At 69.4% G+C, this 51,116-nt stretch carries 35 protein-coding genes and 9 pseudogenes; 31 read left to right on the forward strand and 13 right to left on the reverse strand.

Going from position 1 to position 51,116, the window contains the following annotated elements; all coding sequences use genetic code 11:
• Positions 1 to 123: 123 nt before the first annotated feature.
• Complete coding sequence (locus ABZV31_RS33885; protein WP_355900690.1) at positions 124 to 696, reverse strand: GNAT family protein; 573 nt, start codon at positions 694 to 696, stop codon at positions 124 to 126.
• A gap of 61 nt (positions 697 to 757) precedes the next feature.
• Positions 758 to 1,105, reverse strand: a pseudogene (locus tag ABZV31_RS33890) (Tn3 family transposase); the annotation flags it as partial.
• A gap of 462 nt (positions 1,106 to 1,567) precedes the next feature.
• On the opposite strand from ABZV31_RS33890, the gene ABZV31_RS33895 reads away from it, so the two are divergent.
• The 7 genes and pseudogenes from ABZV31_RS33895 (at position 1,568) to ABZV31_RS33925 (ending at position 7,713) form a co-directional block, all read left to right on the forward strand.
• Positions 1,568 to 2,442 (forward strand): IS5 family transposase gene (locus tag ABZV31_RS33895; RefSeq protein ID WP_355900691.1). Its coding sequence is split into 2 segments (ribosomal slippage): positions 1,568 to 1,958 and positions 1,958 to 2,442, totalling 876 coding nucleotides; the frame shifts between segments, so codons are not numbered across the junction.
• 57 nt (positions 2,443 to 2,499) lie between these two features.
• Positions 2,500 to 2,758: pseudogene (locus tag ABZV31_RS33900) on the forward strand (ISAzo13 family transposase); the annotation flags it as partial.
• Positions 2,759 to 2,904: 146 nt separating this feature from the next.
• Positions 2,905 to 3,990 (forward strand): S-(hydroxymethyl)mycothiol dehydrogenase, encoded by a 1,086-nt coding sequence (locus ABZV31_RS33905; RefSeq protein WP_355900692.1) that lies wholly within the window; start codon positions 2,905 to 2,907, stop codon positions 3,988 to 3,990.
• Entirely contained in the window at positions 3,990 to 4,622 is a 633-nt protein-coding gene (locus ABZV31_RS33910; RefSeq protein ID WP_355900693.1) for an MBL fold metallo-hydrolase, read from the forward strand. Before ABZV31_RS33905 ends, ABZV31_RS33910 begins: the two co-directional genes overlap by 1 nt.
• Positions 4,623 to 4,928: 306 nt before the next feature.
• Positions 4,929 to 5,291 (forward strand): bifunctional 3-phenylpropionate/cinnamic acid dioxygenase ferredoxin subunit, encoded by a 363-nt coding sequence (locus ABZV31_RS33915; RefSeq protein WP_355900694.1) that lies wholly within the window; start codon positions 4,929 to 4,931, stop codon positions 5,289 to 5,291.
• On the forward strand, positions 5,288 to 6,451 hold the full coding sequence (locus ABZV31_RS33920; protein WP_355900695.1) for an FAD-dependent oxidoreductase: 1,164 nt from the start codon (positions 5,288 to 5,290) through the stop codon (positions 6,449 to 6,451). The genes ABZV31_RS33915 and ABZV31_RS33920 overlap by 4 nt, the downstream gene beginning before the upstream one ends.
• Before the next feature lie 131 nt (positions 6,452 to 6,582).
• Positions 6,583 to 7,713, forward strand: a complete 1,131-nt coding sequence (locus ABZV31_RS33925; RefSeq protein ID WP_355900696.1) for an aromatic ring-hydroxylating dioxygenase subunit alpha — start codon at positions 6,583 to 6,585, stop codon at positions 7,711 to 7,713.
• 11 nt (positions 7,714 to 7,724) lie between these two features.
• On the opposite strand, the gene ABZV31_RS33930 is transcribed toward ABZV31_RS33925, so the two are convergent.
• Positions 7,725 to 8,522 carry an IclR family transcriptional regulator gene (locus tag ABZV31_RS33930; protein WP_355900697.1) on the reverse strand — a complete coding sequence of 266 codons (798 nt, stop codon included), beginning with the start codon at positions 8,520 to 8,522 and terminating at the stop codon, positions 7,725 to 7,727.
• 151 nt (positions 8,523 to 8,673) lie between these two features.
• Between ABZV31_RS33930 and betA the strand changes: the two genes are divergently transcribed.
• The 8 genes from betA to ABZV31_RS33970 all read left to right on the forward strand — a co-directional run bounded on the left by betA (position 8,674) and on the right by ABZV31_RS33970 (position 18,158).
• Positions 8,674 to 10,344 (forward strand): choline dehydrogenase, encoded by a 1,671-nt coding sequence (gene betA, locus ABZV31_RS33935; RefSeq protein ID WP_355900698.1) that lies wholly within the window; start codon positions 8,674 to 8,676, stop codon positions 10,342 to 10,344.
• Between the two features lie 96 nt (positions 10,345 to 10,440).
• A complete protein-coding gene (locus tag ABZV31_RS33940; RefSeq protein ID WP_355900724.1) occupies positions 10,441 to 11,253 on the forward strand; it encodes a 5,10-methylenetetrahydrofolate reductase in 813 nt (270 codons plus the stop codon).
• Between the two features lie 195 nt (positions 11,254 to 11,448).
• Complete coding sequence (locus tag ABZV31_RS33945) at positions 11,449 to 12,330, forward strand: LysR family transcriptional regulator (RefSeq protein ID WP_355900699.1); 882 nt, start codon at positions 11,449 to 11,451, stop codon at positions 12,328 to 12,330.
• Between the two features lie 273 nt (positions 12,331 to 12,603).
• On the forward strand, positions 12,604 to 15,699 hold the full coding sequence (locus ABZV31_RS33950; protein ID WP_355900700.1) for a DUF3604 domain-containing protein: 3,096 nt from the start codon (positions 12,604 to 12,606) through the stop codon (positions 15,697 to 15,699).
• Between the two features lie 45 nt (positions 15,700 to 15,744).
• Positions 15,745 to 16,944 carry an MFS transporter gene (locus tag ABZV31_RS33955; protein ID WP_355900701.1) on the forward strand — a complete coding sequence of 400 codons (1,200 nt, stop codon included), beginning with the start codon at positions 15,745 to 15,747 and terminating at the stop codon, positions 16,942 to 16,944.
• Complete coding sequence (locus tag ABZV31_RS33960) at positions 16,935 to 17,144, forward strand: hypothetical protein (protein ID WP_355900702.1); 210 nt, start codon at positions 16,935 to 16,937, stop codon at positions 17,142 to 17,144. Before ABZV31_RS33955 ends, ABZV31_RS33960 begins: the two co-directional genes overlap by 10 nt.
• A 241-nt stretch (positions 17,145 to 17,385) precedes the next feature.
• Complete coding sequence (locus ABZV31_RS33965) at positions 17,386 to 17,742, forward strand: DUF202 domain-containing protein (RefSeq protein WP_355900703.1); 357 nt, start codon at positions 17,386 to 17,388, stop codon at positions 17,740 to 17,742.
• On the forward strand, positions 17,742 to 18,158 hold the full coding sequence (locus ABZV31_RS33970) for a DUF202 domain-containing protein (RefSeq protein ID WP_355900704.1): 417 nt from the start codon (positions 17,742 to 17,744) through the stop codon (positions 18,156 to 18,158). Before ABZV31_RS33965 ends, ABZV31_RS33970 begins: the two co-directional genes overlap by 1 nt.
• Positions 18,159 to 18,355: 197 nt before the next feature.
• Here ABZV31_RS33970 and purU (ABZV31_RS33975) read toward each other — a convergent pair whose 3' ends face one another.
• Positions 18,356 to 19,228: a formyltetrahydrofolate deformylase gene (purU, locus tag ABZV31_RS33975; protein WP_355900705.1), complete on the reverse strand. Its 873-nt coding sequence runs from the start codon at positions 19,226 to 19,228 to the stop codon at positions 18,356 to 18,358.
• 221 nt (positions 19,229 to 19,449) lie between these two features.
• On the opposite strand from purU (ABZV31_RS33975), the gene ABZV31_RS33980 reads away from it, so the two are divergent.
• The 9 genes from ABZV31_RS33980 (at position 19,450) to ABZV31_RS34020 (ending at position 33,750) form a co-directional block, all read left to right on the forward strand.
• Entirely contained in the window at positions 19,450 to 20,919 is a 1,470-nt protein-coding gene (locus ABZV31_RS33980; protein ID WP_355900706.1) for an aldehyde dehydrogenase family protein, read from the forward strand.
• Between the two features lie 20 nt (positions 20,920 to 20,939).
• Positions 20,940 to 22,028, forward strand: coding sequence for a glycine betaine/L-proline ABC transporter ATP-binding protein (locus ABZV31_RS33985; RefSeq protein ID WP_355900707.1), 1,089 nt, complete (start codon positions 20,940 to 20,942; stop codon positions 22,026 to 22,028).
• Complete coding sequence (locus ABZV31_RS33990) at positions 22,028 to 24,004, forward strand: ABC transporter permease subunit (protein WP_355900708.1); 1,977 nt, start codon at positions 22,028 to 22,030, stop codon at positions 24,002 to 24,004. The genes ABZV31_RS33985 and ABZV31_RS33990 overlap by 1 nt, the downstream gene beginning before the upstream one ends.
• A gap of 13 nt (positions 24,005 to 24,017) precedes the next feature.
• Positions 24,018 to 24,983 (forward strand): ABC transporter substrate-binding protein, encoded by a 966-nt coding sequence (locus ABZV31_RS33995; RefSeq protein WP_355900709.1) that lies wholly within the window; start codon positions 24,018 to 24,020, stop codon positions 24,981 to 24,983.
• Positions 24,984 to 25,187: 204 nt separating this feature from the next.
• Complete coding sequence (locus ABZV31_RS34000) at positions 25,188 to 27,626, forward strand: FAD-dependent oxidoreductase (RefSeq protein ID WP_355900710.1); 2,439 nt, start codon at positions 25,188 to 25,190, stop codon at positions 27,624 to 27,626.
• Between the two features lie 36 nt (positions 27,627 to 27,662).
• Complete coding sequence (locus tag ABZV31_RS34005) at positions 27,663 to 28,523, forward strand: bifunctional methylenetetrahydrofolate dehydrogenase/methenyltetrahydrofolate cyclohydrolase (protein WP_355900711.1); 861 nt, start codon at positions 27,663 to 27,665, stop codon at positions 28,521 to 28,523.
• A gap of 124 nt (positions 28,524 to 28,647) precedes the next feature.
• Positions 28,648 to 29,880: a sarcosine oxidase subunit beta family protein gene (locus tag ABZV31_RS34010; protein WP_355900712.1), complete on the forward strand. Its 1,233-nt coding sequence runs from the start codon at positions 28,648 to 28,650 to the stop codon at positions 29,878 to 29,880.
• Between the two features lie 11 nt (positions 29,881 to 29,891).
• Positions 29,892 to 33,155, forward strand: coding sequence for a sarcosine oxidase subunit alpha family protein (locus tag ABZV31_RS34015; RefSeq protein WP_355900713.1), 3,264 nt, complete (start codon positions 29,892 to 29,894; stop codon positions 33,153 to 33,155).
• A complete protein-coding gene (locus tag ABZV31_RS34020; RefSeq protein WP_355900714.1) occupies positions 33,148 to 33,750 on the forward strand; it encodes a sarcosine oxidase subunit gamma family protein in 603 nt (200 codons plus the stop codon). Before ABZV31_RS34015 ends, ABZV31_RS34020 begins: the two co-directional genes overlap by 8 nt.
• A gap of 599 nt (positions 33,751 to 34,349) precedes the next feature.
• Here the strand turns inward: ABZV31_RS34020 and ABZV31_RS34025 are convergent.
• The 3 genes from ABZV31_RS34025 to purU (ABZV31_RS34035) all read right to left on the reverse strand — a co-directional run bounded on the left by ABZV31_RS34025 (position 34,350) and on the right by purU (ABZV31_RS34035) (position 38,305).
• A complete protein-coding gene (locus ABZV31_RS34025; protein WP_355900715.1) occupies positions 34,350 to 35,732 on the reverse strand; it encodes an L-serine ammonia-lyase in 1,383 nt (460 codons plus the stop codon).
• Positions 35,733 to 35,815: 83 nt separating this feature from the next.
• The gene (gene glyA / locus ABZV31_RS34030; RefSeq protein WP_355900716.1) at positions 35,816 to 37,081 is read right to left on the reverse strand and encodes a serine hydroxymethyltransferase; all 1,266 of its coding nucleotides are present in this window, start codon (positions 37,079 to 37,081) and stop codon (positions 35,816 to 35,818) included.
• 351 nt (positions 37,082 to 37,432) lie between these two features.
• On the reverse strand, positions 37,433 to 38,305 hold the full coding sequence (gene purU, locus ABZV31_RS34035; RefSeq protein ID WP_355900717.1) for a formyltetrahydrofolate deformylase: 873 nt from the start codon (positions 38,303 to 38,305) through the stop codon (positions 37,433 to 37,435).
• A 275-nt stretch (positions 38,306 to 38,580) separates the two neighbouring features.
• On the opposite strand from purU (ABZV31_RS34035), the gene ABZV31_RS34040 reads away from it, so the two are divergent.
• Together ABZV31_RS34040 and ABZV31_RS34045 are read left to right on the forward strand one after the other, a co-directional pair.
• The gene (locus ABZV31_RS34040) at positions 38,581 to 40,893 is read left to right on the forward strand and encodes an FdhF/YdeP family oxidoreductase (protein WP_355900718.1); all 2,313 of its coding nucleotides are present in this window, start codon (positions 38,581 to 38,583) and stop codon (positions 40,891 to 40,893) included.
• A gap of 795 nt (positions 40,894 to 41,688) precedes the next feature.
• Positions 41,689 to 42,089: pseudogene (locus tag ABZV31_RS34045) on the forward strand (IS5 family transposase); the annotation flags it as partial.
• A 39-nt stretch (positions 42,090 to 42,128) separates the two neighbouring features.
• Here the strand turns inward: ABZV31_RS34045 and ABZV31_RS34050 are convergent.
• The 3 genes and pseudogenes from ABZV31_RS34050 to ABZV31_RS34060 form a co-directional block, all read right to left on the reverse strand.
• Positions 42,129 to 42,582 (reverse strand): annotated as a pseudogene (locus ABZV31_RS34050) (transposase); the annotation flags it as partial.
• 61 nt (positions 42,583 to 42,643) lie between these two features.
• Positions 42,644 to 43,090: pseudogene (locus ABZV31_RS34055) on the reverse strand (IS630 family transposase); the annotation flags it as partial.
• Positions 43,000 to 43,545, reverse strand: a complete 546-nt coding sequence (locus ABZV31_RS34060; protein WP_355900719.1) for a winged helix-turn-helix domain-containing protein — start codon at positions 43,543 to 43,545, stop codon at positions 43,000 to 43,002. The gene ABZV31_RS34060 and the pseudogene ABZV31_RS34055, both read right to left, overlap by 91 nt.
• 827 nt (positions 43,546 to 44,372) lie before the next feature.
• On the opposite strand from ABZV31_RS34060, the gene ABZV31_RS34065 reads away from it, so the two are divergent.
• The 5 genes and pseudogenes from ABZV31_RS34065 to ABZV31_RS34085 all read left to right on the forward strand — a co-directional run.
• Positions 44,373 to 45,440, forward strand: a complete 1,068-nt coding sequence (locus ABZV31_RS34065; RefSeq protein WP_355900720.1) for an aromatic ring-hydroxylating dioxygenase subunit alpha — start codon at positions 44,373 to 44,375, stop codon at positions 45,438 to 45,440.
• Complete coding sequence (locus ABZV31_RS34070) at positions 45,437 to 45,619, forward strand: hypothetical protein (RefSeq protein ID WP_355900721.1); 183 nt, start codon at positions 45,437 to 45,439, stop codon at positions 45,617 to 45,619. Before ABZV31_RS34065 ends, ABZV31_RS34070 begins: the two co-directional genes overlap by 4 nt.
• Complete coding sequence (locus tag ABZV31_RS34075) at positions 45,616 to 46,551, forward strand: PDR/VanB family oxidoreductase (RefSeq protein WP_355900722.1); 936 nt, start codon at positions 45,616 to 45,618, stop codon at positions 46,549 to 46,551. Before ABZV31_RS34070 ends, ABZV31_RS34075 begins: the two co-directional genes overlap by 4 nt.
• Before the next feature lie 18 nt (positions 46,552 to 46,569).
• Positions 46,570 to 46,665: pseudogene (locus tag ABZV31_RS34080) on the forward strand (nitrate ABC transporter substrate-binding protein); the annotation flags it as partial.
• Positions 46,666 to 46,667: 2 nt separating this feature from the next.
• Positions 46,668 to 47,112, forward strand: a pseudogene (locus ABZV31_RS34085) (ATP-binding cassette domain-containing protein); the annotation flags it as partial.
• Here ABZV31_RS34085 and ABZV31_RS34090 read toward each other — a convergent pair.
• The 3 genes and pseudogenes from ABZV31_RS34090 to ABZV31_RS34100 form a co-directional block, all read right to left on the reverse strand.
• Positions 47,081 to 49,264 (reverse strand): discoidin domain-containing protein, encoded by a 2,184-nt coding sequence (locus tag ABZV31_RS34090; protein ID WP_355900723.1) that lies wholly within the window; start codon positions 49,262 to 49,264, stop codon positions 47,081 to 47,083. The pseudogene ABZV31_RS34085 and the gene ABZV31_RS34090 sit on opposite strands and share 32 nt — an antisense overlap.
• A gap of 69 nt (positions 49,265 to 49,333) precedes the next feature.
• Positions 49,334 to 50,739: pseudogene (locus tag ABZV31_RS34095) on the reverse strand (alpha-amylase family glycosyl hydrolase); the annotation flags it as partial.
• A pseudogene (locus ABZV31_RS34100) lies at positions 50,737 to 51,020 on the reverse strand (FCD domain-containing protein); the annotation flags it as partial. The pseudogenes ABZV31_RS34100 and ABZV31_RS34095, both read right to left, overlap by 3 nt.
• Positions 51,021 to 51,116: the final 96 nt, after the last annotated feature.

The raw sequence follows: 51,116 nt of genomic DNA on the forward strand, positions 1-51,116 counted from the left end.
CGCCTGCGTGCCACCGTGCGCAGCTGAGGGCAGTCCTGCTTGCAGTGACAGGCCGCCTCCACCCGCGAACAGCGAACGTTGATCAAGTTCGAGTGCCGTTCCGCACACGCTTGGATGACCGGCTCATGGTTCGCTCATCGCGTGTCGCTGGTCGAACTCGTTGGCGAGCATGCCCATCATGACGAGTTCGTGGTGCCGGCCGGCGAAGTAAACGTGTTCCCGCAAGCGCCCCTCCTCGGTGAAGCCGAGCCGACGGGTAAGTGCCAGCGATGCCTCGTTGTGGGCGAAGATCGCTCCTAGGCATTTGTGATAGCGCCGCTCGGCAAACATGAAGCGCATCAGCAGCACTACGGCTTCTGCCGCGTAGCCCTTGCGCCGGTGGTCAGTGCCGATCGTGACATCAAACTCGAACCAGCCTGAACGAGGGCCGGTGCGATGTGAGCCGACGGTGCCAACCAGCTCTCCCCTGGCCGTCGTTTCGACTGCCAAGCGGAAGCGGTCGTCATCGCACTTGGCAACGGCTTGCTCCTTCGCCCAGGCACGGTAGCTCTCGGCGGACCGCCGTAGATCCAGCCGGCTCCCTCGCCGCCCGTCACCGTCGGCGAAGCGCATGAACGCTGTCCAGTCGTCGGGCTCGATAGCGCGTAGGCGTACCCGTTCACCAGTCCAGGACGATGCCATGCCGTATTTGATCACGCTGCAGTGCGCGCGAGGCCGAGAGACACGCCGAGGCAGGTGTTGCCCGCGGTGCTCTGACTCACCGCTGATCGGCGTCCTCGTCCGGAGCAGCGGGGTCGCGCAGCGGGCGCAAGTCCCCGTCAGCCGGGACGGTGGCGCGGAAGCCGTAGCGGCCCAGGCAGTTGAGGTTCGCGTGCTTGAGGGGAGACAGGCGGGCGACGTCCTCGTACTGGACCTCGTGCTGGCGCTGGTCGGCGGGCAGCGCCCGCGAAGCGGTGACAGCGGCATCCAGATAGCGGGTCGTCCACAGCACCGCGGCGTTCAGGACCAGGCCGAGCGCACCGAGCTGGTCCTCCTGCCCCTCGCGGTACGCCTGCATGATCTGCCCGCGCTTGCCGTGGCAGACCTCCCGGGCGAGCTTGTGACGGAAGGCTCCCCGCCGAAACGAACAGCACTTGACCTGCCGCGATACCGATTGCTGCCGCTGTACCGGGCAAACACCGGCAAAGAAATGCCATATCCAGCGACAAAATAGCCATCACCGGGCAATTACGGCCAGGTACCGAGTGGATGCGTTCGCCGTAGCCGTCTACGGCCACCTCAGGCGTGAACCAACAAGCAGCACAACTACGTCGTCGGCTCTGGTGGCCAGCGACCGACGGACCCATACTCTGACCAGCCTTTTCACGGAAGTTCTTCCGTCTGACAGAAGCCGCCTTGCCGAGCTGCCGCAAACGTCACGACCCTGGGTCCAACCACGGCACGCGGGGCGACGACGCCCCGCCGACAGGGACGGGAACGCCATGCCTCACATGACCGCCTTCGCCAGGAACCAGTGGTACAGCTAGGGCGTGTATCGAGGATCTTGGGTATGAGATGATCTTGGTTCGTGGCACGTGGAGACCTGACGGACGAGCAATGGGCCGCGCTGGAGCCGCTGTTGCCGAAGGGCAAGAAGCCCGGCCGGCCGCCGATATGGACCCGGCGGCAGCTGATCGACGGCATACGGTTCCGGGTCCGCACCGGCGTCCCGTGGCGGGACGTGCCCGCCGAGTACGGGCCGTGGGGCCGGGTGTACGACCTGTTCCGCCGCTGGCAGCGGGACGGCACCTGGCACCGGATCTTCACCGCCCTCCAGGCCCGGGCGGATGCGAAGGACCTGATCACCTGGGACATCAACGTCGACTCCACGATCGTGCGGGCCCACCAGCACGCCGCCGGGGCGCGAAAAGGGGGGACCTGCAGAGGGAGCCGCCTGGCGGCGTCGCCGTCGAGCCGGACGACCACGGCCTCGGACGCTCGCGCGGCGGGCTGACCACCAAGCTGCACCTGGGTATCGAGCAGGGGCAGAAGCCCATGTCCATCGTGATCACTGCCGGTCAGCGTGGGGACTCCCCGCAGTTCGAGGTCGTCCTGGGTCGTATCAGGGTGCCCCGCCTGGGGCCGGGCAGGCCGCGTACCCGGCCGAGGCGTGTGCGCGGGGACAAGGCATACGCGTCCCGCAAGAACCGCGCCTACCTGCGCCGACGTGGCATCCGCTGCACCATCCCGGACAAGGCTGATCAGGCTCGCAACCGCAAGAAGCTCGGCTCGCGCGGCGGCCGTCCGCCGAAGTTCGACCCCGAGGACTACAAGGCTCGGCACGCAGTCGAATGCGGCATCAATCGCCTCAAAAGGCACCGCGCCGTGGCCACGAGGTACGACAAGCTCGCGGTGCGCTACGAAGCGACCGTCCTTGTCGCGGCCATCAACGAGTGCCTGTGACCAGCACATTCGAAACACGCCCTAGCTAGGTGGACCCGGGGCTGCGGCCTGCGTGTCATCGGCACCGACCACGACACCGCCGCGTTCGCGGTCGGCTCCATCCGCCGCTGGTGGCAGGCGGTCGCTCGGCAGGCAGGACCACCCGCAGGCCACGGGGCTGCTGATCAGCGCCGACGCAGGCCGCTCCAACGGCTACCGCACCCGCGCCTGGAAGGCCGAGCTCGCCGTTCTGGCCGCCGAGGCGGGCCTGAACATCACTGTGTGCCGCCTGCCGCCCGGCACATCGAAGTGGAACAAGATCGACCACCGGCGGTTCTGTCGGGGCACGCCCCCCGCGCAGTGTGTTGAGCGTCGAATCCTTGACCCTCGGTCGGCACTCCACAATGCTGTGTTGCGACACACGAGATGTGTGTCGTAATGAGAAACATCCGAGTCGGATCTCGTACCAGCCGAGGAGTGGCCATGACTCACCAGGTTCGTGCTGTCGTCGCGCGAGGGAAGGGCGCCCCCGTCAGCCTGGAAACGATCATCGTGCCGGACCCGGGCCCGGGTGAGGCGCTGGTGAAGATCGAGGCCTGCGGGGTCTGTCACACCGATCTGCACTATCGCGAGGGCGGCATCAACGACGACTTCCCCTTCCTGCTGGGCCACGAGGCCGCGGGTGTCGTGGAGTCGGTGGGAGAAGGCGTCACCGACCTCGCCCCCGGTGACTTCGTCATCCTCAACTGGCGTGCGGTGTGCGGGCAGTGCCGGGCCTGCCTGCGCGGACGGCCGTGGTACTGCTTCAACACGCACAACGCGAAGCAGAAGATGACCTTGACCGATGGCACCGAGTTGTCGCCGGCGCTGGGTATCGGTGCGTTCGCGGAGAAGACGCTGGTGGCGGCGGGGCAGTGCACGAAGGTTGACCGGGCCGCGTCGGCGGCCGCCGCCGGTCTGCTGGGGTGTGGGGTGATGGCGGGCATCGGCGCGGCCATCAACACCGGCAACGTCGGACGCGGTGACAGCGTAGCGGTCATCGGCTGCGGCGGCGTCGGGGCCGCGGCGGTCGTCGGATCGAACCTGGCGGGCGCGGCGAAGATCATTGCGGTGGATATCGACGACCTCAAGCTGGACACCGCCAAGAAGCTGGGCGCGACCCACACCATCAATTCCAAGGACACCGACCCGGTGGAGGCGATCCGCGACCTGACCGGCGGCTTCGGTGCCGACGTGGTCATCGAGGCCGTGGGCCGCCCGGAGACGTACAAGCAGGCGTTCTACGCCCGCGACCTGGCCGGCACGGTCGTCCTCGTCGGGGTTCCGACCCCGGAGATGAAGCTGGAACTGCCGCTGCTGGACGTCTTCGGCCGGGGCGGCGCGCTGAAGTCCTCCTGGTACGGCGACTGCCTCCCGAGCCGGGACTTCCCGATGCTCATCGACCTCTATCTGCAGGGCCGCCTCGACCTGGACGCCTTCGTCACAGAGACCATCGCGCTGGACGAGGTCGAGAAGGCCTTCGAACGGATGCACCGCGGCGACGTGCTGCGCTCGGTGGTGGTCTTGTGATGGCCGGCGCCCGCATCGAACATCTCGTCACTTCGGGGACGTTCTCGCTGGACGGCGGCACCTGGGACGTCGACAACAACGTGTGGATCGTCGGCGACGACAACGAGGCAGTCGTCATCGACGCCGCACATGACGCCGAGGCGATCGCCGAAGCCCTCGGTGAGCGCACTCTACGGGCCATCGTGTGCACCCACGCCCACAACGACCACATCGACGCCGCGCCCGAACTCGCGGCGCGCACCGGTGCCCCGATCCTGCTCCACGGCGACGACCTGCCGCTGTGGAAGCAGACCCACCCCGACCGGATGCCCGACGGCGACCTGACCGACGGCCAGGTCCTCACGGTGGCCGACGTCGAGCTGACCGTGCTGCACACTCCCGGCCATGCCCCCGGTGCGGTCTGCCTGTACGCGCCGGCCCTGACGGCGCTCTTCAGCGGTGACACGCTCTTCTCGGGCGGCCCGGGGGCGACGGGAAGGTCGTACAGCGACTTCGGCACCATCGTCGACTCGATCCGCGACCGGCTGCTGACTCTGCCGGGCGAGACCGTCGTACACACCGGGCACGGGGAGACGACCACCGTCGCCACCGAGGCCCCGCACCTTCAGGAGTGGATCGACCGCGGCTTCTGACCACCGCCCGTCGAACGGCGCACGCCCGCCTCGTCGGCCTGCATGGCCGACGAGGCGGGCGTGCTCGTATCCGCAACCGCCGCCCGGGGACGCGACGGCTGGGCGCCCCCTTTGAACAGGTCGAAGGCGCTCACTCGGGCGTTGCACCCCTTCCCGACTTGGTTGCTTAATGCGCCTTTAGTTGCGTGATATGCAACCTAGCGTTCGAGTCAACCGCCCCTCCGAATGCCTTGACAAGGGTTCTGGCCGACCTCAGACTGATGTTGCGCTTACCGCAATCCGTTTCGCTATACGCACCGAGGTGTCATGATGATTCCCGCGTGCCGTCTCGCGGATCTGCCGCGAGGCGAGGCCTACCGGCTCGACATCGATCCGCCGGTCTCGGTGTTCCACACCGATGACGGCGAGGTCTTCGCCATCGACGACACCTGCACCCACCAGGACGCCTCGCTTGCCGACGGTTGGCTGGAGGGCTGCGAGGTGGAGTGCCCGCTGCATGCCTCGAAGTTCGACCTGAGGACCGGTGCCGTCGACGCCCCACCGGCCAAGCTCCCCGTCCGGACCCATGAGGTCGTCGTCGAGGACGGCATGATCTACGTCCGGCTGTCCACGGACGCCCCCAACCTGCCTCCCTGCGTCGCATCCAGGCTCGCCGGAGGTCCCGCGTGAGGACCGTGGCCGTGGTGGGTGCCTCGCTGGCCGGGCTGTCGGCGGCGCGCTCACTGCGGAAACAGGGCTACGACGGACGGCTGGTCGTCATCGGAGATGAGCTCCACCGCCCGTACGACAGGCCCCCGCTGTCCAAGGAGTTCCTGGCCGGCACCATCGGGGAAGCGGATCTCGCGCTGGAGACGGAGGACGAGGACCTGCAGGCGGAGTGGCTGCTGGGCACCCGCGCCACCGGACTCGACCCCACGGACCGCGCCATCCGGCTCGCCGACGGCCGGGAGGTCCGCGCCGACGGCATCGTCATCGCGACCGGCGCCGCCGCGCGCGCCCTGCCCGGCTCCGACGGCCTGGCCGGAGTGCACACCCTGCGTACCCTGGACGACGCCCTCACCCTGCGGGACGAACTGGCCCGCGGCGGACGGCTGGTAGTGATCGGCGGCGGATTCATCGGCGCCGAGGTCGCCTCCACCGCGTACGCCCTCGGGCTCGACGTGACGGTTGTCGAGGCGGCCCCGACGCCGCTCGCCGGACCGCTCGGCGAAACCATGGGCGCCATCGTCTCCGCCCTCCACGCCGACCACGGCGTACGGCTGCTGTGCGGCGTGGGCGTCAAGGGGCTGAGCGGGGAGCGCCGGGTCGACGCCGTGCTGCTCGAGGACGGCCGCACCATCCCCGCCGACACCGTCGTCGTCGGTGTGGGCGCACGCCCGTGCGTCGAGTGGCTGGAAGGATCCGGGCTCGTGCTCGACAACGGCGTCAAGTGCGGTGCGGACGGCCGCACCAGCCTGGCCGGCGTGGTGGCGGTCGGCGACTGCGCCAACTGGTACGACCCCCGCGCGGGCGCCCATCGCCGCGTCGAACACTGGACCGGTGCACGGGAGCGCCCCGATGCGGCCGTCGCGACGCTGCTGTCCTGGGGCGCGGTGGAACCAGGCGTGCCCCGGCCGCCGTACTTCTGGTCGGACCAGTACGGCGTGAAGATCCAGTTCGCCGGTCATGCCGCCGACGCCGACACCGTGACGATCGAGGAGGGCGCCGCGGACGACCGCAACGTCCTGGCCGTCTACCGGCGTGCGGGTCATCCGGTCGCCGTGCTCGGGATGAACCAGCCGCGGCTGTTCACCCGCTGGCGCAAGCAACTCGCCCTCACGACGACTTGACACCGCCCCTGAGGCATCCCATGCTGCGGTTGCATATCGCACGCAGCGTTGCTCCATACACAACGCCACCCGAAGTCGCACTTCTGTGGCGCGTGAATGACCGATCCACGACGTTTCCCGAGGAGTGCACCGTGACCTCGACGAGCCTGCCGGACAGCCTGATCGCCACCCTCCCCGGCTCCTCCTACACCGATCCCGCAATCTTCGCCCAGGAGCAGGAGCGCATATTCGAGACCATGTGGTTCTGCGTCGCGCGCTCGTCCGACCTGGCGAAGCCCGGCGCCTTCCGCACCGTCGACGTGGGCCGTGAAAGCATCCTGGTCACCCGCGCCCAGGACAACTCCATACGCGCCTACTTCAACGTCTGCCGGCACCGCGGAGCCAGGATCTGCACGGAGGAGAGCGGCGAGGTCAAGCGGGCCTTCCAGTGCCCGTACCACGCCTGGACCTACGACCTGACGGGCAAACTCGTCGCGGCGCCCAACCTCACCAGGATGCCCGATGTCGGCCGCACCGAGTACGGCCTGGTGAGTGTGGCCACCCGCGAATGGCTCGGCTATGTCTGGGTCTGCCTGGCGGAGAACCCGCCCTCGTTCGAAGAGGATGTCATCGGCGAGGTCGTCGCCCGCCTCGGTGACGTGGAGTCGATCGAGCACTACGACATCGAGAACCTCTCGGTCGGCAAGCGGATCGTCTACGACGTCAAGGCGAACTGGAAGCTCATCATCGAGAACTTCATGGAGTGCTACCACTGCGCCACGATCCACCCCGAACTCACCGAGGTCCTCCCCGAGTTCGCCGACGGCTACGCCGCCCAGTACTACGTCGGTCACGGCGCCGAGTTCGGAGAGGAGATCCAGGGGTTCACCGTCGACGGCTCCGAGGGCCTGGACCGCATTCCGGGCGTCGCCGAGGACCAGGACCGCCGCTACTACGCGATCACAGTCAAGCCGCAGGTCTTCATCAACCTCGTCCCCGACCACGTGATCTTCCACCGCATGTACCCGATGGCCGTTGACCGGACGATCGTCGAGTGCGACTGGCTCTACCTCCCGCACGTCGTCGACAGCGGCAAGGACATCAGCCGGTCCGTCGAGCTCTTCGACCGGGTCAACCGGCAGGACTTCGAGGCGTGCGAGCGCACGCAGCCCGGAATGAGCTCCCGGATGTACGCCAAGGGAGGCGTGCTGGTGCCCAGCGAGCACCACATCGGCGCCTTCCACGACTGGGTGCACGAGCGCCTGGGCACCCGCCAGCAGTAGGAGAGGGCCCCTCAGCCCAGGTAACCCATCCGCTGGCTGATCTCCTCCGCGCCCTTGAGCAGAACCGGAGCAAGCTCGTGCAGGCGCTCCTCGGTGAACCGGTACGAGGGCCCGGAGGCGCTCAGCGCCGCGATGACCTCTCCGTCCCGATTGCGGATCGGAGCGGCCATAGCGTGGAGGCCGAGCTCCAGCTCTTCCAGGGTCCAGGCGTAGCCACGCTCCCGGGCCTCGGCGAGGTTCTTCTCCAGCTTCGTCTTCGCGGTGATGGTGTGCGGGGTGACCTTCTTCATCCCGGCCTCGGCCAGGAGTGCGGCGCGTTCCTTGGCGGGCAGGTGGGCCAGCAGGATCTTGCCGCTCGAGGTGGCGTGCAGCGGGGTCAGCTGGCCGACCCAGTTGTGCGCGGTGACGGCCCCCGGGCCGCGCACCTGGTAGAGGTTGATCGCGTAGTGCTCCTGCATCACGGCGATGTTGACGGTCTCGCCGATCTCCTCCGCCAGGCGCTCGCAGACCGGGCGGCCCTGCTGTGTGATGTCGATGCGTCCCGTGACCGCACCGGCCAGGCGCACGATGCCGAAGCCGAGGCGGTACTTGCCGCGCTCGCCCGCCTGCTCCACCAGACCGCGTGCCTCCAGGGCGCCGAGCAGGCGGAACGCGGTGGATTTGTGCACATCGATCTCGGCTGCCACCTCACTGACGCCCGCTTTGCCGCGCTGGGCCAGGATCTCCAGGACGCTGATGGCGCGGTCGACCGACTGCACTCCGCCGGCCTGTGACGTTGACGTTTCGCTATCAGGGGTGTAGTTGCTCATAGCGGAACTATACGCGCAGTAAACAACGCCGGTGCAAGTAACGGCATCGAAACATAGACCCTGCAAGTTGCGCTTCCCGCAACCTGGTGCGCATGGCGCTACCAGTATTAGCATGCCTCGCGTATCTACGGCGCGAGCGAGACGAGGCACCATGGCTCCCTTGTACTACGACTTCGTCATCGTCGGCGGCGGATCGGCCGGCAGCGCACTGGCGAACAGACTCTCCGCGGATCCGGCAAACCGGGTGCTGGTACTGGAGGCCGGCCGGTCGGACTACCCGTGGGATGTCTTCATCCACATGCCCGCGGCGCTGACCTACCCGATCGGCAGCCGGTTCTACGACTGGAAGTATGAGTCCGAGCCTGAACCCCACATGGGCGGCAGGCGCATCTACCACGCGCGCGGCAAGGTGCTGGGCGGCTCCAGCAGCATCAACGGCATGATCTTCCAGCGCGGCAACCCCATGGACTACGAACGCTGGGCGGCCGGCCCCGGGATGGAGACCTGGGACTACGCGCACTGCCTGCCGTACTTCCGGCGGATGGAGAACTGTCTAGCGGCCGATCCGGACGACGAGTTCCGTGGCCACGACGGCCCCCTCGTCCTCGAACGCGGACCGGCCACCAACCCGCTGTTCACCGCCTTCCTCGAAGCAGTCCAGGAGGCCGGCTACGCCCGCACCGACGACGTCAACGGCTATCGGCAGGAAGGTTTCGCCCCGTTCGACCGCAATGTCCACCGCGGCCGCCGGCTGTCGGCCTCGAAGGCGTACCTCAAGCCCGCCATGAAGCGGCCGAACCTCACCGTCAGGACCCGCGCCTTCGTCACCCGGGTGCTCTTCGAGGGCAAGCGGGCCGTCGGTGTCGAGTACCAGCGCGGGCGAGGCGCAGCCCAGCAGGTCCGCGCCGGGGAGGTCATCCTCTGCGGTGGCGCGATCAACTCCCCGCAGCTGCTGCAGCTCTCCGGCGTCGGCAACGCCGACGAACTGCGCGCCCTCGGCATCGACGTCGTCCACGACCTCCCGGGCGTCGGGGAGAACATGCAGGACCACCTGGAGGTCTACGTCCAGTACGCCTGCAAGCAGCCCGTCTCCATGCAGCCGTACATGGCGAAGTGGCGCGCCCCCTTCATCGGACTCCAGTGGCTCTTCCGCACGGGCCCCGCCGCCACCAACCACTTCGAGGCCGGCGGCTTCGCCCGCAGCAACGAGGACGTGGACTACCCCAACCTCATGTTCCACTTCCTGCCGGTCGCGGTCCGCTACGACGGCTCCTCACCGGCCGGAGGCCACGGGTACCAGGTGCACGTGGGACCCATGTACTCCGACGCCGTCGGCTCGGTGAAGATCAAGAGCAAGGACCCCCGGGAGCACCCCGCGCTGCGCTTCAACTACCTCTCCACCGACCAGGACCGCCGCGAATGGGTCGAGGCCATCCGGGTCGCCCGCAAGATCCTCAACCAGCCAGCGCTCGCCCCCTACAACGACGGCGAGATCTCGCCCGGACCCTCCGTCGAGACCGACGAGGAGATCCTCGCCTGGGTCGCCAAGGAGGGCGAGACCGCCCTTCACCCCTCGTGCACCTGCAAGATGGGCACCGACGACATGGCCGTCGTCGACCCGCTGAGCATGAAGGTGCACGGTCTCGAAGGGCTGCGCGTGGTGGACGCGTCGGTGATGCCGTACGTCACCAACGGCAACATCTACGCACCGGTGATGATGATCGCCGAGAAAGCGGCCGACCTCATCCTCGGCAAGGAGCCGCTGCCGCCCTCCAAGGTCGCGTACTACCGCCACCGCGACGCCCAGCAGCAGGCCCGGTAGACCTTGGCCGCCTTGGACGCCGAACACCTGGACGTTGCACCTGCAGGCGCTGCAGCCTCAGGTGGCGCATTCTCGGACGCTGAACGCTTCCGGGCGCTGCTGGGCAGCGTCCGCTACGAGGTCCTGCCCGCCAAGGCGACCGAGGACAAGGTCCTCGCCCATGTGCCGCGCGACGTGGTGGTCACGGTCACCGCGTCGCCGGTCAAGGGCCTGGAGCCCACCCTCGCGCTCACCGAGCGCCTCGCGGCGCACGGCTACCGTGTGGTCCCGCACGTGCCCGCACGGCTGCTGCGGGACCACGCGCACCTGGTCGAGGTCGTCGCCCGGCTCCGGGCGGCGGGCGTCGACGACGTCTTCGTCCCGGCCGGCGACGCTGATCCGCCGGCCGGGACGTACGAAGGCGCGCTGCCGGTGCTGCGGCACCTCACCGAGCTGGGCAGGCCTTTCGGGCAGGTCGGCATCACCGGCTACCCGGAGAGCCACCCGCTGATCGACGACGACGTCACCATCCAGGCCATGTGGGACAAGCGGGCTCACGCCACCTACATCGTCAGCAACCTGTGCTTCGACTCCCGGGTGCTGGCTGCATGGGTGGCGCGGGTACGGCGGCGCGCCGTCACCCTGCCGGTCCACATCGGCGTCGCGGGTCCGGTCGAACGCACCAAGCTGCTGGCCATGGCGACGAAGATCGGCGTGGGGGAGTCCACCCGCTTCCTGGCCAAGCACGCCTCCTGGTTCGCCCGTCTCGCCGCGCCGGGCGGCTACACGCCCGAGCGGCTGCTGACCCGCAGCGCGGCCGCGCTCACCGCCCCCTCGGCGGCCGTGGCCGGCCTCCACCTGTTCACCTTCAACCAGCTCGCCGGGACCGAACGCTGGCGCCGTGCCATGCTCACCCGCCTCGGCGGGTAAGGGGCTCGCTGCCCGACGATGCGCGCAGATTCCCGGCTTCCCCCGGCAGCGCGGCGCCGCGCGAGGACGCGTGGGGACGCGAGAGGACGGCGCTCCCTTCGTCCCCAGGGCGGACGGGGGCCTCTTTCATGCCTGAGGCGTCTGCGCTATGAAGGTCGGGGGCTTCCGGGCACCTGCCGACACCATGGGGACCCGATGGAACGACGCCAGCTGGAGTACTTCATCGCCGTGGTCGAGCATGGCGGGTTCACGGCTGCGGCCAACGCCCTGCATGTGGCGCAGCCGTCGCTGTCGCACGCGATCCGGACGCTCGAACGTGAACTGGGCGGCAGCCTCTTCCACCGTCTGCCGCACGGCGCGGCCCTGACCTCGGCGGGTACGGCGCTGGTGGGACCGGCGCGCCAGGTCCTGCGCGACCTTTCCACGGCGAGCTCCTCGGTCCGCGAGGTCCTCGGACTCAGCGGCGGCCGACTCGACATCGTCTCGCAGACGACCCTGGCGGTCGATCCGCTCGCCGGCATCCTGGGCCATTTCCACGTTGCGCACCCGAAGGTCGGTGTCCGGGTGGTCGACCCGGAGCGTGGCTCCGAAGTGGTGCACATGGTGGGGACCGGCCAGTGCGAACTCGGCCTGGTGGACGGGTCGGTGAGCACATCGGATCTGCGCTGTGTCGAGTTGCCGGAGCAGGAGATGCACGTCGTGCTGCCTCCGGACCACCCCCACCCGGACGCCGACGCCGTCACCCTGCGTGAGCTGGCCGGGCTGGACCTCATCGTGACACCACCGGGCACGGCCACTCGCGACACGCTCGAGGAGGTGTGCGCCGCACACGACGTCGTGCCGCGGATCGTGGTGCAGACCGCGCACCGCGCGATGATCGTGCCGCTGGTGCTCGCAGGCGTCGGAGCGGCCCTGCTGCCCACGTCCATGGCGGCGGACGCCGCACTCCGCGGGGCCAGGATGCTCTCCACCCACCCACGACTGCTGCGCCGCGGCAGGCTGGTCTGGCGGTCCGGCCCGCTGTCGCCGGCCGCCCAGGCGTTCGTCTCGCTTGCCGTGCCGCCCGCGCAGGGCTGACCCGATCCTGCGGCCCCACCCTTTCGGTCCGGATCCTTTCCGCCTGGCATAGAAACCTTCTACCGCGTTCATTCAGAACGTGTCTCGGGTGATTCGGACCCACTCGTTGACCGGCTCGCGGGCGGATGCCATTTTTTGCTTGCGACCAGGCCCCGGCCGACGGCCAGTCCCTGCCGTTTCCGAAACCGTCAGCCGGCCCGGCCAGGACGCGATTCTGACGGCTCCGGCACCCGGAGCACTCTACTACGCCCATGAATCGGCGAGGAGAAAAGCATGGGTCATTCGCACGGGCATTCACATGGGCACGCGCTTTCCTGTGGAATCGACCACCACAGCGGCAGCTACACCGCCCAGCAGCGGGCGGACCTGGAACTCGTACTGGAATTCAACCGCCGCTTCGCCGCAGCGATCGACGACGGCCGGGACATGACCGAAGTCGAGAAGCTCCTGGACCCGGACCCGCTGCGGTACATGTGGGTCGACGAGGGCGGCGGCCGGCTGCGTGAGTTCCTCAGCGCCGCCGACAAGGCGCTGGCCGCGGCGGAGAAGCTGCCGGGGCACGCCCGGCGCGCGGGCAGTGTGCTGCCCGGCTCCGTCTCGGCGGCACGGCCCTCCGTCGCCGCCTCCGACCGGGGCGAGCTGCTGTACACGTGGATCGAGTGGCGCAAGGACATCGGAGAGTGCGTTGTCGCCGCACTGCAGGGGGCCGACGGCGAGACCGCCGAGCCGGCGACGCTCTCTGGGCAGCCGGGCGACTGCTTCCGGCCGACGGCCGTGTTCGACCGGTCCGGCCGTGCCTGGGTGTGCTATGCCCGCGCGGAGGAGGGCCAGGTGGGCGTGTGGGCCTGCCGCCTCGACGGAGGCGTGTGGAGCGCGCCGGAGTTGGTGAGCACCACCAGCCACCCGTCCTTCAACCAGGAGGTCGTCGCGCACCCGGACGGCTCCGTCGAGGTGTGCTGGCAGGGCCGCGAGAGTGGCCGGTTCGGCATCTACTCGCGGCGGTGGACGGACGGCCGGTGGGGGCCCGCCGAGCTGATCAGCGACGGGTCGTCAGCGAACGTGTGGGATCCGGCACTGGCCGCCGCCGAGGGGCGTACCGTGTATGCCTGGAGCGAGTACCACCAAGGCGCCTACCGGGTGGTCCTGAGGAGCAGGGCCGCCGACGGCACGCTGTCCCCGGTGCGGGTGGTCAGCTCGGGAACGGACTACGCGCTGCACCCCAGCGTCGCCGTGACCGCGGACGGCGGGATCTGGTGCGCGTTCGACGTGATCACCGTGCACGGGCACGGCAGCTCGGGTCCGACCAGGCTGCGCGCCGCGGAGACGCTCGGCGGGGCCGCCGAACCCACCGGCATGCGGGAGCCCGGCGAGTACGTGCCGCCGGAGCTGCTGCCGGACATCGAGGCGTCGTTCCGCGTGGTCCGAGTGGATCCCGACGCGGTCAGGGAGGCCACCGGAGAGCTCGCCCCGTACCTGGACACCACGCCGAGCGCGCTGCCGCGTCTCGCGGCCACCGCCTCCGGCGGGCTGGTGGTCGCCTACCGGTACCACCGGCGGCTGCCCCTGATGACGTACTACTGGGAGGTCGCCACCCAGACCCTGGGTCCGGACGGCTGGTCCGCGCCGACCACGTACACCGGCAGCGACGGGACGCTGGAGGAGCCGGCGGTGGCCGTGGTCGGCGACACCGCCACCGTGGCCTGGCAGACCGACGGCCGACTGCAGCGCGGGCTGGAGTGGACCGAGGGGTTCGGCGGGCGCGAGTGCCCGTTCCTGCTGGAGCACCAGGGCGAGGTGATCTGGCACAGTGTGCACGGCGTCGGCCGGGTCGGGCACGCGGACATCGCCGTGCCGGCGGGTCCTGCGGCGGCCGGCACGGAATATCCCGTGGTGCACAGCGACCGGCGGTACGAAGCGCGGAACTGGGTGACCGCCGAGCGCGACCGCTACCGCACCGCGGTCGGCGACCACGAGTACCAGCTTTACTGGGGCGACCTGCACCGGCACTCACTGGTCAGCCGCTGCACATCCGGGGACGAGCCGTCGCTGGAGGATTTCTACCGGTATTCGTGGGACGTCTGCGAGTACGACTTCTGGGCAGTCACCGACCATTCGGAAAACAGCAGCGATTACCAGTGGTGGAGCATCCAGAAACTCGCCGACTTGTTCCGGATCGATGGCCGGTTCGTTCCGCTCTACGGATTCGAGTGGACCGGGATGAGCGGTCACCAGAACGTCATCTTCGGCGACGTCTCCCGCGGCGCCCCGATCTACTCCTCCTACGCCGAGCCGTCCTCGACACCCGCCCGGCTGTGGGAACTGCTCGACCAGCACCCCGACCACCCGGCGATCACCATTCCGCACCACCCGGGTTCGGCGATGGTGCCCTTCGACTGGAACTACTACGACCCGAAGTACCTGCGGGTGGCCGAGGTGTTCCAGGCGTGCCGGGGCAACTACGAGGACGACGGGTGCTTCCGCCAGTACTCCGACGGCACCCTGCCGGGCACCTTCGTCGCGGACGGCCTGCGCCGCGGCTACCGCTACGGTCTGATCGCCTCCTCCGACCACGGCCACGGCGCCAGTTACGTCGGCGCCTACGCCGAGAACCTGGACCGGGCGGCGGTCTTCGACGCCCTGTACCAGCGACGGGTGTTCGGCGCGTCGACCCGGGGCATCGTGGTCGACTTCCGGATCGGCGACGCCTTCATGGGTTCGGAGATCACCGCGGACGGGCCGATCGAGATCGAGGCCTACGCCCGGGGCTACACCGACCTGGCCCGTATCGACGTGGTCAAGGCCGGGCAGAACGTGCACACCGTCCTCCCGGACCGGCAGCTGCCCGACGGATGGCTGACGGTTCCGCTGCGGCTGGAGTGGGGCCTCGGCCACGCCACCGTCGAATGGGACGGCACCCTGCGCGTCGAGGGCGGGGAGGTTCTGCAGACCCCGTTCTGGTGCCCCGAGATCACGCACGCCGACACCCATGAGGTCGGATGGGTCGCGAGCACGCGGACGTTCGGAGAACCCTACGGTGCGCAGCGTGGCGGGATCGAGCTCACCCTGCTCGGACCGGCCGACGCGCGGGTGACCGTGCGGACCGCGCACGGCCGGCTGGAGACATCGCTCGGCGAGCTGGCCGGCAGCGTGGTGGACATGCCGGTGAGCTGCCCCGGGCGGTTCCGGATCCAGCCCGGCGTCGGAGGCCTGACCAGCATCGGCGGCCGCGAGCACCGGCTGCGGTGGACCGACACCGTCACCGAACCCACCTGGTACTACCTGCGGGTGTTCCAGGTCGACGGCGAGATGGCGTGGTCGTCGCCGATCTGGGTCGACCCGAGCGCCACGACACATTCCCGGCAGGCCTGAACCGGTGAGTCGGCTGCCAACACCCCACCTGCGACGGGAGTCCCCGTGAAGATAGACGTGATCGAAGAAGCACCGATGAGCCGGTTCCACCGCAAGCTGCTCGTGGCGTGCAGCGGCGGGCCGCTGCTCGACGGCTACCTGCTCAGCATCGTGGGCGTCGCGCTCATCGGCATGACCCATGATCTGCATCTGAGCACCTCCACCGCCGCACTGGTCGGCGTCTCCGCGATGATCGGCATGTTCTTCGGCGGGTTGGTGATCGGCTGGCTGACCGACCTCGTCGGCCGCCGGGTGATGTACACGATCGACCTGACCGTCCTGCTCGTGGGATCGGTCGCATCCGCGTTCGCCGCCAATGCCTGGCAGGTCATCGTGCTGCGGTTCCTGATCGGCTTCGCGATCGGCGCGGACTACCCGATCGCGACGTCGCTGCTCACCGAGTGGTGCCCCCGCCGGGAGCGCGGGCGCGCCCTCGGGATCACCATCGTCGCCTGGTACTTCGGCGCCATGGCCGCGTACGCGGTCGGCTACCTCATCACGCTGGCCGCCCCCGCCGGAGCGTGGCGCTGGATGCTCGCCAGCTCGGCCGTCGTCAGCCTGTTCGTGCTCGCTCTGCGGCACGGCACTCCGGAATCCCCCCGGTGGCTGGTGGAGAACGGCCGCGTGGACGAGGCACGTGAACTCATCCGGTCGGTCCTGGGCGCGGACGTCAGTCGCGAGCAGTTGCTGGCGTCCCGCACCACGGTGATCCGGAGCGGCAGCCTCTCCGCGCTGTTCCGGGGGCTGTACCTGCGGCGCGTCCTGTTCGTCTCGGTGTTCTACACCTGCCAGGTGATCCCGATGTGGGCCATGTACATCTTCGGCCCGCAGCTGCTCGGGGCGTTCGGATTCAACGAGAACACCGTGGGCAACCTGGGCTCGGCCCTGGTGAGCCTGCTGTTCATGCTGGGCTGCATCCCGGCGATGCGCATGCTCGACACCGTGGGCCGCCGCCCGATGATCACCTGGTCCTTCGGCCTGATGACGATCCCGCTGCTGGTCCTGGGGCTGTGGAGCAACGCGCCGGTCGAGATCGTGCTCGGATGCTTCTCGCTGTACGCCTTCTTCGCAGGGGCACCGGGCATCCTCGAGTGGCTCTACCCGAACGGTTCCCCACACCCATCCGGGCCACCGCGGTCGGCATGGCCGTCGCACTCAGCAGGATCGGAGCCGCCGGGGGGACCTACCTCGTGCCGGTGTCACTGAACCACTTCGGGGTGTCGGGGACGATGTACGCGGGCGTGGTCATCACCTTGATCGGGCTGGTCGCGTGCATCGCCTGGGCGGAGGAGACCCGGGGGCGGAGCCTGGACGACGTCGACGCCCCCGGCCCCCAGCGGTCCCCCGCGGCCGCACCGGACCGGTCCGACGAGGTGGGCGCGGCCTCGGCCACCACCGGCGACTGACACCCGGTATCGCTGCCGGGACCGGACGGTCGCTGCAACGCAGCGCCCTCCGCGATCCTCCGCAGGCATGCCCCCTGGCGGTGGCTCCCCACCGCCGCCAGGGGGCCTGTCCCCGTGCGTCACTTCCAAGAACTTTCCGGGTGGGAATCCGGACGGGGACCGCTGCCGCCCCAGGTCGCCCACCGAGACGGCGCCGACTGAGGAGCCCCGCGAACCGTCGAGCGAGCCGAGGAGCCGACTGATGCCCGATCCCGCCTGGCGCCGCGAAGGCGAGGAGCCCGACTACCGCTTCTCCCTCGCCAACGAACGCACCTTCCTCGCCTGGATTCGCACCGCCCTCGCGCTGATGGCCGGCGCGGTCGGCTTCGACCAACTCGCACCCGGACTCGCTCCCGCGCCGGTGCGGACCGCCCTCGGCGTGGTGCTCGCTCTCGGCGGAGCCGTCCTCGGCGCCACCGCCTACCGCCGGTGGGCCCGCAACGAGCAGGCGATGCGGAAGAGCGCCCCCCTGCCGCACACCCGCCTGCTCATCGCATTGACCGTCGGCACCGCCGGGATCGCCGCGGCCTTCTGCCTTCTCATCCTGGTGGACTCCTGATGGCCGACGGCCCGGGCCTGCACCCTGGCCCACACCCCGACCTGCAGGCCGACCACCCCGTGCCGCGTCGGAGCCCCCGCTCCGGCCCCCGTCCGCCGCGCGATCCCGGGCTGCAGGCCGAGCGCACCCTCCTGGCGTGGAGCCGGACCGCCCTGGTGCTGGCGGTGGACGCGGTCCTGGTCCTCCGCACCGGTCTGGTCCACGACCGTCCTGAGCTTGCCGTGCCCGGCATGCTGCTCGCCGTCGCCGCCGGTGCCATGAGGCTGCAGGCCTCCGCCCGCCGCCGGTCCATGCTGACCGTCCAAGACGCGCCGTCAGCTCCTTCCGCACGGGCGCTGCTGGTCAGTTCGGCCGGCGTCGTCGGCTGCGCGGTGGTCACCATCTGGTGCCTGCTGGCCCCGTCCCACGGTGGCTGATCCCCGGTCCAGCCTGACCCGAGACACGCCGATGGGCACCTCCCCCCGCACCGCCCGGAGCGAGCGGTGCGGGGGGAGGTGCCCATCGGCGCATGAGCAGTGAGCACCCTCGGCCGGCTCCGGCGCCGAGCCTGACACCCTGCGGGTGCGGCCCGGCCGACCGGATCGACCGGCTGGGGGGTGGACGAACGCCAGGGTCAGCTGAAGACGACCGTGCGGTTGCCGTCCAGCATGATGCGGCTCTCGCTGTGCCACTTCACGGCCTTTGCGAGCACCTGGGACTCCACGTCGCGCCCGACGGTGACCAGGTCGGAGGGGTCGAGGGAGTGGTCCACGCGCACCACGTCCTGCTCGATGATCTGGCCCTCGTCGAGGTCCGGCGTCACATAGTGCGCCGTCGCGCCGACCAGCTTCACCCCGCGCTCGTAGGCCTGCTGGTAGGGCTTCGCGCCCTTGAAGCTCGGCAGGAAGGAGTGGTGGATGTTGATGGCGCGGCCCTCCAGTTCCTTGCACAGGTCGTCGGAGAGGACCTGCATGTAGCGGGCCAGGACCACGAGGTCGACGTCCAGCTCCCGCACCAGCTCCAGCAGGCGCGCCTCGGCCTCGGGCTTGGTGTCCTTGGTCACCGGGATGTGGTGGAAGGGGATGTCGTAGGACTCCGCCAGTGCCTCGAAGTCCCGGTGGTTGGAGACGATGGCCGGGATCTCGATGTTGAGGGCGCCGGTACGGCAGCGGAAGAGCAGATCGTTCAGGCAGTGGCCGAACCTTGACACCATGATGAGCGTCCGGGTCGGGGTCGAGGCGTCCCGGAGGGTCCAGGAGATCCCGTGGGCCTCGGCGACCGGGCCGAATCGGTAACGCAGATGTTCCAGATCGACGTCCGGATCGGAAACGTCGAAGTGGACTCTCATGAAGAAACGGGCCTGCAGTCGATCATCGAACTGCTGGCTCTCGAGGATGTTGCCGGAGTTGCGGACGAGGAAGCCGCTCACGGCATGGACCAGTCCGGCGATGTCCGGACACGACAGAGTGAGGACGTACTCGCGGCCGGGATGCGGTCTAGGGGACATGCAGGGCCTCCCTCGGTGCGTATGGCACAACGCAGTGAGCTATACGCAACATGGTTGGCTCCCGTGCGTCTTGCGGTCAAGAGTGGGAGGGCAACTGCCGCCCATGACGGAATCGGGATCGGCCAACCTCTTGACGTCTGTCCGTTCATCCGGCCAGGGTGTTCCACCACAAGAAATCCAATGCACGATGCGCAACGCATTTCGGTTGAAGGGCTGGGCGCGTGGCAGACCTGTATGTGGACGGTGAATGGCGGGAGCCGGTGGCCGGAGGCCGCCGGGAAATCCGTTGTCCCGCGGACGGCACGCTCGTCGCGACGGTCTCGGAAGGGACACGTGCCGACTCCGAGGTGGCGATCGCCGCGGCCCGCCGCGCCTTCGACGAGGGGCCCTGGCCGCGCACCCCGGAGCGGGAGCGCGGCGCGCTGCTGCTGCGCACCGCCGACCTCATCGAGCGGGACGCCAAGGAGTTCGCCCGCGCCGAGTCGCTGGACACCGGCAAGCGACTGGTCGAGAGCGAGTACGACATCGCCGACGTCGTCTCCTGCTTCCGCTATTACGGCGGGCTCGGAGGCACCGAGGCCGGCCGCGTGATCGACACCGGCCGGGACGACGCCATCAGCCGGGTCGTCTACGAACCGGTCGGCGTGTGCGGACTGATCACCCCCTGGAACTACCCACTGCTCCAGGCGTCCTGGAAGGTCGCCCCCGCCCTCCTGGCGGGCAACACGATCGTCCTCAAGCCCAGCGAGCTCACGCCCTCGACCTCGATCCTGCTGATGAAGGCACTGGAGGAGGCCGGTCTTCCCGCCGGCGCCGCCAATCTCGTCCTGGGCACCGGACCCGAGGTGGGCGCCCCGCTGTCCGAGGACCCGGCCGTCGACATGGTCTCCTTCACCGGCGGCCTGGAGACCGGGAAGCGGATCATGGCCACGGCCGCGGCGACCGTGAAAAAGGTGGCGCTGGAGCTCGGCGGCAAGAACCCGAACGTCGTCTTCGCCGACGCCGACTTCGCCACGGCCGTGGACTTCGCCCTCACCGCCGTCTTCCTGCACTCCGGACAGGTCTGCTCGGCCGGCGCCCGCCTGATCGTCGAGGACTCCCTGCACGACGCCTTCGTCGACGAGGTCGTCCGCCGTGCCCGGCAGATCCGCCTCGGCGGACCCTTCGACCCCGAGGCCGAGACCGGACCGCTGATCTCCGCACAGCACCGCAAGAAGGTCGAGGCGTACGTCGCGGCCGGCCTCGCCGAGGGCGCCGTACTGCGCTGCGGCGGCGCACGCCCCGACGACCCGGCGCTCGCGAAGGGCTTCTACTACCCGCCCACCGTCCTCGACGAGTGCCGGCAGGACATGCGCGTGGTGCACGAGGAGTCCTTCGGACCCGTGCTCACCGTCGAACGCTTCCGCGACGAGGACGACGCCGTCCGTATCGCCAACGACACGGAGTACGGACTCGCCGGAGCCGTCTGGACACAGGACGCCGGCAAGGCCCAGCGGGTCGCCCGGCGGATGCGCCACGGCACGGTGTGGATCAACGACTACCACCCCTATGTGCCGCAAGCGGAATGGGGTGGCTTCGGGCACTCGGGCGTGGGCCGGGAGCTGGGACCGACCGGCCTGGACGAATACCGAGAGCCCAAGCACGTCTGGCAGAACATCCAACCCCGGCCGCAGCACTGGTTCCGCGGCTGAACGCCGAAAAGAGGTCGATCGTGACCCCCACACAGACCGATGTGTCGCAGCGGCGCGACACGTCCCAGGATTCGCACCGGACCCCGGTCATCTCCGTGCGCCGGCTGTGGAAGGTGTTCGGGCCGAAGGCCGACCAGGTACCGGACTCCGAGGAGCTGTGCGGGCTCACCCGCCGCGAGCTCATGGACCGCACCGGATGTACCGCCGCAGTACGCGACGTGAACTTCGAGGTGTCGCCCGGTGAGGTCTTCGTCGTCATGGGCCTGTCCGGCTCCGGCAAGTCCACGCTGGTGCGATGTCTGACCCGGCTGATCGAACCCACCGCCGGTGAGGTCGTCTTCGAGGGCGAGGACATCCGCGAAGCGGACGCCAAGCGGCTGCGCGAACTGCGGCGCAGCAAGTTCTCCATGGTCTTCCAGCACTTCGGGCTGCTGCCCCACCGTCGCGTGGTCGACAACGTGGCGTTCGGCCTGGAGATCCGCGGCATGAGCAGGAGCGAGCGCACCAAGCGCGCCCTGGAGGTCGTCGAACTGGTCGGCCTCGCCGGATACGAGAACTCCTACCCGGACCAGCTCTCCGGCGGCATGCAGCAGCGCGTCGGCCTCGCCCGCGCCCTAGCGGGCGACCCGGACGTCCTCTTCTTCGACGAACCGTTCTCCGCACTGGACCCGCTGATCCGCCGTGACATGCAGAACGAGGTCGTCCGGCTGCACCACGAGGTCGGCAAGACCATGGTGTTCATCACCCACGACCTCTCCGAGGCCCTCAAGCTCGGCGACCGCATCCTTATCATGCGTGACGGCAAGATGGTCCAGTGCGGCACCGGCGACGAACTCGTCGGCGCCCCGGCCGACGACTACGTACGCGACTTCGTCCGGGACGTACCGCGCGGTGACGTGCTGACCCTGCGGTGGATCATGCGGCCCGTGGGGCCCGACGACGCCCTCGACGGCCCCGAGCTGGGTCCGGACGTCGTCGTGCGCGAGGCCACCCGTGCGGTGCTGGCTGCAGAGAAGCCGGTGAAGGTCGTCGAGAACGGCAAGCTGCTCGGCATCGTCGGCGACGAGGAGATCCTCGCCGTCGTCGCCGGGCAGGGGGGCGGTGCGTGATGGCCGTCGCCGCCGACGCGACCGCGCCGGTCGCGACCGTACGCAAGAAGGTCAGCCGTCCCATGGTGGTGGCGGGGATCCTGATCGTCTGGCTGGTGCTCTTCGCCGTGCTGCGCGGCAGGCAGACGCTGGCCCTCGCGGCGGCGGATCTCACCGGTCTGCACCGCTGGTTCAACGACGTCAACGACACCATCGGCGCCAACCGCAACTCCAACCCGCTCTTCCTGTACTTCTTCAATGAGATCCGCCTGGTCATCGAGAACCTGGTGACCTTCATCCAGTCACTGATCTCCCAGCCCACCGGCAGCCGTCCGGTACCGCAGATCGGCTGGCTCGGTGTCGTGGGACTCACCGGCTACGTCTCCTGGGCGGTGGCCAACTGGCGGGTCGCGCTGCTGGCCGTGGCCGGCTTCACCTTCTTCGGGCTGCAGGGCCTGTGGCAGGAGAGCATGGACACGCTGGCGCTGACCCTGTCGGCGGTCTTCGTGGCGCTGCTCATCGGTATCCCGCTCGGCGTGTGGGCCGGGCTGTCCGACCGGTTCAACCGGATTGTGACGCCCTTCCTGGACTTCATGCAGACGATGCCGACCTTCGTCTACCTCGCCCCGCTGACCCTGTTCTTCCTCATCGGACCGGCCTCCGCCACGATCATCACGTTGATCTACGCGGCGCCGCCCGCCATCCGCATCACCGCGCACGCCATCCGGTCCGTACCGGAGACCACCGTCGAGGCGGCGGACTCGCTCGGTTCGACGCGATGGCAGCAACTGCTGAAGGTGCTTCTGCCGATGTCCAAGCGCACCGTGGTCATGGGCGTCAACCAGACCATCATGGCCGCCCTGGCCATGGTGACCATCGCCGCCCTGATCGACGCACCCGGCCTCGGCAAGACCGTCGTCCAGGCCCTGCAGTCGCTCGACGTCGGCACGGCCTTCAATGCGGGACTCGCCATCGTCGTCATGGCCATCGTCCTCGACCGGGTCACCACGGCGGCGAGCGGACGTGAGGAGGCCGCCCGCCGCTCGGGCAGCCGTTTTCTCACCTGGCGGCGGCCACTGCTGATCGCGGGCGGAGTGGTCACGGCGGTGCTGGTGTACCTGTCCCACACCTACGTGTGGGCTGCCGAGTTCCCCGGCCAGGGCAGCACCGGCAGCCACATCGCGAGCGCGGCGGACACCGCGACCACCTGGCTGCAGGACCATCTGTCGGGCATCACCAACGCCTTCCGGGACGTCATCACCAACGGTCTGCTCAACCCGTTCCAGACCCTCCTCACCGACTCCCCGTGGTGGCTGGTCGGCGCGGCTCTGGTCGGGCTCGGCGCAGTGCTCGGCGGCTGGCGCGCCGGGGCGACGGCGGCCGTGTGCGTGGGACTCCTGGTCGGCACGGGAGTGTGGTCGGACAGCATGACGACGCTGGCCTCGACCGTCGTGGCGACAGCGCTGGTGATGCTGCTCGGCGTCACCTTCGGCGTGTGGATGGGACGCAACCCGCTCGTGGACCGGCTGGTGCGGCCCACCCTGGACGCCGCGCAGGTCATGCCGCCGTTCGTCTATCTCGTGCCGTTCCTCGCGCTCTTCGGAGCCACGCGCTTCACCGCGATCGTCGCGGCCGTCGTCTACGCGGCGCCCGTCGCGATCAAGATCATCGCGGACGGGGTGCGCAACGTGGCCGGGACCACCGTGGAGGCGGCCACCTCTGCCGGGTGCAACACCTGGCAGATCATCACCAAGGTTCAGCTGCCCATGGCACGCAGCGCTCTGACTCTGGCGACCAACCAGGGCCTCATCTACGTGCTGTCGATGGTTGTTGTGGGCGGCCTCGTGGGGGCCGGCGCCCTCGGCTACGACGTGGTGGCCGGTTTCTCGCAGGGAGAGCTGTACGGAAAGGGGCTGGCGGCGGGGCTCGCCATCGTACTGCTCGGAGTCATGTTCGACCGGATCACTCAGTCTGCGGCGCGACGCACCAGCGCATAAGGAGCACGACACCATGGCAAGACACTGGCGAGCCGGCGCGGCCGGCCTGGCCGCCCTCGGTCTGATCCTCACGGCCTGCTCAGGGGCGAAAGTCGGCGACAGCTCATCCGCGGGCTCGAAAAGCTCGGGCGGCAAGTGCGGCACCTTCAACCTTGCCGTCAACCCCTGGGTGGGCTACGAGGCGGACGCGGCGGTCGTCGCGTACGTCGCGCAGCACGAGCTCGGCTGTACGGTCAACAAGAAGGACCTGAAGGAAGAGATCGCCTGGCAGGGCTTCGGGACCGGCGAGGTCGACGCCATCCTGGAGAACTGGGGCCACGACGACCTGAAGAAGAAGTACATCACGGGGCAGAAGACCGCGGTCGAGGCGGGGCAGACCGGCAACAAGGGCATCATCGGCTGGTTCGTGCCGCCGTGGCTGGCCAAGGCGCACCCGGACATCACCAACTGGCAGAACCTCAACAAGTACGTCGACAACTTCAGGACCTCCGAGTCGGGCGGCAAGGGCCAGCTGCTCGACGGCGACCCGTCCTACGTCACCAACGACGCGGCACTGGTCAACAACCTCAAGCTGAACTTCAAGGTGGTGTACGCCGGAAGCGAGACCGCGGTCATCCAGGCCTTCCGGAACGCCGAGAAGAACAAGCAGTGGTTGATCGGCTACTTCTACGAGCCGCAGTGGTTCCTGTCCGAGGTGCCGCTGGTGAAGGTCTCACTGCCGAAGTACACGACGGGATGTGACGCCGTCGCCGCGAAGGTCGCCTGCGACTATCCCGTGTACGACCTGGACAAGATCGTCAGTGCGAAGTTCGCCCAGTCCGGCAGCCCCGCGTACAAGCTGGTGAAGAACTTCAACTGGACGAACGACGACCAGAACACCGTCGCCAGGTACATCGCGCAGGACAAGATGTCGGACGACGCGGCGGCGAAGAAGTGGGTCGACGCGAACCGCGACAAGGTCGAGGCCTGGCTCAAGTAGCAACACCCGAGTACCCCCGCACATCCCCACGTCAGGGCCCGGCAGGCTGCCAGCGCAGCCTGCCGGGCCCTGACGCGTTTCGCTCTGTTCACCGACGTCACCGACCCCTTGACACCCATCCTCGCGACAGGCACATTGAGTTGCGCAACTTGAATCACGTTGCGCAGACAGCAACTAGGCGGATTTGAATTCGGAGGTGCGGCGATGGCGGGACCCCGAGTGGTGATCATCGGAGCGGGTGTCGTGGGAGCGGCCCTCGCGGATGAGATCTCCGCGCGCGGCTGGACCGAAGTGACCGTGGTCGACCAGGGCCCGCTGCCCGCCACCGGGGGGTCCAGCTCGCACGCCCCGGGCCTGGTCTTCCAGACGAACTCCTCCAAGACCATGACGGAGCTGGCCCGTTACACCGTCGAGAAGTTCTGTTCCCTCGACGTCGACGGCAAGCCCTGCTTCCTGCAGGTCGGCGGCCTGGAGGTGGCGACCACCCCGGAGCGTCTCGCGGAACTGCACCGCCGCCACGGCTGGGTCACCGCCTGGGGCATCGAGGCCCGGCTGCTGAGCGCCGATGAGTGCGTCGAGCAGCACCCGCTCGTGAACCGCGACAAGGTCCTGGGTGGCCTCCTGGTACCCACGGACGGTCTCGCCAAGGCGGTCCTCGCCGTCGAGGCGCAGATCCGCCGGGCCGCCGAACGCGGCGTGCGCTTCCTCGCCCGCCACGAAGTCCTCGACATCCAGCAGAGCGAGGGCCGCGTCACCGGCGTCCTCACAGACCGGGGTGAGATCCCCGCCGACATCGTCGTGTGCTGCGCCGGAATCTGGGGCCCGAAGATCGCCCGCATGGTCGGCATGAACCTCCCGCTCACCCCGCTCGCCCACCAGCTCGCCTGGACCGGCCCGATCCCCGCCCTGGCCGGCCAGACCGAGGAGGCGGTCCGCCCGATCCTCCGCCACCAGGACGCCGACCTCTACTACCGCGACCGCTTCGACGGTCTCGGCATCGGCTACTACGGCCACCGCCCGATGCCCGTCTCCGCCGACGACATCCTCTCCGTGGACGAGGCCGAGACGATGCCGTCGGTCCTGAAGTTCACTGAGGAGGACTTCGCGGACGCCTGGACCGAAACCCAGTCCCTGCTCCCCGCGACGAAGGAAGCCAAGGTCGAAGAGGGCATCAACGGCCTGTTCTCCTTCACCACTGACGACTTCCCGCTCCTGGGCGAATCCCCGGACGTCAACGGCTTCTGGGTCGCCGAGGCCGTCTGGGTCACCCACTCCGCCGGCGTGGGACGGGCCATGGCCGAGTGGCTGGTCGACGGCTACTGCTCCTCCTTCGACCTGCACGAGTGCGACGTCAACCGCTTCGAGCCGCACCAGCTGTCCCCGGAGTACGTGCTGGCCCGCGACTGCCAGAACTTCGTCGAGGTCTACGACATCATCCACCCGCTCCAGCCTTCGGGTAAGCCGCGCCCGATCCGCACCAGCCCCTTCTACGCCCGCCAGCAGGAACTGGGCGCCTTCTTCCTGGAGGCGAACGGCTGGGAACGCCCGCAGTGGTACGAGGCCAACGCGCAGCTGGTCGAAGGCCGTTCCATCCCAACCCCCAACGACTGGGCCGCGCAGTACTGGTCGCCCATCGTCGGCGCCGAGGCCCAGGTCACGCGCGAGACGGTCGCGATGTACGACATGACGGCCCTCAAGCGGCTCGAGGTCAGCGGCCCGGGTGCCGCCGCTTTCCTGGAGCAGCTGTCCACGAGCAAGGTCGACAAGTCCGTCGGCTCCGTGACATACACGCTCCTCCTCAACCACGACGGCGGCATCCGCAGCGACATCACCGTCGCCCGGCTCGCCCGCGATCTCTTCCAGATCGGCGCCAACGGCAACCTGGACCTGGACTGGTTCACCCGCCACCTCCCCGCCGACGGATCGGTCGCCGTGCGCGACATCACCCCCGGCACCTGCTGCATCGGCCTGTGGGGCCCGCTCGCCCGCAAGGTCCTGCAGCCCCTCACCGACGAGGACTTCTCGAACGACGGCCTGAAGTACTTCCGCGCCAAGCGCGCCCACATCGGATCCGTGCCCGTCACCGCGATGCGGCTGAGCTACGTCGGTGAGCTCGGCTGGGAGCTGTACACCACCGCCGACCTGGGCCAGAAGCTGTGGGACACCCTGTGGCAGGCGGCCCAGCCGCTGGGCGGCATCGTCGCGGGCCGCGGCGCCTTCAACAGCCTGCGCCTGGAGAAGGGTTACCGCTCCTTCGGCACCGACATGACCTACGAGCACGATCCCTACGAGGCCGGCCTCGGCTTCGCCGTCAAGCTCGACAAGGACGACTTCATCGGCAAGGCCGCCCTCGAGCGCCGCAAGGCCGACGTACGACGCAGGCTGACCTGCCTCACCATCGACGACCCGCAGGCGGTCGTCATGGGCAAGGAGCCCGTGTACGACGGCGACCGTGCCGTCGGCTACGTCACCAGCGCCGCCTATGGCTACACCATCGGCAAGGGTATCGCCTATGCGTGGCTCCCCGCGGAGCTCGCCGCCCCCGGCACCACCGTGCACATCGGCTACTTCGACCAGCGCATCGAGGCGGTCGTCGCCGAGGAGCCCCTGTTCGACCCGACCATGTCCCGTCTCCGTGGCTAGCAGGCAGTGTCGGTCTCGAAGGAAGGAGCACCGCCGGTGACCGCACAACTCCTCGACGGCAAGGCGACCGCCGCCGCGATCCGCCGTGAACTTGCCGAACGCGTGGCCAAGTTGGCCGCCACCGTGGGCCGCCCGCCAGGACTCGGCACCGTCCTGGTCGGCGACGACCCCGGCAGCCACACCTACGTCGCCGGAAAGCACCGCGACTGCGCGCAGATCGGCGTCGCCTCCCTCCGCCGCGAGCTGCCCGCCAACGCCACCCAGCAGCAGGTGGAGGACGTCATCGACGAACTCAACGCCGATCCGGCCTGCACCGGTTACATCGTCCAGCTCCCGCTTCCGCGCCACCTCGACGCCAACGCCGTACTGGAACGCATGGACCCGGACAAGGACGCCGACGGCCTGCATCCCGTCAACCTCGGCCGGCTCGTCCTGGGCGTCGAGGCCCCGCTTCCGTGCACCCCGCGCGGCATCGTCGAACTGCTCCGCCGCCACGACGTGCCCCTCGCCGGAGCACGCGTGTGCGTGATCGGCCGGGGCATCACCGTCGGACGGCCCATCGGACTGCTCCTCACCCGCAGGTCCGAGAACGCCACCGTGTCCCTGTGCCACACCGGCACCAAGGGCCTGGCCTGGCACGTACGCGAGGCAGACATCGTCGTCGCGGCCGCCGGCTCGCCCGGACTGATCACCAAGGACATGCTGCGCCCCGGCGCGGCCGTCCTGGACGTCGGCATCACCCGCACCGACCACGGGCTCGTCGGCGACGTACACCCGGACGCCGCCCAGGTCGCCGGATGGCTCGCTCCCATGCCCGGAGGCGTGGGACCCATGACGCGGGCCATACTGCTCGCCAACGTCGTCGAGGCCGCCGAGAGGAACGCCAACACCGTATGAACGCGCTGAACACCCCCCTGGCGGACCTGCACCCGGAGGCCCACGCCGCCCTCCCGGCCCGTACGCAGACGCCGCCCCCCGAGTACCCGCAGTATCCGTACCCTTCAGCAGACGGAGACGTCCGATGAGCCCCCGCACACCCGGCGCCGAGCTCCCCGAGCACCCCGACTGGCTGTGGCGCACGCCCGAGCCGAAGCGGTCGTACGACGTGGTGATCGTCGGCGGTGGCGGGCACGGCCTCGCCACCGCCCACTATCTGGCGAAGAACCACGGCATCACCAACGTCGCCGTGCTGGAGAAGGGCTGGTTGGCGGGCGGCAACATGGCCCGCAACACCACCATCATTCGCTCCAACTACCTGTGGGACGAGAGTGCCGGCATCTACGAGCACGCACTCAAGCTGTGGGAGGGCCTGGCGGAGGAGCTCGACTACCCGATCCTCTTCTCCCAGCGCGGCGTGCTGAACCTGGCCCACAGCCTGCAGGACGTCCGCGACAGCGTGCGCCGCGTCGAGGCGAACCGGCTCAACGGCGTCGACGCCGAATGGCTCGACGCGCAAGCGGTCAAGGAAGTCTGCCCGATCGTCAACATCTCGCCGGACGTGCGCTACCCGGTCCTGGGCGGCACCTACCAGCCGAGGGCCGGCATCGCCAAACACGATTACGTCGCCTGGGGCCTGGCCCGCTCCGCCGACGCCGCCGGCATCGACATCATCCAGAACTGCGAGGTCACCGGCCTCGACATCGTCGGCGGCCGGGTCGTCGGCGTGCAGACCACGCTCGGCCCGATCGCGGCGGGCAAGGTGGCCCTCTGCTCGGCCGGCCACACCTCGGTCCTCGCCGCCATGGCCGGCATCGAACTGCCGCTGCAGAGCCACCCGCTGCAGGCACTCGTCTCCGAACTCCTCGAACCGGTGCACCCGACGGTCGTCATGTCCAACGCGGTCCACGTGTACGTCAGCCAGGCACACAAGGGCGAGTTGGTGATGGGCGCGGGCATCGACGCGTACAACTCCTACACGCAGCGGGGCGCGTTCCACGTCATCGAACAGCAGATGTCCGCGGCCCTGGAACTCTTCCCGGTCTTCGCCCGCGCCCATGTGCTGCGCACCTGGGGCGGCATCGTCGACGTCAGCCCCGACGCGTCGCCGATCATCGGACTCACCCCCGTCGACAACCTCTACCTCAACTGTGGCTGGGGCACGGGCGGCTTCAAGGCCACCCCGGGCGTCGGCTGGGTCTACGCCCACACCATCGCCCACGACACCCCTCACCCCCTCAACGCCCCCTTCTCGCTCGACCGTTTCACCACCGGCGCGCTCGTCGACGAGCACGGCGCGGCCGCGGTGGCCCACTAGGGAGCCGAACCATGCTGCTCATCCCCTGCCCGTGGTGCGGGCCCCGCGACGAGACCGAGTTCCACTACGGCGGCCAGGCACACGTGCCCTATCCGGAGGACCCGGCGGCCCTCACCGACGAGGAGTGGGCCCGGTATCTGTTCTTCCGCGACAACCCCAAGGGGCCCTTCGCCGAACGCTGGAGTCACGCGGCGGGCTGCCGCCGCTGGTTCAACGCGGTGCGGGACACGTCGACGAACGAGATCCTCGCGGTGTACCGGGCGGGTGAGGAGCGCCCGGCAACTGTTGAGCCCCGTCCAGTGAATTCAGCCCGCCATGGAGGTCCCCCCTGCTCGAGCGAAGCCAAGAGCTCGGGTGAGTTCGAGGAACAGCCCGAAGGGCGATCCACGCCCACCGGTCGGTACTCGACGGTGAAGCCGCAACAAGCCCCGGAGCCTGCCGCGATCGGCGTAGCCGGTCAGCCGCTCCGGCTGTCGGCAGGCGGTCGAGTTCACCGGGACGAGCCCCTCACCTTCACCTTCGACGGCACCCAATACCAGGGCTTCCGCGGCGACACCCTCGCCTCCGCCCTCCTCGCGGGCGGCGTCATCCAGGCCGGCACCAGCATCAAACTCGGCCGCCCCCGCGGCATCTTCTCGGCGGGCGTCGAGGAACCCAACGCCGTCGTCCAGATCGAGGCACCCTTCCCGGAGCCGATGCTGCCCGCGACGACCGTCGAGCTGTACGACGGCCTGGTGGCGAGCAGCCTGCCCGGTCAGGGACGCCTCGCCACCGAGCCCGACCCGGCCCGCTACGACGCCATACACGCGCACTGCGACCTGCTCGTGGTCGGCGCGGGACCGGCGGGACTCGCCGCGGCGGCAGCGGCCGCGCGCAGCGGAGCACGCGTCATCCTCGCCGACGACCAGCCGGAACCGGGCGGCAGCCTCCTGGGCACGGGTGAACACCTCGACTGGGTGGAGGAGGTCGCCGGGCGACTCGAAGCCGACCCCGAGGTGCGTGTGCTGCGCCGCACCACCGTCTTCGGGTACTACGACGACAATCACCTCCTCGCCGTCGAGCGCCGTACCAACCACCTCGGCGCCGACGCCCCCGCAAACGTCTCCCGCGAACGTGTCTGGCGCATCCGGGCGCGTCGCGTCGTCCTTGCCACCGGCGCCCACGAGCGCTCGCTGGCCTTCGCGGACAACGACCGCCCCGGAGTGATGCTGGCCGCCTCGGCCCGCACCTACGTCAACCGCTACGGTGTCCTGCCCGGCCGCCACGCGGTCGTCTTCACCACCAACGACAGCGCCTACGCGGCAGCGCTGGATCTCACCGCGGCGGGCGTGGACATCGCGGCGATCGTCGACACCCGCCCCGAACCGGGGGAGTGGGCGGAGCGCGCCAGGGCGGCCGGCGTCGAGGTGCTGACCGGGCATGCCGTCACCGGCACGGAAGGCAACGCGCGCCTCACCGCTGTCACCGTCGCCCCGTACGGGGAGTCCACAGGGCGGCGAGAGTACGCCGCCGACCTGCTGCTGGTCTCCGGCGGCTGGAACCCGGTGGCGCACCTGTTCAGCCAGGCGGGCGGCAAGCTGCGCTACGACGAGGCGCTCGGCTCCTTCGTTCCCGACACCTGCCGTCAGGCGGTCGAGGTCGTGGGCAGTGCGAACGGCATCCTCGACCTGGCCGCGGTCCTGGCACAGGGCGCGGCCGCCGGTGCCCGCGCCATCGAGGCCGAGGGCTACACCCCCGCGGCGCCCCGCCTCCCGGAGGTGGCCGCACAGCCGCAGCAGACGCCACCCATGCACGTGTACGTCGTCCCCGGTGCCTCGGACGCCCCCCGTTTCGTCGACCTCCAACGGGACGTCACCGTGGACGACCTGGCCCGGGCGACCGGTGCCGGTATGCGCTCGGTCGAGCACACCAAGCGCTACACCACGGCCGGTACCGCCAACGACCAGGGCAAGACCTCCGGGGTCCTGGCCAGTGGCGTCGTCGCCGAACTGCTCGGGGTGGACATCTCGGCGCTCGGCACGACCACGTTCCGGCCGCCCTACACGCCGGTCTCCTTCGCCACGCTCGCCGGCCGCGACCGCGGTGCGCTGCACGACCCGGTGCGGGTGACCGCCCTGCACGAGTGGCATGTCGCGCACGGCGCCCTGTTCGAGAACGTCGGCCAGTGGAAGCGGCCCTGGTACTACCCGCAGGACGGCGAGGACATGGAAGCCGCCGTGCTGCGCGAGTGCCGGGCGGCCCGCGAGGGCGTGGCCTTCATGGACGCCTCCACCCTCGGCAAGATCGACGTACAGGGCCCGGACGCCGCCGTCTTCCTCGACCGGCTCTACACCAACATGATGAGCACCCTGAAGGTCGGCATGATCCGCTACGGCGTCATGTGCCGCCTGGACGGCATGGTCTTCGACGACGGTACCGTCATCCGCGTCGCTCAGGACCGTTTTCTGGTCACCACGACGACGGGCAACGCGGCGGCGGTCCTGGACTGGATGGAGGAGTGGCTGCAGACCGAGTGGCCCGGACTGCGCGTCCACTGCACCTCTGTCACCGAGCAGTGGGCCACCGTAGCCCTGGTCGGCCCGCGTTCGCGCCAGGTCCTCGGCGCGCTCGCGCCCCAACTGGCCCTGGACAACAACGACTTCCCGTTCATGGCATGGCGGGAGACGACGGTCGCGGGCATAGAGGCCAGGGTGTGCCGGATCAGCTTCTCCGGCGAACTGGCCTACGAGATCAACGTGTCGCCGTGGGAGGCCCTCGCCCTTTGGGAGGCGCTGTACGAGGCCGGCGCCCCGTACGGCATCACGCCGTACGGCACGGAGACCATGCACGTCCTGCGGGCGGAGAAGGGCTACCCCATCATCGGCCAGGACACCGACGGCACCGTCACTCCACAGGACCTCGGAATGAGCTGGGCGGTGTCGAAGAAGAAACGCGACTTCATCGGCAAGCGCTCCCACGCGCGCGCCGACACCGTCCGCGCCGACCGCAAGCACCTGGTGGGCCTGCTCCCCGAGGACCCGGGGACCTTGCTCCCCGAGGGCACCCACCTGGTCGCCGACAGCGTGCTGCCGGCGCCGCCCGTTCCGATGCTCGGCCACGTCACCTCCAGCTACCGCAGTGCCGCCCTCGGCCGGACCTTCGCGCTCGCCCTGATCAAGGGGGGCCGGGACCGTATCGGCGAGCGGCTCTACGCCCCCGTGGGCGACCGGCTGGTTCCGGTGACCGTCGCAAGCCCCGTCCTCTACGACCCCGAGGGAGCCCGCCGCGATGGCTGACACCGCCCTTTCCGCCCCGCTCCGCAGCCCCCTGTCGCACGCCGCCGACCGCCTGGCCGCCGCAACACGCACGTCCAGGGGTGCCATCCGGCTGGCGGAACTCCCCTTCCTGACCCAGATCAACGTGCGCCTCGACGCCAAGGGAGCAGCTGCGGACGCCGTCGGGCTCGCGCTGGACCTGCCACTGCCCCTCGAACCGAACACCGCCGTACGCGCTGGGGAGTTGACGGCGTTGTGGCTGGGCCCGGACGAATGGCTGCTGGTGGGCCCGCCCGGCGGTCAGCGGGACCTGGAGAGCCGGATCCGGGAGGCCGTGGGGGACGAGCCCGTCTCCGTCACCGACGTCTCCGCCCAGCGCACCACACTCCTCGTAGCGGGCCCCCACGCCCGCGACCTTCTGGCCCACGGCTGCCCGCTGGACCTGCATCCTCGCGCCTTCGGCGCCGGACGCTGCGCCCAGACGACACTGGGCCGCACGCAGATAGTTCTGGTCGCCCGGGACGAGCCAAGGGCCGGATTCTGGGTGCTGGTCCGTGCGTCCTTCGCCGGCTATCTGGTGGACTGGCTGCTGGACGCGGCGACGGAGTACATCTGAACGACCTGGACGAGGGTCGGCGTTGTCCATGCTGTGGGAGCCGCTCAAGGGGCTCCCACAGCCTCTGTGCGCTCGCTCATGACCGGGTGAGTCGCCTGCTCATGAGCGAGCCCATGGCCGCGCGTCCGGACGGTCACGCATCGAACAGCGGGCGTGGACACGGTCGTTGGCGCATCGCCGCTGTGTGGACGTCCACGGTCGCGGCGGCCGCCGTGCCCCAGCCGAAGGACCCGGCGTGCCGGGCGGCCGCCTCACCCATCCGGGCCGAGAGCGCCGGATGGGTGAGGCGGCCGGGCGCCCGGGCAGGGCGCTTCTGATGGCTCTTGGTCGGCCGCCGGATCGCCCGCCGGCCCGACGCGAAGCACCTCGTGAGGCGCTGATCACCTCACCGGAAGCGCCCGTTCCATTCGAGAGACAGCTTCAAGAGCCGTCAGAAGCGCCCTGGTCGGCCGGAGCGTGCCCTGGCACGAGCACGCCGCTCCCCTCGTTCCGCACGGCCGCCGGCAGGCCGCCCACCTCGGCCGCGATCACCATGTGGTGTTGCTCCCGGTTGCCTCGGTGCTGACGGCTGGATGCGGCCGGCGCGTTGGCCGCCACGCTCAGCATTCGATGATGTTGACGGCGAGGCCGCCCCGGGCGGTCTCTTTGTACTTGACCGACATGTCGGCACCGGTGTCCTTCATGGTCTTGATGACCTTGTCGAGGGAGACCTTGTGCGAGCCGTCGCCGCGCATCGCCATCCGTGCGGCCGTGACCGCCTTCACCGCGGCCATGCCGTTGCGCTCGATGCACGGGATCTGGACCAGGCCGCCGACCGGGTCGCACGTCAGGCCCAGGTTGTGCTCCATGCCGATCTCGGCCGCGTTCTCCACCTGCTCGGGGGTGCCGCCCAGCACCTCCGCCAGAGCGCCCGCCGCCATCGAGCAGGCCGAGCCGACCTCGCCCTGGCAGCCGACCTCCGCGCCGGAGATGGAGGCGTTCTCCTTGAAGAGCATGCCGATCGCGCCCGCGGCGAGCAGGAAGCGGACCACCCCGTCCTCGTCGGCGCCCGGGACGAAGTTGGTGTAGTAGTGCAGGACGGCGGGGATGATGCCGGCCGCGCCGTTCGTGGGGGCGGTGACCACTCGGCCGCCGGCCGCGTTCTCCTCGTTCACCGCCATCGCGTAGAGGGTGATCCACTCCATTGCGTGCGCCAAGGGGTCACCCTGCGCCCTGAGTTGACGTGCCGTCACCGCGGCCCTGCGGCGTACGCGCAGACCGCCGGGCAGGATGCCCTCGCGGGACATGCCGCGCGACACGCACGCCTGCATCACCCGCCAGATGTCGAGCAGGCCCGTGCGGATCTCCTCCTCGCTGCGCCAGGCCCGCTCGTTCTCCAGCATGAGCGAGGAGATCGACAGGCCCGTCTCCTTGGTCAGGCGCAGCAGCTCGTCGCCCGTGCGGAAGGGGTACTTCAGGACCGTGTCGTCCAGCTTGATCCGGTCCGCGCCGACCGCGTCCTCGTCGACGACGAACCCGCCGCCCACCGAGTAGTAAGTCCTGGACAGGAGCTCGGCTCCGGAGGCGTCGTACGCCCGGATCGTCATGCCGTTCGCGTGGTACGGGAGCGCCTTGCGGCGGTGCAGGACCAGGTCGTGGTCGAAGTCGAAGGCGATCTCCTGAGCATTGCCGATCTCGACGCCCAACAGCCGCAGCCTTCTTGTCGACTTGATCCGCTCGACACGGTGCTCGGCCTGGACGATGTCGACCGTGTGCGGCTCATTGCCCTCCAGGCCGAGCAGCACCGCCTTCGGGGTGCCGTGGCCGTGGCCGGTCGCGCCCAGGGAGCCGTACAGCTCGGCGCGGACCGTGGCGGTCCGGGCGAGTACGCCGTTCTCCTTCAGGTGGACGGCGAACATGCGTGCCGCGCGCATCGGGCCGACCGTGTGGGAGCTGGACGGGCCGATGCCGATCGAGAACAGGTCGAAGACCGAGATGGCCACGGGAACTCCTCAATAGGGGGCGGTGCAAGGGGTGGGAAACCGCGCTCACCTCCCAGTGCGCGCGGTGCCCCCGTACAGCGCGACTACTTGTTCAGGCCGGGGTACAGCGGGTGCTTGTCGGCCAGGACGGTCACCCGGGCCTTCAGGGCCTCCGCGTCGTACGACGGCTTGAGCGCCTGAGCGATGACGTCCGCGACCTCGGCGAAGTCCTCAGCGGTGAAGCCGCGGGTGGCGAGGGCCGGCGTGCCGATGCGCAGACCGGAGGTGACCATCGGCGGGCGCGGGTCGTTCGGGACGGCGTTGCGGTTGACCGTGATGCCGGCCTCGTGGAGGCGGTCCTCGGCCTGCTGCCCGTCCAGCTCGGACTCGCGCAGGTCGACCAGGATCAGGTGCACGTCCGTACCGCCGGACAGCACGTTGACCCCGGCCGCACGGGCGTCGGCGGCCGTCAGCCGTTCGGCGAGGATCTTCGCGCCCTCGACGGTACGGCGCTGCCGCTCCTTGAACTCCTCCGACGCGGCGACCTTGAAGGAGACCGCCTTGGCCGCGATCACGTGCTCCAGGGGACCGCCCTGGAAGCCCGGGAAGACGGATGAGTTCAACTTCTTCGCGAAGTCCTTCTTGGCGAGGATGATGCCGCCGCGGGGGCCGCCCAGCGTCTTGTGGGTGGTGGAGGTGACGACATCGGCGTACTCCACCGGGTTCGGGTGCAGGCCCGCGGCGACCAGGCCCGCGAAGTGCGCCATGTCCACCCACAGGTATGCCTCGACCTCGTCGGCGATCCGGCGGAACTCGGCGAAGTCCAGCTGCCGCGGGTACGCCGACCAGCCCGCGATGATCACCTTCGGGCGGTGTTCCTTGGCCAGCCGCTCGACCTCGGCCATGTCGACCAGGCCGGTCTCCGCGTCCACGTGGTAGGCGACCACGTTGAACTGCTTGCCGGAGAAGTTGATCTTCATGCCGTGGGTCAGGTGACCGCCGTGCGCCAGGTCCAGGCCCAGGATGGTGTCGCCGGGCTGGGCGAGGGCGAACAGGGCCGCCTGGTTGGCCGAGGCACCCGAGTGGGGCTGCACGTTGGCGTACTCGGCGCCGAACAGCTCCTTGAGCCGGTCGATCGCGATCTGCTCGACCACGTCGACGTGCTCGCAGCCGCCGTAGTAGCGGCGGCGCGGGTAGCCCTCGGCGTACTTGTTGGTGAGGACCGAGCCCTGGGCCTCCATGACCGCGAGCGGGGCGAAGTTCTCGGAGGCGATCATCTCGAGGGTGGACTGCTGGCGGCGCAGCTCGGCGTCGACCGCCTCGGCGACCTCCGGGTCGAGCTCGTGCAGGGGCGTGTTCAGAACAGTCATCTGCGGCTTCCTAGGGTTGGGGCGCAGGAGGCGCCGTACGCCTCGGCGGGGGAGTTGTCGGGCGGCGGGTCTTCGATCCGGCGCACCGTGATCATGGGACCCTCCAGCTTGCGGGTGCCCAACGGAGGGAGGGGGCGTCGGCTGGGAGGGAACTCCTGGCGATACGACGGGGGAGAGACGTAACCCGATGGGGCACCCTGCTTGTGTCTCGTATAGCGCAACATACATCTAGATGTGCAACATGCTTCGCCTTTGGCTCCGAGGTTGTCAAGGGAAGTGCCGCAGCGGGGTGCCCGCGCATCGTGCGTCCTCGCCGGGTCTCGATCGGCGCGACGCGGAGAAACGGGGCCCTCAGTGGAAGACCACGGTGTGGTGGCCGTTGAGCAGGATGCGGCTCTCGCTGTGCCACTGCACGGCCCGCGCCAGTACCCGGGCCTCGACGTCCCGGCCCATGGTGACCAGCTCGTCGGGGTCGTGGGAGTGGTCCACGCGGACGACGTCCTGTTCGATGATGGGTCCCTCGTCCAGGTCGGGAGTGACGTAGTGGGCCGTGGCTCCGACCAGCTTGACCCCTCGTTGGTGGGCCTGGAGGTAGGGGCGGGCTCCTTTGAAGCTGGGGAGGAAGGAGTGGTGGATGTTGATGGCCCGGCCCTCGAGCCGTTTGCACAGGTCGTCCGAGAGGATCTGCATATAGCGGGCGAGGACCACGAGGTCGATCTCGAACCGCTCCACCAGCTCCAGCAGTTCGGCTTCCGCCTCCGCCTTGGAATGCGGTGTGACGGGGATGTGGTGGAAGGGGATGCCGTGGCTCCGTGCGAGCGGCTCGAAGTCCCGGTGGTTGGACACGATCGCCGGGACTTCGATGTTGAGAGCGCCGGTGCTCTTGCGGAACAGCAGGTCGTTCAGGCAGTGGCCGTACTTGGAGACCATGATCAGAGTACGCGTGGGGGCGGCCGCATCGTACAGCCGCCAGCTGATCCGGTACTCCTCGGCCACCGGGGCGAAGTCGGCGCGCAGCCGCTCCAGTGACGTCTGCGGGTCGGAGATGTCGAAGTGCACGCGCATGAAGAAACGGCCCTGCCGGCGGTCGTCGAACTGCTGGCTTTCCAGGATGTTCCCGGAGTGGTCGACGAGGAAGCCGCTGACGGCGTGGACCAGGCCGGCCTGGTCGGGGCAGGAGAGGGTGAGGACGAACTCGCGGCCGGGGCGGGGGCGAGGTGGCACGGCATCCTCCAGTGGTGCGTAATGAGCAACAAGGCGGGCGATACGCAACATCGTCCAAGGGAGAGGGGGCTCGGTCAAGGGTGCGGTCTTGACAGGAGGCGGCAAGGCGGGCTTCTTTTGTCATGTTGCGTTATGAGGAATTCTCAGCGTAATGAGCAACGACCGTCGAGGCTGTGCCCCCGCCGCCCGGGCAGCGACGCTTGATGCGGCGTGGTCCGTGGAGCCCGGCGGCGGACCGGCTTCCACTGATTCCGAGACACCGTGGAGCGCCATCGATGACCCGCAAAGCACCTGCTGAGGATCCCGGCGACGCCCGACTGCGGGTGGGCCCGCCGAAGGACTACGCCGCCGGAATTCCGGCGGTCACCTCCTCGCTGCGCCACGCGGGTACCCAGATGGGTGCGCGTCGTAGCCTGCTCACTCTGCTCCGGGTCAACCAGAAGGACGGCTTCGACTGTCCGGGCTGCGCCTGGCCCGAACCGGAACACCGGCATCGTGCGGAGTTCTGCGAGAACGGGGCCAAGGCTGTGGCGGAGGAGGCCACCCTGCGCCGGGTGACCCCGGAGTTCTTCGCCGAGCACAGTCTGGAGGAACTCGCCGGCCGCAGCGACTACTGGCTCGGACAGCAGGGGCGCCTCACCCAACCCATGTACCGCCCGGCGGGCAGTGCGCACTACCGCGCGATTTCGTGGGAGGACGCGTTCACGGTCATCGCCCGGGAGCTCGCCGCCCTCGACCACCCCGACCAGGCCGCCTTCTACACCTCCGGCCGGGCGAGCAACGAGGCCGCCTTCGTCTATCAGCTGTTCGCCCGGATGCTGGGCACCAACAACCTGCCGGACTGCTCCAACATGTGCCATGAGTCCAGCGGTTCGGCCCTGGTCGAGACGATCGGCATCGGCAAGGGCAGCGTCAGCCTGGAGGACCTCTACGAGGCGGACCTGATCCTTGTCGTCGGCCAGAACCCCGGCACCAACCACCCGCGGATGCTTTCCGCTCTAGAGCGGGCCAAGCGGCGCGGCGCCCGCGTCATCGCGGTCAACCCGCTCCCCGAGGCCGGCCTGCTCCGGTTCAAGAACCCCCAGCGGCCGTCCGGCATCGTCGGCGGCGGCACCCAGCTGGCCGACCTCTTCCTGCAGATCAGGCTGGGCGGCGATCAGGCGCTGTTCCAGGCCTTCAACCGCCTGCTGCTGGAAGCGGAGGACGAGGCACCCGGCACTGTCCTCGACGCCTCCTTCATCACCTCGCACACGCACGGCTTCGAGGAGTTCACCGAGCACACCCGCAAGACCTCCTGGCAGGACGTCCTGGAGGCCACCGGGCTGGCCGAGGAGGAGATCAGGGCCGCGTTCCGAGAGATACTCGCCGCAGAGAAGATCGTCGTCTGCTGGGCGATGGGCCTCACCCAGCACCGCCATTCCGTCCCCACCATCCGGGAGATCGTCAACTTCCTCCTCCTGCGCGGCAACATCGGCCGTCCCGGCGCCGGGCTGTGCCCGGTGCGTGGCCACTCCAACGTGCAGGGCGACAGGACGATGGGCATCCACGAGAAGCCGAGCGAGGACTTCCTCGACGCACTCGGCGCCGAATTCGGCTTCGAACCGCCACGTCACCACGGTCACGACACCGTCGAGACCATCCGCGCCATGCGCGACGGCCGAGTGAAGGTCTTCGTGGGGCTGGGCGGCAACTTCGTCGCCGCTGCCCCCGACACCGAGTTGACGGAGCGGGCACTGCGCGGCTGCCGACTCACCGTGCAGATCTCCACCAAGCTCAACCGGTCGCACGTGGTCACCGGAGAACAAGCGCTCATCCTGCCCTGCCTGGGTCGCACCGAGGCCGATCTGAGGCCTTCGGGGCCCCAACTGGTGACGGTGGAGGACTCCATGGGCATGGTGCACCTCTCGCGAGGACGGCTCGCCCCCGCCTCCGATCACCTCCTCAGTGAGGTGGCGATCATCTGCAGGATGGCCCGGGCCGCCCTCGGGCCCGGCGACCCCCACGTGCCCTGGGAGGACTTCGAGGCCGACTACGACCGCATCCGCGACCGCATCGCACGTGTGATCCCCGGCTTCGAGGAATTCAACGACCGAGTGCGGCAACCGGGCGGCTTTGCTCTGCCCCATCCGCCCCGCGACGAGCGCCGCTTCACCACCGCCACCGGTCGGGCCAACTTCACCGTGAACCCACTGGAGATCCTGCGCGTACCGGAAGGCAGGCTGCTGCTGCAGACGCTGCGTTCGCACGACCAGTACAACACGACCATCTACGGACTGGACGACCGCTATCGCGGCATACACCAGGGACGCCGGGTGCTGTTCGTGAACCGAGACGACCTCGGCGCCCGCGGTCTGGCCGACGGCGACCTCGTCGACATCGTCAGCGAGTACGAGGACGGGGTGGAGCGGAGGGCACCGGGCTTCCGCACTGTCGCCTTCCCGACGCCGCGCGGCTGCTGCACGGCGTACTTCCCGGAGACCAACGTCCTGGTCCCCTTGGACTCCACGGCGGCCATCAGCAACACCCCCACGTCCAAGTCCATCGTGGTCCGGCTGGAACCGGCTGCCGGGGGGACCACGAGCCAGTGAGCCCGCCGCGCTCCGAGCCGGGACGTGCGCGTTTCAATCCCTGCCCAGGTGGCCGAGCCGCGGCCGAGATCTCCTCGGCCGCGGCTCGTACCAGGGCGGAAACCTCCACCGGCCGCTGCTCGGTCAACCGGGAGGACGGCCCCCGACGCGCTCAGTGCGGCCATCACCTGGCCCGCAAGAGGTGAACACCGGCGCGGCCACCGCGTTCAGACCTCGTTCGAGCTCCTGGCCTGCGGGCCCACCCGGGTGACCGTGACGGTCAGCGTCGCTGCCCTGGCAGTTGGGAGCAGCACATACAACGAGATCCGCCTGAAGACCGCCAGTCCGCACGCGACCCTGAAGGTGCAGGCCGCCCACGAGCATCAAGTGGCCCGTCACGGTGGGGAAGTGACCACCGGCCAGCGGTGACGGGTGGGGCGCGGTCGGCCGGACACCCGAAAACCGCCCGTTACGAAATCACCGATAGAGACATGCGGACAGATACACACCTGTTGTCTTCGGCGCCACACGATCGGCGGTGATCGAGTCAAAGACGCCACCGGTGTCCTGACTCCCCTCTCGGCGCAAGCCCCAACTTCTATTGCTGGTAGCCGCCTTACGGGAACAAACCCCAGTCAACCCCACCGATGAAATCGCGCCATTGCGTGCGAAGACGATCACAGGACCAGGCTTGCGACCGCCCCGTCAACTACGACAGGATCACCCGTGAACGCCCCCAGCTGAAATGGCTATTACTGGCTCTAACAAAAGCTGTTGATCATGTGACTGTCGGCTTGTTCGCTCGTTGCTCTGATCGTGGGGAAGAGACAGCGGCGGCCGTGGATCGTGTCGGATGAACTGTGGTCGCTGATCGAGCCGTTGCTGCCGGAACCGGCCCCGAAGCAGGTCGAAGGACGACCTCGAGTGCCGGACCGGCAGGCCCTGTGCGGGATCCTGTTCGTGCTGCACACCGGGATCCAGTGGGAGTACCTGTCCCAGGAGCTGGGCTTCGGCTCGGGCATGACGTGTTGGCGGCGCCTTGAAGCCTGGAACGAGGCCGGTGTCTGGGACCAGCTGCATGCGGTGCTGCTGAAGGAGCTGCGGTCGAAGCAGAAACTGGACTGGTCACGGGCGGTGATCGACTCCTCCCACGTTCGGGCCGCTCGGCGAGGCCCAAAAGCGGTCCCAGCCCGGTCGACCGCGCACGGCCGGGCAGCAACGGCTTGAGGATATCGCTGGCGAGGCTCTGCTCACCTTCACGCGCTGGGTGTTGATGCAGATTCCGTTGAGTCCCCTTCCTGCGGAGTAGCAGGTTCAATCGGCCGACCGCAGCCGCTCGACCAAAAGGCCGCGTTCGAAGCGAGCTCCGGCCCGGACGAGGGCGACGAGGTGGGGTGCGTTCACCGCTCGCCATCGCTGCTGGGCGGACTCGACGAGCTTCAAGACCATGGCCAGGGCGGCGGTGCGGGAGCCGGCACCTCGGGTGACCTTGGTCCGCAGCCGGACAGTGGAGAACGTGGACTCGATAGGGTTCGTCGTCCGCAAATGAATCCAGTGCTCGGCAGGAAAGTCGTAGTACGCCAGCAACTGTTCCCGGTCGTCGGTGATCTTCTTGACCGCTTTGGGGAACTTTGCGCCGTAGAGCTTCTCGAACGCCTTGATCGCCGCCTCGGCGCGGTCGCGGTCCTCGGCGTTGTCGATGTCCCGGATCCTCGGCGGCGGCGAAGTCGGCCAGGTGCCGCTTGAGGAGCGACCAGATTCCCTCGGCCGGGTTCAGCTCCGGTGCGTAGGAGGGCATCTGGAAGATCTGTAACCAGTCCTTGTGCTCCTCGGCGAAGCCGGCCAGCTCCTTGACCAGGTGCACGTTCAGGTTGTCCCAGCACCACACCACCGGGGTGCCGAGCTGGATGTGGGTCATGACGATCAGATCGCGGTACTGGCGCCAGGAGAACGCCTTCGGCTCGCCCCGGCGCCCGTGCCAGATGTGCAGCTTGAAGAAGAACCGGGAGCGGTGTCCGGCGCGGTAGCAGACCACGCCGGCGATGTTGACCCGTCCCCGGTTGCGGCCGCGCACCCGCACCACCGGCCGGGCTCCGCGCGGTGCCCAGGTGTGTCCCTTCGGCGGCCTCAGCCCCTGGCCTGCCTCGTCCTCGAAGCAGATGTGGGCGCCCAGGTCCGCCGCGGTCCTTTTACCTGCGGCCACACCTCGGCCTTCCACACCTCGATCGCCTCGTCGTCGCGTTCGATCGCCCGCCGCAGGGGCACCTGCGCGGACCAGCCGTGCCGCCGCAACAGCTTCCACACGCCCTGGATCGTGTACCCGACGTGGAACATCCGCCCGATCAGCAGCTTGACCCGCTTCAGCGTCCACCCCTGGAACTCGTCGTCCCAGCCGTGCGCGAGCGGGCCGCGCTTCAACTCCCGCTCCAGCCGCTCCCATTGCCGGAAACTCAGCCGTTCCACCGAGGCCGGCCCCTTCGAGCGCAGGGCGTCCGCCCCGCCCTCCTCCCACTCCCGCCGCCAACGTCGCACCGACCGCGACGTCACCCGAAGCTCCCTCGCGACGGCCTCGCTCTTCTCACCGCGAGCGAACCGCTCGGCCGCCTCAAGGCGCACCCGCTCCCGCTTTTCCTGCTCCTTGGGCGTCAGCCCGCCCCCATGCGCGTACCGCATGACGACGTCGTACCGCAACGATCAAGAACCGTCACGGGCCACGGACTCCGCGAGTTCAACCTGAGTACTCGGCAGGGCGGGTCCGCCGACAGCCACAGCCCCCACACCTGCACCGCGGCGGTCGTAGAAGCGGCAGCGCCCAGCCCGACGCATGCCATACCTCGACAGCCGAGGTGTCAGCGGCCTGCCGCTCATGCACGACGACATCGCTCTCGCCTCTCCCTCCTACGACAAGAAGCCCAGACAGGGGCGAGCCCACCCGTTCACGGCGGCCCTCACCACCTCAACTTGCCCCGCGCCCCTACCCCAACCACTTCTGCGAGGACACCAGCAGCCGCTCCATGCAGCCGTCCGCTTCTCCCCACGCGGATTGATCCTGCCCGCCACCTCCCTGACCTGCGACAACACAGCCAGGTACACCAAGACGGACCAATTCGACCCGGATTCGACCCAGCACGCCCTTGCGACAGCACTGACCAGTCTTGAACTGCCGGAATGTAAGTTCTGCCGGTGTACCGCTCAAGAACCGGCAAGAAATTGGTGCGTTCACCAACAAGAATCCCACTTCCGGACAATCACGACAGCACCACGATCGGACGTGCTTGCCAAACACATCAGCGGCCACCTCTGGAGTGATCCGCCCAGCGGAGTCACTCCGCAGCCGCTTCCAGTGATACGCAAGGCGGATGGCAAGGCCCTGACCAGCTCTTTCGTAGAGATGCTTCCGTCTGACAGAAGCTGCCTTGCGCGGCAACCACGGCCGTCGGGACCCTGATCCCAACCACGGCACGCGGGGCGGCGGCCCCGCCGACAGGGACGGGAACGCCATGCCTCACATGACCGCCTTCGCCAGGAACCAGTGGTACGTCGCCGCCTACAGCCACGAGGTCGGGCGCGAGGAGTTGCTCGGCCGGACGATCCTGGGGGAGCCGCTCGTCTTCTACCGCACCGAGGACGACGGCACCCCGGTCGCCCTGCACGACCGCTGTGTGCACCGCCGCTTCCCGCTGTCGGAGAGCCGACTGGACGGGGACCGGATCGTGTGCGGCTACCACGGGTTCACCTACGACACGACCGGTACGTGTGTCTATGTGCCGGGCCAGAAGCGCATCCCGCGCACCGCCCGCGTCGCCTCCTATCCGGTCGTCGAGCAGGACTCGCTGGTGTGGGTGTGGATCGGCGACCCGGCGCTCGCCGACCCGCTGACCATCCCGCGCGCGCGGCACCTCGACTCCCCCGACTGGGTCACCGTCCGCGGCATGGAGCCGATCGACGCCGACTACGGCCTCCTCGTCGACAACCTCCTCGACCTGTCCCACGAGACGTATCTGCACGGCGGTTACATCGGCACTCCCGAGGTCGCCGAGACGCCGATCACCACCGAGGTCGACGAGGGCGCGGGGATCGTCCGGGTGAGCCGGCACATGGACGACGCCGAGTGCCCGCCGTTCTACGCCCGTTCGACCGGCATCGAGGGCCGGATCACCCGCTGGCAGGACATCGAGTACCACGCGCCCTGCCTGTACCTGCTGCACAGCCGAATCGCCCCGGTGGGCGTGCTGCCCGAGCCCGACGGCAGCGACCCGAACGGCTTCCACACCGAGATCACGTACGCGATCACCCCGTCGGCCGACGGCAAGGTGTACGACTTCTGGGCGGTCTCCCGGGACTTCGCCAAGGACGACGAGGAAGTCACCACGTTCCTGCGGGACTTCAACCACACGGTCGTCATGCAGGACGTCGACGCGCTCAACCTGCTGCAGAAGACGCTCGGCACCGAGCGCGCCGGCTACCAGGAGCTGAGCATCAACATCGACACCGGCGGCCTGGCGGCCCGCCGCATCCTCGCCCGACTGGTCGAGGAGGGCGACAAGCCCGTGGAGAAGGTCCAGTGACCACGCCTTCTTCCTCTGCGACCCGCGAGATCTACCGCATCGACTGGCTGCCGGGCACCGACGTCCTGCACGGCACCTGTCACTGCGGCGCCGAGCACACGGCCCAGGACCCGGTCGGGATGTGGGAGTGGATGCTCGGCCACCCCGAAGGACACCAGCCGCAAGGAAACACCTCATGAGCGTGTACGAAGCCGAACTCGTCGTCGACCGCCGGGACGCGGCGGCGGACGGCGTGCTCGGCCTCACCCTGCGCCACCCGCTGGGCGAGCAGCTCCCGGCCTGGGAGCCGGGCGCCCACATCGACGTGGTCCTCGGCCCGGAGCTGGAACGGCAGTACTCCCTGTGCGGCGACCCGGGCGACCGCACCGCCTGGCGGATCGCGGTGCTGCGGGAGCCGGCCGGGCGGGGCGGGTCGGCCCACGTGCACGAGCAGGTGGGGCAGGGCGACAAGATCCGGGTGCGCGGGCCCCGCAACCACTTCCGCCTGGAGCCCGCCGCCCGCTACCGCTTCGTCGCGGGCGGGATCGGCATCACCCCGGTCCTGCCGATGCTGGCCGCGGCCGAGGCGGCGGGCGCCGAGTGGTCGCTGCTGTACGGCGGGCGGACCCGCAACTCCATGGCCTTCACAGAGGAGTTGGGCCGGTACGGGGACCGGGTGACGATCGCCCCGCAGGACGAGACGGGACTGCTGGACCTCGGCTCCGTACTGGACGACATCCCCGAGGGCACCCTCGTCTACTGCTGCGGCCCCGGTCCGCTGCTGGACGCGGTGGAGGAGCGGTGCCCGGCCGGGGTACTGCGCGTGGAGCGGTTCCAGCCGAAGGCCCAACGGGCGGATGAAAACGCCGGGTTCGAGGTCGTACTCGCGCAGAGCGGCCGCACCCTCACCGTCCCGCCCGACGTCTCCGTGCTCGACACCGTGCGCGCCGCGGGCGTCGAGGTGCTCTACTCCTGCACCGAGGGCACCTGCGGCACCTGCGAGACCGACGTCCTCGAGGGCACTCCGGACCATCGCGACTCGGTGCTCACGGACGAGGAGCGGGCGGCCGGCGAGACGATGATGATCTGCGTGTCCCGGTGCCGGGGAGGGCGACTCGTCTTGGATCTGTAACTGTCAACAATCTTGTCAGCTTACATGACGTCCTTGATGATCGCCCAGACCAACAACGTTCCGGTCAAGGCGGTCGTCAACGGCGTCAACTCCACCGGCCTGGACGGCAAGGACCCGCCGGCGCGTACCCGTGGCAGCTGTCGGGCGGCATGCAGCAGCGGGTGGCGATCGCCCGGGCGCTGGTCTGCGAGCCCGACGTGCTGCTGATGGACGAGCCGTTCGGGCCGTCGACGCCCAGACCCGGGCCGACCTGGAGGACCTGGTACGGGGGCTGTGGCGGGAGCGCGGCATCACGATCCTGTTCGTCACCCACGACATCGACGAGGCCGTCTACCTCGGCGAGCGGTGATCGTCCTGTCCGCCTCCCCCACCGTCGTCCAGGAGCAGCTCAAGGTCGACCTGCCGGGCGAACGGGACCAGGTGCACACGCGGGTGGCCCCGCGCTTCGCCGAGCTGCGGACCCGTGTGTACGAGCGGATCCAGGCGGCGAAGCGCGGGGCGCCGGCGGTCGCGGAGCCGGCGGCGGCGGTCACGAAGTCTGATAGGCCTCCACTTCACTGAACTGGCCCGCCGGCCAGCCGGTGTTGGCGGTGACGGTCAGCCGCAGGTAGCGCAGGCTGGTGCCGCTCGGCAGGGGCACGGTGACCGTGTTGCCGGTCGCCGGGTCGAAGCGGTAGCCCTGCGAGCCGAGCACCGTCGAGTAGTTCGAACCCTCGCTGCTGCCCAGCACGGTGATGGTCTGGGTGCGGGCGCCCCAGGCAGACGACGGCGGCAGCTTCAGCACCAGCCGGCGCACGGCCTGGCTCGACCCCAGGTCGACCGTCCAGGACTGCGGGAAGGCGTTGTTGGTCGACTCCCAGTAGGTGTTCGCGTCGCCGTCGACCGCCTTGCCGGGCGTGTAGACATCCTGGGAGCCGCCGGCGGTGGCCGGGCGGCCCTTGGCAAGGTTGCGGTTCGGGTCGGGGTCCGGGTTGCCCTGGCCGGGCTGCGGCCAGGTCGAGCAGTCCGACCAGGTGCTGCTCCAGCCGGAGTTCCCGCCACTGTCGGTGAGCGTGAAGCTGCCCGAGCCCGCCGGATACGGGCAGTTGTAGATGCCCGCCGCGCCCACACCGGTGGCGGTGACGTTGCGGAATCCGGCGGCGCCCTGCGCCTCGGCCTGCACGACGACCGTGCCGGTGTTCTTCACGGTCGCCCCGTCCACGGTCACGCCCTTGACGGGGTATCCGTGGCCGCCGCCGGAGACGAACTCGAAGGCGCTGTACGGGCTGTCGGTGATCGTGGTGTTGGTGATGTTGACGGTGGCGTTGATCGCGCTGTCGTAGGAGTCGACGCGCAGCGCGCCCATCGGGTGGTTCCAGTTGGGGTTCATCGCGCCCGTGCGCACCAGCGTGTTGCCGTCGACCGTGATGGTCCCGGCCAGCGGATTGAAGGGGTCGAGGAACTTCTGGTTGGAGATCGCGATGCCGCTGCCGAGGGCGTTGGTGTCGGAGATCAGGTTGTTCTTGACGGCGATGTCCGTGCCGCCGTAGATCGCGATGCCGTTGGCGAGGTTCGGCTGCGAGATGGTGTTGTTCTCGAAGCTGCTGTTCGTGTCCGGCGCGTACAGCGACCACATGGCGAGCGAGTCGTCCCCCTGGTTGCGCAGGAAGTTGTTGCGGACCCGGACGCCCTTCGCCGTGCCGTTGAGGTCGAGGCCGTCGGCGGTGGTGTCGAGGATGCGGCTGTTCTCGACGACGAGGTTGTCGTTGTTGCCGGTCAGCCACAGGCCGACCTTCAGGTGCTGGATCCACATCCCGGAGACGGAGGAGTTCGGCCCCAGCGAGCCGTTGACGAAGTTGTCGGGGCTGGAGTCGACACGCTCGGTGACCTCGCCGATGACGGCGAAGTCCTTGATGTGGACGTTGCCGGAGGAGCCGGACTGGTTGATGAAGCGGGAGGTGTGCACGACGGAGTACCAGCTGCCCGCGCCCTGGAGGGTGACGTTCTGGACGCCGTTCAGGGAGGAGGTCAGCCGGTAGTCGCCCGGCGGGATCCACACCACTGCGCCCTGCGCGGCGGCGATGGCGTCCCGGAAGGCCTGGGTGGAGTCGCCCTGGCCGCTGGGGTCGGCGCCCTTGGAGGTGACGGAGACCGATCCGGCGGGCTGCGTGGCGGCTGCGGGGACCTGCTCGAAGTCGGCGACGTCGACGGTGACCTGGACGTTCGTGGCCTCCAAGGCGATCTTGTCGCCCGCCTGGACGTTCTGGTCGAGCAGCAGCCGGGCGTTGTCGTAGAAGTGGTGGGTCTTGGCTCCGGGAATCCAGCCGGTGTCGATGTAGGAGTACCTGGAGGTGACGGCGAGCGTCTTGGAGAGCTTGGTGCCGTTGACATACACGTTCAGCGTGCCGGACTGGCCGTCGGGGACGCTGTAGGCGACGTTCACGGCGTTGGAGGCGCGCGGCACGGTGAACTCGATGCGCTGGCCCGAGGTGAGGCGGACGGCCTGGCGTCCGGAGGCCTCGGAGGCGAGGGTGCCCTGGGTGTAGTCCGGGCCGGTCTTCGTGCCGGTAGTGGTGGCGGACTCGGCCTCGACCGAGGTGAAGGGGAGGGTGGCGCCCGCGTCGGCGTGGGCGGCGGGCGCTGCGAGGGTGACGAGCATGCCGGCCGCGAGGGCGACGGCCGCGCCTACTACTGGCATGCACCTGACAGATCTGACCGTGGTGGTGCCATGCATGTGCTGATCCCTTCGTGGTGGGGGTGCGGGGATAGCGCGGTGCGAGTCGGCGGTCTTGGGTGCGCGGGCTCAGGCGGCGCGCAGCCAGACCGCCGTGTTCTGCGGGAGACGGCCCCGGTCGTCCAAGGGGCCGGGGCTCAGCAGGAGCTGGGTGTGGTCGGGCAGTTCGGCGGGCGTGGCGGCGAGGTTCACGACACAGCTCACGCCCGTCGCGCGGGTGAAGGCGAGGACGCCCTCGGGGGCGGGCAGCCAGGTGAGGGGGTCGTCGCCGAACACCGGACGGAGGCGGATCGCCTCGTGGTAGAGGGTGAGCATGGAGGCCGTGTCCCGTTGTTGACGGTCGACTGCGTACGACGCCCAGTCGGCCGGCTGCGGCAGCCACGGCTCCTCGCGGGAACCGAAGCCGGCATACGGTTCCTCGGCCGCCCACGGCAGCGGGACCCGGCAGCCGTCGCGGCCCGGGTCGGTGCCACCGGAGCGGAAGTGCATGGGATCTTGTATGCGGTCGACGGGGATGTCGGCCTCGGGCAGCCCGAGCTCCTCCCCCTGGTAGAGGTAGACCGCGCCGGGCAGGGCCAGCGACAGCAGGGCCGCCGCGCGGGCCCGCCGGGTGCCGAGGGCGAGGTCGGTGGGGGTGCCGAAGGCCTTGGTGGCGAAGTCGAAGCCGGTGTCCGCACGGCCGTAGCGCGTGACCGTGCGGGTGACGTCGTGGTTGCACAGCACCCAGGTGGCGGGGGCGCCCACGGGGGCGTGCTCGGCGAGGGTCTCGTCGATCGACGTACGGAGCCTGTCCGCGTCCCACGGGCAGGACAGGAAGGAGAAGTTGAAGGCGGTGTGCAGCTCGTCCGGGCGCAGATAGCGAGCGAAGCGCTCGCTGTCGGGCAGCCACACCTCGCCGACGAAGACGCCGCCGTACTCGTCAACGACACGTCGCCAGGAGCGGTAGATGTCGTGCAGCTCGTCGCGGTCGACGTACGGGTGCCGGTCACGGCCCTCGACGAAGTCGGGCAGCCGGGGATCCTTGACGAGCAGGGCCGCCGAGTCGATACGGACGCCCGCGACGCCCCGCTCGAACCAGAACCGCAGGATGTCCTCGTGCTCCTGGCGGACGGCCGGGTGGGCCCAGTTGAGGTCGGGCTGCTCGGGGGCGAACAGATGGAGGTACCAGGCGCCGTCGGGCAGCCGGGTCCAGGCCGGGCCGCCGAACTGCGACGTCCAGTCGTTGGGCGGGAGTTCACCGTGGTCGCCGCGGCCGGGGCGGAAGTGGAACAGCTCGCGCTCGGGGCCGCCGGCGCGGGCGGCACGGAACCAGGGGTGCTGGTCGGAGACGTGGTTCGGCACGATGTCGACGATCGTGCGGATGCCCAGCTCCCGGCCTCGGCGATGAGTTTCTCCGCCTCGGCGAGGGTGCCGAAGGCGGGGTCGATGGCGCGGTAGTCGGCGACGTCGTAGCCGCCGTCCTTCATGGGTGAGAGCCGCCCCTGCTCGACCAGGGCCGTCAGCCCGTACAGCCGCGATCGCCGCCGCAGGTCCGTACGACCTCCACGAGGTGCTCGTTGCCCGCGAGCGCCAGCAGGCCGAGGTGGAAGCGCAGGTCCGCCTCGACGTACGCGATGAGGTCGCCGGCCGAGGCGGAGGTGACGATCTCCTGGGCGACCGGGCGCAGCGCCTCCAGGTCGGCGGGGTCGGCGGTGGTCGCCAGCGCCGCAGTCGTCGGGATCTCTATCAGGGACCGGATGTGCGTGTACTCGTCTAGGTGTTCTGTCCACGGAGGTTGGTGACAGCGATCACTGACGTGTGATCTTGAAATGGGTGAGGGCCTTCTGGCCTGGTGTGGATTGCGACATCTACC

It is taken from the genome of Streptomyces sp. NPDC005202, from assembly GCF_040608235.1.
Taxonomy (GTDB): Bacteria; Actinomycetota; Actinomycetes; order Streptomycetales; family Streptomycetaceae; genus Streptomyces.

What these genes read in the sequence shown, in the direction of transcription:
- ABZV31_RS34040 (WP_355900718.1), top strand. Translation starts at nt 38,581, where the DNA reads ATGACCCGCAAAGCACCTGCTGAGGATCCCGGCGACGCCCGACTGCGG.
- ABZV31_RS34010 (WP_355900712.1), top strand. Translation starts at nt 28,648, where the DNA reads ATGAGCCCCCGCACACCCGGCGCCGAGCTCCCCGAGCACCCCGACTGG.
- ABZV31_RS34015 (WP_355900713.1), top strand. Translation starts at nt 29,892, where the DNA reads ATGCTGCTCATCCCCTGCCCGTGGTGCGGGCCCCGCGACGAGACCGAG.
- ABZV31_RS34065 (WP_355900720.1), top strand. Translation starts at nt 44,373, where the DNA reads ATGCCTCACATGACCGCCTTCGCCAGGAACCAGTGGTACGTCGCCGCC.
- ABZV31_RS33970 (WP_355900704.1), top strand. Translation starts at nt 17,742, where the DNA reads ATGGCCGACGGCCCGGGCCTGCACCCTGGCCCACACCCCGACCTGCAG.
- ABZV31_RS34075 (WP_355900722.1), top strand. Translation starts at nt 45,616, where the DNA reads ATGAGCGTGTACGAAGCCGAACTCGTCGTCGACCGCCGGGACGCGGCG.
- ABZV31_RS33965 (WP_355900703.1), top strand. Translation starts at nt 17,386, where the DNA reads ATGCCCGATCCCGCCTGGCGCCGCGAAGGCGAGGAGCCCGACTACCGC.
- ABZV31_RS33905 (WP_355900692.1), top strand. Translation starts at nt 2,905, where the DNA reads ATGACTCACCAGGTTCGTGCTGTCGTCGCGCGAGGGAAGGGCGCCCCC.
- ABZV31_RS33950 (WP_355900700.1), top strand. Translation starts at nt 12,604, where the DNA reads ATGGGTCATTCGCACGGGCATTCACATGGGCACGCGCTTTCCTGTGGA.
- glyA (WP_355900716.1), bottom strand. Translation starts at nt 37,081, where the DNA reads ATGACTGTTCTGAACACGCCCCTGCACGAGCTCGACCCGGAGGTCGCC.
- ABZV31_RS33915 (WP_355900694.1), top strand. Translation starts at nt 4,929, where the DNA reads ATGATGATTCCCGCGTGCCGTCTCGCGGATCTGCCGCGAGGCGAGGCC.
- ABZV31_RS33995 (WP_355900709.1), top strand. Translation starts at nt 24,018, where the DNA reads ATGGCAAGACACTGGCGAGCCGGCGCGGCCGGCCTGGCCGCCCTCGGT.
- purU (WP_355900705.1), bottom strand. Translation starts at nt 19,228, where the DNA reads ATGTCCCCTAGACCGCATCCCGGCCGCGAGTACGTCCTCACTCTGTCG.
- ABZV31_RS33945 (WP_355900699.1), top strand. Translation starts at nt 11,449, where the DNA reads ATGGAACGACGCCAGCTGGAGTACTTCATCGCCGTGGTCGAGCATGGC.
- betA (WP_355900698.1), top strand. Translation starts at nt 8,674, where the DNA reads ATGGCTCCCTTGTACTACGACTTCGTCATCGTCGGCGGCGGATCGGCC.
- ABZV31_RS33990 (WP_355900708.1), top strand. Translation starts at nt 22,028, where the DNA reads ATGGCCGTCGCCGCCGACGCGACCGCGCCGGTCGCGACCGTACGCAAG.
- ABZV31_RS34090 (WP_355900723.1), bottom strand. Translation starts at nt 49,264, where the DNA reads ATGCATGGCACCACCACGGTCAGATCTGTCAGGTGCATGCCAGTAGTA.
- ABZV31_RS34020 (WP_355900714.1), top strand. Translation starts at nt 33,148, where the DNA reads ATGGCTGACACCGCCCTTTCCGCCCCGCTCCGCAGCCCCCTGTCGCAC.
- ABZV31_RS33910 (WP_355900693.1), top strand. Translation starts at nt 3,990, where the DNA reads ATGGCCGGCGCCCGCATCGAACATCTCGTCACTTCGGGGACGTTCTCG.
- ABZV31_RS34000 (WP_355900710.1), top strand. Translation starts at nt 25,188, where the DNA reads ATGGCGGGACCCCGAGTGGTGATCATCGGAGCGGGTGTCGTGGGAGCG.
- ABZV31_RS34060 (WP_355900719.1), bottom strand. Translation starts at nt 43,545, where the DNA reads ATGCGGTACGCGCATGGGGGCGGGCTGACGCCCAAGGAGCAGGAAAAG.
- ABZV31_RS33930 (WP_355900697.1), bottom strand. Translation starts at nt 8,522, where the DNA reads ATGAGCAACTACACCCCTGATAGCGAAACGTCAACGTCACAGGCCGGC.